General features: G+C 44.1%; 58 protein-coding genes. 26 read left to right on the top strand and 32 right to left on the bottom strand.

All coding sequences use genetic code 11. The features are described 5' to 3' along the window. Positions 1 to 74 precede the first annotated feature (74 nt). On the top strand, positions 75 to 953 hold the full coding sequence (dapA, locus tag MSG34_RS08675; RefSeq protein WP_017060704.1) for a 4-hydroxy-tetrahydrodipicolinate synthase: 879 nt from the start codon (positions 75 to 77) through the stop codon (positions 951 to 953). Positions 954 to 1001: 48 nt separating this feature from the next. Further along, on the top strand, positions 1002 to 2048 hold the full coding sequence (gene bamC / locus MSG34_RS08670; RefSeq protein WP_248337043.1) for an outer membrane protein assembly factor BamC: 1047 nt from the start codon (positions 1002 to 1004) through the stop codon (positions 2046 to 2048). A 148-nt stretch (positions 2049 to 2196) separates the two neighbouring features. On the opposite strand, the gene MSG34_RS08665 is transcribed toward bamC, so the two are convergent. The 4 genes from MSG34_RS08665 to MSG34_RS08650 all read right to left on the bottom strand — a co-directional run bounded on the left by MSG34_RS08665 (position 2197) and on the right by MSG34_RS08650 (position 4718). Then, a complete protein-coding gene (locus tag MSG34_RS08665) occupies positions 2197 to 2406 on the bottom strand; it encodes a DUF2897 family protein (RefSeq protein ID WP_248337041.1) in 210 nt (69 codons plus the stop codon). An 8-nt stretch (positions 2407 to 2414) separates the two neighbouring features. Then, entirely contained in the window at positions 2415 to 3089 is a 675-nt protein-coding gene (locus MSG34_RS08660; RefSeq protein WP_248337040.1) for a M15 family metallopeptidase, read from the bottom strand. A 46-nt stretch (positions 3090 to 3135) separates the two neighbouring features. Beyond that, positions 3136 to 4272 carry a succinyl-diaminopimelate desuccinylase gene (dapE, locus tag MSG34_RS08655; protein WP_248337038.1) on the bottom strand — a complete coding sequence of 379 codons (1137 nt, stop codon included), beginning with the start codon at positions 4270 to 4272 and terminating at the stop codon, positions 3136 to 3138. 98 nt (positions 4273 to 4370) lie between these two features. Beyond that, positions 4371 to 4718 carry an ArsC family reductase gene (locus tag MSG34_RS08650; protein WP_248337036.1) on the bottom strand — a complete coding sequence of 116 codons (348 nt, stop codon included), beginning with the start codon at positions 4716 to 4718 and terminating at the stop codon, positions 4371 to 4373. Positions 4719 to 4923: 205 nt separating this feature from the next. On the opposite strand from MSG34_RS08650, the gene MSG34_RS08645 reads away from it, so the two are divergent. Further along, positions 4924 to 5211: a helix-turn-helix domain-containing protein gene (locus MSG34_RS08645; RefSeq protein WP_004734273.1), complete on the top strand. Its 288-nt coding sequence runs from the start codon at positions 4924 to 4926 to the stop codon at positions 5209 to 5211. Between the two features lie 91 nt (positions 5212 to 5302). On the opposite strand, the gene MSG34_RS08640 is transcribed toward MSG34_RS08645, so the two are convergent. Then, complete coding sequence (locus tag MSG34_RS08640) at positions 5303 to 5635, bottom strand: DUF4156 domain-containing protein (protein ID WP_048616132.1); 333 nt, start codon at positions 5633 to 5635, stop codon at positions 5303 to 5305. Between the two features lie 12 nt (positions 5636 to 5647). Next, entirely contained in the window at positions 5648 to 5992 is a 345-nt protein-coding gene (locus MSG34_RS08635; protein ID WP_172379893.1) for a DUF2956 domain-containing protein, read from the bottom strand. 109 nt (positions 5993 to 6101) lie between these two features. Here MSG34_RS08635 and MSG34_RS08630 point away from each other — a divergent pair, with 109 nt between their 5' ends. The 4 genes from MSG34_RS08630 to MSG34_RS08615 all read left to right on the top strand — a co-directional run bounded on the left by MSG34_RS08630 (position 6102) and on the right by MSG34_RS08615 (position 10239). After that, positions 6102 to 6563, top strand: coding sequence for a DUF2919 domain-containing protein (locus tag MSG34_RS08630; RefSeq protein WP_048612193.1), 462 nt, complete (start codon positions 6102 to 6104; stop codon positions 6561 to 6563). Positions 6564 to 6629: 66 nt separating this feature from the next. Continuing rightward, positions 6630 to 7553 carry a Dyp-type peroxidase gene (locus MSG34_RS08625; protein ID WP_048606530.1) on the top strand — a complete coding sequence of 308 codons (924 nt, stop codon included), beginning with the start codon at positions 6630 to 6632 and terminating at the stop codon, positions 7551 to 7553. Between the two features lie 121 nt (positions 7554 to 7674). Beyond that, positions 7675 to 8808 (top strand): flagellin, encoded by a 1134-nt coding sequence (locus MSG34_RS08620; protein ID WP_248337034.1) that lies wholly within the window; start codon positions 7675 to 7677, stop codon positions 8806 to 8808. A gap of 297 nt (positions 8809 to 9105) precedes the next feature. Then, entirely contained in the window at positions 9106 to 10239 is a 1134-nt protein-coding gene (locus MSG34_RS08615; protein WP_048659821.1) for a flagellin, read from the top strand. 599 nt (positions 10240 to 10838) lie between these two features. On the opposite strand, the gene crr is transcribed toward MSG34_RS08615, so the two are convergent. The 5 genes from crr to cysZ all read right to left on the bottom strand — a co-directional run bounded on the left by crr (position 10839) and on the right by cysZ (position 15827). Then, the gene (gene crr / locus MSG34_RS08610) at positions 10839 to 11348 is read right to left on the bottom strand and encodes a PTS glucose transporter subunit IIA (RefSeq protein WP_004737851.1); all 510 of its coding nucleotides are present in this window, start codon (positions 11346 to 11348) and stop codon (positions 10839 to 10841) included. Positions 11349 to 11454: 106 nt separating this feature from the next. Further along, positions 11455 to 13179 (bottom strand): phosphoenolpyruvate-protein phosphotransferase PtsI, encoded by a 1725-nt coding sequence (gene ptsI, locus MSG34_RS08605; RefSeq protein WP_017061935.1) that lies wholly within the window; start codon positions 13177 to 13179, stop codon positions 11455 to 11457. Between the two features lie 136 nt (positions 13180 to 13315). Next, complete coding sequence (locus MSG34_RS08600; RefSeq protein ID WP_004734263.1) at positions 13316 to 13573, bottom strand: HPr family phosphocarrier protein; 258 nt, start codon at positions 13571 to 13573, stop codon at positions 13316 to 13318. A gap of 302 nt (positions 13574 to 13875) precedes the next feature. Further along, positions 13876 to 14844: a cysteine synthase A gene (gene cysK / locus MSG34_RS08595; protein ID WP_017061934.1), complete on the bottom strand. Its 969-nt coding sequence runs from the start codon at positions 14842 to 14844 to the stop codon at positions 13876 to 13878. Between the two features lie 224 nt (positions 14845 to 15068). After that, the gene (gene cysZ, locus MSG34_RS08590) at positions 15069 to 15827 is read right to left on the bottom strand and encodes a sulfate transporter CysZ (RefSeq protein ID WP_048606520.1); all 759 of its coding nucleotides are present in this window, start codon (positions 15825 to 15827) and stop codon (positions 15069 to 15071) included. A gap of 229 nt (positions 15828 to 16056) precedes the next feature. On the opposite strand from cysZ, the gene zipA reads away from it, so the two are divergent. From zipA to cueR, 5 genes are all read left to right on the top strand, one after another. Continuing rightward, positions 16057 to 17100 (top strand): cell division protein ZipA, encoded by a 1044-nt coding sequence (gene zipA / locus MSG34_RS08585; protein ID WP_248337032.1) that lies wholly within the window; start codon positions 16057 to 16059, stop codon positions 17098 to 17100. A 92-nt stretch (positions 17101 to 17192) separates the two neighbouring features. Further along, a complete protein-coding gene (gene ligA / locus MSG34_RS08580; protein WP_248337030.1) occupies positions 17193 to 19205 on the top strand; it encodes an NAD-dependent DNA ligase LigA in 2013 nt (670 codons plus the stop codon). 525 nt (positions 19206 to 19730) lie between these two features. Then, a complete protein-coding gene (locus MSG34_RS08575; RefSeq protein ID WP_248337028.1) occupies positions 19731 to 20891 on the top strand; it encodes a porin in 1161 nt (386 codons plus the stop codon). Between the two features lie 122 nt (positions 20892 to 21013). Beyond that, positions 21014 to 21829, top strand: coding sequence for a DUF2057 family protein (locus MSG34_RS08570; RefSeq protein ID WP_248337026.1), 816 nt, complete (start codon positions 21014 to 21016; stop codon positions 21827 to 21829). A 93-nt stretch (positions 21830 to 21922) separates the two neighbouring features. Continuing rightward, positions 21923 to 22315 (top strand): Cu(I)-responsive transcriptional regulator, encoded by a 393-nt coding sequence (gene cueR, locus MSG34_RS08565; RefSeq protein ID WP_050643067.1) that lies wholly within the window; start codon positions 21923 to 21925, stop codon positions 22313 to 22315. Positions 22316 to 22379: 64 nt separating this feature from the next. Here cueR and MSG34_RS08560 read toward each other — a convergent pair whose 3' ends face one another. The 6 genes from MSG34_RS08560 to MSG34_RS08535 form a co-directional block, all read right to left on the bottom strand. Further along, positions 22380 to 22559: a hypothetical protein gene (locus tag MSG34_RS08560; RefSeq protein WP_017061927.1), complete on the bottom strand. Its 180-nt coding sequence runs from the start codon at positions 22557 to 22559 to the stop codon at positions 22380 to 22382. A gap of 319 nt (positions 22560 to 22878) precedes the next feature. Further along, positions 22879 to 23328 carry an NfeD family protein gene (locus tag MSG34_RS08555; RefSeq protein ID WP_017072438.1) on the bottom strand — a complete coding sequence of 150 codons (450 nt, stop codon included), beginning with the start codon at positions 23326 to 23328 and terminating at the stop codon, positions 22879 to 22881. A gap of 3 nt (positions 23329 to 23331) precedes the next feature. Beyond that, positions 23332 to 24261, bottom strand: a complete 930-nt coding sequence (locus tag MSG34_RS08550; RefSeq protein ID WP_017063395.1) for an SPFH domain-containing protein — start codon at positions 24259 to 24261, stop codon at positions 23332 to 23334. A 196-nt stretch (positions 24262 to 24457) separates the two neighbouring features. Next, positions 24458 to 25312, bottom strand: coding sequence for a co-chaperone YbbN (locus tag MSG34_RS08545; RefSeq protein ID WP_172379888.1), 855 nt, complete (start codon positions 25310 to 25312; stop codon positions 24458 to 24460). 396 nt (positions 25313 to 25708) lie between these two features. Then, positions 25709 to 26536: an SDR family oxidoreductase gene (locus MSG34_RS08540; protein ID WP_248337024.1), complete on the bottom strand. Its 828-nt coding sequence runs from the start codon at positions 26534 to 26536 to the stop codon at positions 25709 to 25711. Between the two features lie 43 nt (positions 26537 to 26579). Then, the gene (locus MSG34_RS08535) at positions 26580 to 27494 is read right to left on the bottom strand and encodes a TIGR01777 family oxidoreductase (protein WP_048606498.1); all 915 of its coding nucleotides are present in this window, start codon (positions 27492 to 27494) and stop codon (positions 26580 to 26582) included. 289 nt (positions 27495 to 27783) lie between these two features. Here MSG34_RS08535 and MSG34_RS08530 point away from each other — a divergent pair, with 289 nt between their 5' ends. The 5 genes from MSG34_RS08530 to yfcE are packed head-to-tail and all read left to right on the top strand — an operon-like array spanning position 27784 to position 30646. Next, positions 27784 to 28518, top strand: coding sequence for a DUF1538 domain-containing protein (locus tag MSG34_RS08530; protein WP_248337023.1), 735 nt, complete (start codon positions 27784 to 27786; stop codon positions 28516 to 28518). After that, the gene (locus tag MSG34_RS08525; protein WP_050633837.1) at positions 28515 to 29309 is read left to right on the top strand and encodes a DUF1538 domain-containing protein; all 795 of its coding nucleotides are present in this window, start codon (positions 28515 to 28517) and stop codon (positions 29307 to 29309) included. Before MSG34_RS08530 ends, MSG34_RS08525 begins: the two co-directional genes overlap by 4 nt. Beyond that, positions 29299 to 29649 (top strand): P-II family nitrogen regulator, encoded by a 351-nt coding sequence (locus MSG34_RS08520; RefSeq protein WP_017062207.1) that lies wholly within the window; start codon positions 29299 to 29301, stop codon positions 29647 to 29649. The genes MSG34_RS08525 and MSG34_RS08520 overlap by 11 nt, the downstream gene beginning before the upstream one ends. After that, positions 29646 to 30053, top strand: a complete 408-nt coding sequence (locus MSG34_RS08515; RefSeq protein ID WP_017062206.1) for a CBS domain-containing protein — start codon at positions 29646 to 29648, stop codon at positions 30051 to 30053. Before MSG34_RS08520 ends, MSG34_RS08515 begins: the two co-directional genes overlap by 4 nt. Before the next feature lie 47 nt (positions 30054 to 30100). Further along, entirely contained in the window at positions 30101 to 30646 is a 546-nt protein-coding gene (yfcE, locus tag MSG34_RS08510; protein WP_248337021.1) for a phosphodiesterase, read from the top strand. Between the two features lie 24 nt (positions 30647 to 30670). On the opposite strand, the gene MSG34_RS08505 is transcribed toward yfcE, so the two are convergent. From MSG34_RS08505 to MSG34_RS08490, 4 genes are all read right to left on the bottom strand, one after another. Further along, a complete protein-coding gene (locus tag MSG34_RS08505) occupies positions 30671 to 30991 on the bottom strand; it encodes a SelT/SelW/SelH family protein (protein WP_193840180.1) in 321 nt (106 codons plus the stop codon). 18 nt (positions 30992 to 31009) lie between these two features. Then, positions 31010 to 31765 (bottom strand): sulfite exporter TauE/SafE family protein, encoded by a 756-nt coding sequence (locus tag MSG34_RS08500; RefSeq protein ID WP_248337019.1) that lies wholly within the window; start codon positions 31763 to 31765, stop codon positions 31010 to 31012. Between the two features lie 114 nt (positions 31766 to 31879). After that, the gene (locus tag MSG34_RS08495) at positions 31880 to 32395 is read right to left on the bottom strand and encodes a regulatory protein ToxS (protein ID WP_017066005.1); all 516 of its coding nucleotides are present in this window, start codon (positions 32393 to 32395) and stop codon (positions 31880 to 31882) included. Between the two features lies 1 nt (position 32396). Then, positions 32397 to 33308 carry a transcriptional regulator gene (locus tag MSG34_RS08490; RefSeq protein WP_248337017.1) on the bottom strand — a complete coding sequence of 304 codons (912 nt, stop codon included), beginning with the start codon at positions 33306 to 33308 and terminating at the stop codon, positions 32397 to 32399. A gap of 270 nt (positions 33309 to 33578) precedes the next feature. Here MSG34_RS08490 and htpG point away from each other — a divergent pair, with 270 nt between their 5' ends. The 3 genes from htpG (at position 33579) to hemH (ending at position 37756) form a co-directional block, all read left to right on the top strand. Further along, complete coding sequence (gene htpG / locus MSG34_RS08485; protein ID WP_048612176.1) at positions 33579 to 35483, top strand: molecular chaperone HtpG; 1905 nt, start codon at positions 33579 to 33581, stop codon at positions 35481 to 35483. A gap of 388 nt (positions 35484 to 35871) precedes the next feature. After that, positions 35872 to 36516 carry an adenylate kinase gene (gene adk, locus MSG34_RS08480; RefSeq protein WP_048617835.1) on the top strand — a complete coding sequence of 215 codons (645 nt, stop codon included), beginning with the start codon at positions 35872 to 35874 and terminating at the stop codon, positions 36514 to 36516. A gap of 277 nt (positions 36517 to 36793) precedes the next feature. After that, the gene (gene hemH / locus MSG34_RS08475; protein WP_248337015.1) at positions 36794 to 37756 is read left to right on the top strand and encodes a ferrochelatase; all 963 of its coding nucleotides are present in this window, start codon (positions 36794 to 36796) and stop codon (positions 37754 to 37756) included. Between the two features lie 127 nt (positions 37757 to 37883). Here hemH and MSG34_RS08470 read toward each other — a convergent pair whose 3' ends face one another. After that, the gene (locus MSG34_RS08470; protein WP_050620945.1) at positions 37884 to 39281 is read right to left on the bottom strand and encodes a peptide MFS transporter; all 1398 of its coding nucleotides are present in this window, start codon (positions 39279 to 39281) and stop codon (positions 37884 to 37886) included. Between the two features lie 502 nt (positions 39282 to 39783). Here MSG34_RS08470 and rfaH point away from each other — a divergent pair. After that, a complete protein-coding gene (rfaH, locus tag MSG34_RS08465) occupies positions 39784 to 40290 on the top strand; it encodes a transcription/translation regulatory transformer protein RfaH (protein ID WP_048612174.1) in 507 nt (168 codons plus the stop codon). 79 nt (positions 40291 to 40369) lie between these two features. Here the strand turns inward: rfaH and asnB are convergent, their stop codons facing one another. The 4 genes from asnB to nagA form a co-directional block, all read right to left on the bottom strand. Continuing rightward, on the bottom strand, positions 40370 to 42040 hold the full coding sequence (asnB, locus tag MSG34_RS08460; protein WP_017062196.1) for an asparagine synthase B: 1671 nt from the start codon (positions 42038 to 42040) through the stop codon (positions 40370 to 40372). Positions 42041 to 42275: 235 nt separating this feature from the next. Continuing rightward, the gene (locus MSG34_RS08455; RefSeq protein WP_048612173.1) at positions 42276 to 43862 is read right to left on the bottom strand and encodes a cation:proton antiporter family protein; all 1587 of its coding nucleotides are present in this window, start codon (positions 43860 to 43862) and stop codon (positions 42276 to 42278) included. An 84-nt stretch (positions 43863 to 43946) separates the two neighbouring features. After that, a complete protein-coding gene (locus MSG34_RS08450) occupies positions 43947 to 45161 on the bottom strand; it encodes an ROK family protein (protein ID WP_061019534.1) in 1215 nt (404 codons plus the stop codon). Positions 45162 to 45163: 2 nt separating this feature from the next. After that, a complete protein-coding gene (gene nagA, locus MSG34_RS08445) occupies positions 45164 to 46300 on the bottom strand; it encodes an N-acetylglucosamine-6-phosphate deacetylase (RefSeq protein WP_048617843.1) in 1137 nt (378 codons plus the stop codon). A 475-nt stretch (positions 46301 to 46775) separates the two neighbouring features. Here nagA and nagE point away from each other — a divergent pair, with 475 nt between their 5' ends. After that, positions 46776 to 48335, top strand: coding sequence for an N-acetylglucosamine-specific PTS transporter subunit IIBC (gene nagE, locus MSG34_RS08440; RefSeq protein ID WP_048612171.1), 1560 nt, complete (start codon positions 46776 to 46778; stop codon positions 48333 to 48335). A 303-nt stretch (positions 48336 to 48638) separates the two neighbouring features. Then, the gene (gene glnS, locus MSG34_RS08435; RefSeq protein WP_017063407.1) at positions 48639 to 50306 is read left to right on the top strand and encodes a glutamine--tRNA ligase; all 1668 of its coding nucleotides are present in this window, start codon (positions 48639 to 48641) and stop codon (positions 50304 to 50306) included. A gap of 131 nt (positions 50307 to 50437) precedes the next feature. On the opposite strand, the gene MSG34_RS08430 is transcribed toward glnS, so the two are convergent. Beyond that, positions 50438 to 51055, bottom strand: coding sequence for a prepilin-type N-terminal cleavage/methylation domain-containing protein (locus MSG34_RS08430; RefSeq protein WP_248337014.1), 618 nt, complete (start codon positions 51053 to 51055; stop codon positions 50438 to 50440). Between the two features lie 54 nt (positions 51056 to 51109). Beyond that, complete coding sequence (gene fcrX / locus MSG34_RS08425; protein WP_048606469.1) at positions 51110 to 51559, bottom strand: ferric iron uptake transcriptional regulator FcrX; 450 nt, start codon at positions 51557 to 51559, stop codon at positions 51110 to 51112. A 207-nt stretch (positions 51560 to 51766) separates the two neighbouring features. On the opposite strand from fcrX, the gene MSG34_RS08420 reads away from it, so the two are divergent. Beyond that, entirely contained in the window at positions 51767 to 52273 is a 507-nt protein-coding gene (locus MSG34_RS08420; RefSeq protein WP_019820496.1) for a DUF4442 domain-containing protein, read from the top strand. A gap of 97 nt (positions 52274 to 52370) precedes the next feature. On the opposite strand, the gene fldA is transcribed toward MSG34_RS08420, so the two are convergent. From fldA to MSG34_RS08405, 3 genes are all read right to left on the bottom strand, one after another. Beyond that, positions 52371 to 52904: a flavodoxin FldA gene (gene fldA / locus MSG34_RS08415; protein ID WP_010436745.1), complete on the bottom strand. Its 534-nt coding sequence runs from the start codon at positions 52902 to 52904 to the stop codon at positions 52371 to 52373. A 58-nt stretch (positions 52905 to 52962) separates the two neighbouring features. Then, a complete protein-coding gene (locus MSG34_RS08410; protein ID WP_004737900.1) occupies positions 52963 to 53181 on the bottom strand; it encodes a DUF2788 domain-containing protein in 219 nt (72 codons plus the stop codon). Between the two features lie 108 nt (positions 53182 to 53289). Continuing rightward, on the bottom strand, positions 53290 to 54051 hold the full coding sequence (locus MSG34_RS08405; RefSeq protein WP_248337251.1) for an alpha/beta fold hydrolase: 762 nt from the start codon (positions 54049 to 54051) through the stop codon (positions 53290 to 53292). Positions 54052 to 54144: 93 nt separating this feature from the next. Between MSG34_RS08405 and seqA the strand changes: the two genes are divergently transcribed. Continuing rightward, positions 54145 to 54684 carry a replication initiation negative regulator SeqA gene (gene seqA, locus MSG34_RS08400; RefSeq protein ID WP_019820493.1) on the top strand — a complete coding sequence of 180 codons (540 nt, stop codon included), beginning with the start codon at positions 54145 to 54147 and terminating at the stop codon, positions 54682 to 54684. A gap of 91 nt (positions 54685 to 54775) precedes the next feature. Next, positions 54776 to 56422 carry a phosphoglucomutase (alpha-D-glucose-1,6-bisphosphate-dependent) gene (gene pgm, locus MSG34_RS08395; RefSeq protein ID WP_248337012.1) on the top strand — a complete coding sequence of 549 codons (1647 nt, stop codon included), beginning with the start codon at positions 54776 to 54778 and terminating at the stop codon, positions 56420 to 56422. A 121-nt stretch (positions 56423 to 56543) separates the two neighbouring features. Here the strand turns inward: pgm and MSG34_RS08390 are convergent, their stop codons facing one another. Then, positions 56544 to 57302, bottom strand: a complete 759-nt coding sequence (locus tag MSG34_RS08390) for a DUF1853 family protein (protein WP_248337010.1) — start codon at positions 57300 to 57302, stop codon at positions 56544 to 56546. Positions 57303 to 57361 lie beyond the last annotated feature (59 nt).

Here is a 57361-nt window from a genome sequence, read left to right as displayed (position 1 = left end):
AGCCACTTTAATGTCTTGTGTTTATTGATTGGCTTACAGTAACATGCAAAAAGAATAAATTAAGGGAGATAGACATGTTTTCAGGAAGTATCGTTGCGCTAGTTACGCCATTTAATACAGATGGTGAAGTGGATTTCGACAGCCTTAAAAAGTTAGTTGAGCACCATATTGCTGCAGGTAGTGATGGTCTGGTTGCGGTTGGCACAACAGGTGAGTCTTCAACACTCACTATTGAAGAGCATGTCAAAGTCGTCAATAAGATCGTTGAATTTGCTGATGGTCGTATTCCCGTTATCGCTGGTACAGGTGCAAATGCAACTCACGAATCTGTTCTATTCAGCCGTTTGTTGAATGGTTCTGGTATTGCTGGTTGCCTGAGTGTAACGCCTTACTACAACAAACCGACTCAAGAAGGTTTGTACCAACACTACAAAGCGATTGCTGAAGTCAGTGACGTTCCACAAATCCTATACAATGTTCCAGGTCGTACTGCGGTAGACTTGCTTCCAGAAACGGTTGCTCGCCTTGCTGAGATCGAAAACATCGTTGCACTTAAAGATGCGACGGGTGATCTCGACAGAATTGCAATTCACCGTGAACTTTGTGGCGAAGACTTTATCTTACTAAGTGGTGATGACTTAACAGGTCTAGAATTTGTTAAGCGTGGTGGCGATGGCGTGATTTCTGTAACGAATAATGTTGCAGCCGCTGATATGGCAACCATGTTCAAGCTAGCGAAAGAAGGTAAGTTTGAAGAAGCAGAAGCGATCAATGAGCGTTTGATGCCTCTACATAAGAATTTGTTCGTTGAGTCTAACCCTATTCCCGTAAAATGGGCGGTTCATAAAATGGGTCTGATTGCTGAAGGTGGCTTACGTCTACCGCTGACTGAACTGTCAGAGCCAGCTCAACCTGTTGTTGCTCAAGCAATGACTGAAGCGTGCATTTACTAAAACGTATGAAGTGATGCCGAAGCGAACCTTCGGCATTTAGGAGTATAAATGAAGTATTCTCACCAGCTAGTGATTGGGTCACTGGCTGTTTTCGTTCTTACAGCATGTTCTGGCAGCCCGACTCAACGTCGCCAAGCCAAAGATGATTTCGAATACTTAGAAACACCTGAGTTTTCACAATGGCAGTTGCCTGAAGATGCTCAGCCTCAGTTCTACCCAAATTTTGACATCCCAAGCGGTGAATTCAGTGGTGGTACAGGTCGTGAAGTGGATATTCGTCCACCGCAACAGGTTCTTGAACTGATCCCGGGTGCTCGTGCTGAGCGTCAAAACGGTGAAGTGACACTATGGCTTCTTCGTGCTGAAGAGGCTGACCGCGTGTGGCAAACGGCTGTAGATATGCTGGCTCAGCGTGGCATTGGTATTCGTGAGCAATCAGAGAATGAGATTGAGACCGATTGGGTAACTTGGGTTTCTGAAGATGAAGACGTAGAGATTGGCAGCCGCTACTCTATCTCTCGTTTCCAAGCAAACAACCGTCATGGCTTCAAGATTAATCTGATTGATTGGCGTGAAGGTACTGAAGAGAAACCAGTAACGGCAACCAATAAAGAGCGTTACAACGCGTTCCTGACCAACCTAGTTATGGCTAAGTACGATGAAAACCTTCGTGCTGAAGCGGCGCTGAAAGCGCAAGAGTTGGTGAAGCGCATTCCAATTTCAATGGGTGCTGACCGTAGTGGTTTCCCTGTGATTATTGCTCGTACGCCATACAATGTATTCTGGCAGCGTCTGCCTAACTTGTTGCCTGAAATGGGCTTTGAGCTTGAAGAACGCAATCAATCTCAGGGTACGGTGAAGGCGAAGTACGCAGCACCAGATGATGAGTTCTGGGAAGAAATTGGCCTACAGCCTATCGACTTAGCGCCAGGCACTTACAACTTCCTATTTGGTGATCTTGGCAACCGTACGTCAATCAACGTAACGGATGCATCAGGTAAGCCAGTAGAAGAAGAGCTGCTTAAATCAATGGTTCCGGTACTGGCGCATATTGCTGACCAAACCAAAGATGACAAAGAAGCGAAAGCTGAGTAGTTGCACTTAAGCCGTCACAGAGCTGAGTTAAATCAGCCTTGTGATTAGCTCAAGCCAATAAAAAAGAGGACACACTGTGTCCTCTTTTTTTGTATTCGTTGTCATCAGGCTATATTAGTCAATCAAGCTGATTAGCCAAAGAAAAAAACTATGCGTTTTTATTGTCTTTGGATTCTTCTTTTTCAGCTTTCTCTTGGTTAAGTTTATCCAAGCGATTGAGCTTATCTAAGTCTCGCTCAGTTTTACCACGTCCCGTCAGATCCATATTGGCGGTCTGTTTGAGCGCTGCGATGTTGCCCACCACAACGCTAACCACGATGATGATGATAACCCAAGGGTTTGTAAGCCACTCCAACATAAGCGCTCCTAATGACTGATATTCGCTACGAAGCGCGCATAGATCTCGTCTAGCTGCTCCATAATAATCTCATACCCTAATATTGGCTTAGATTGGAGTTGCTTGCCAAGTAAAGTCGGAGATAACTGTGATAAACACGACTCCGATACTTTGCGATGGCTGATATGCCATGGTTCGACCGCCACACCACCGAGATCTTCGCTATAAGGAAAAAAGAACCCAAATTGCGAAGCGTGAACAGATAGCCATTGGTAAAATGCCTGCTGGTGGCCAGTAAGGTATTCCCATGGCTCTAATTGCAGCTGTGTGCCTTCAGGTAAGTCGTTTCGAGCAAAGACATCAAAGTCACAACCCCAATGGTGACGGCTCGCTCCGGGAAGGGCAGACCACCTCAGGATTGCCGACAATTTCTGATGTTCACTGAGTGCTGAAGCATCAAGTGGTTGGCTCTCTGAATCCAATATTGGCGCTTCACCAGAAAACTTACGGTTCCAAATCAGAGATTGCCTTGCGTAGTCGCGAAAGCCACTGGCAATTTCCATTTTGAAACCAGCAAGTTGAGCAGCCTCAATCAAATTGTTTAGGTCATCTTTGACCTCACGGTGAACCAAGAAGGTTTTGCTGCCAATGAGGCTAGGTTCTAGGTGAGAATCTGATTGTCCGGTTAGCTGCTCTGGTGTCATAACGTGTCTCTCAATAATTAGATGCTATGAATCGCTAATGAAAGAACTATTTAGCGAACAGGTTCACTAATGTTCTTTCGTACATGTCAGTTAGCTTTTCTAAATCTGCCACTTTCACGCATTCGTTAACCTTGTGAATCGTTGCGTTAACAGGACCTAGTTCTACCACTTGCCCCTTCATGCGCGCAATAAAGCGACCGTCAGATGTACCACCTGTGGTAAGCAGCGCTGGCTTAACATCATTCACGTTACCGACGGCATCGACAATAGCATCAAGCAATGAACCAGCGTCTGTTAAGAACGGGTCGCCATTGAAGGTCCATTTCAGATCGTATTCGAAGTCGTACTTATCGAGCGTCGTTGTGATTCGTTCAACGATGATGTCGTTGCTTAACTCTGTGCTAAAACGCAGGTTAAACTGAACATTAAACTCGCCAGGAATCACGTTTGAAGCACCCGTACCTGCGCTTACATTAGGGATTTGGAAACTGGTTGGTGGGAAGTAGTCATTACCTTTATCCCACTCAGTCGTTGCCAACTCGTTGATTGCAAGTAGAGAGCTGTGTACCGGGTTATTCGCAAGGTGAGGGTAGGCAACATGGCCTTGTGTACCTTTAATCGTTAGGTCGCCAGTGATAGAGCCACGACGGCCGTTCTTCACGACATCACCCACGAACTCAGTGCTCGATGGTTCACCGACGATACACATATCGATGTTTTCACCGCGCGCCATTAATGCTTCAACAACACGTACTGTACCGTTGATGAAAGGACCTTCCTCATCTGAAGTGATCAGGAAACCAATTGAGCCTGTGTGGTCAGGGTGTTTGGCAATGAACTGCTCGACTGCAACAATCATTGAAGCCAGAGAGCCTTTCATATCCGCAGCGCCACGTCCATGTAGGAAACCGTCTACGATAGTCGGTTCGAATGGCTTGGTGTTCCACTGTTCGATTGGGCCTGCAGGCACCACATCAGTGTGACCAGCAAAAGCAAACAGAGGCGCTTCAGTACCACGGCGAGCCCAGAAGTTCGTCGTATCTTCAAATACCATCACTTCGATTTCAAAGTCGAGTGCTTTTAAGCGTTCAATCATCAGGTCTTGGCAGCCTGCATCTTCTGGTGTTACCGATTGACGGCTGATTAGGTCTTTTGCCAGAGCCAAAGTTGGGCTATCTGTCATCCTTGAATTCCTTGTTTAAATAAAACGTCTAGTCATTAATTTTTAGGCGCTGATTCAATGATCAACGTCCTGTTGTCTGTCTATGTAAATACAACGATCTAAGCAAAAATAGCCGCGTATTGGTCGGCTTTAAATCCGATGTGAAGCTTGTCCTCTACTTTTAAGATTGGGCGCTTGATCATTGCAGGTTGTTCAACAAGCAAAGTCACCGCTTTTTCTTCTGTTAGGGTGTCTTTCTGTTCTTGAGAAAGTTGACGATAAGTCGTACCACGTTTGTTTAGCACAAGCTCCCAACCTAGCTCAGAACAGAAGCTTGTTACTAGCTCTTCTGTGATGCCTTGTTTGCGATAATCGTGAAATTCGAACTCGATACCTTCAGCTTCGAGCCATTTCTTTGCTTTTTTAATGGTGTCGCAATTTGGGATACCAAACATGGTGATAGTCATTATTCTTCCTTTGAGTGATTTTATTTCATTGTTATGAGTTGAATCCTATCAGGAAGCGGCAACTCAGACAAAATAGAGTGATGAATATTTCATAGAGTGAAAAAAAAGCGTAAGAAAATGTCACTATTGGAGACTTATTGATCAGCCTCAACATGTTGTCAGCGAAAAAAGAAATAATTGAGCTGCACATATATAGGAGGTGTCAATGGAGTTGAGTCCTGTTTTTGCAAGGCGGCTATATTTAGCATTGTTAGTGGAAAGCCTTGATAGGCCAAATGTGCCTAAACTCATCGAAAAAACGGGGTGGCCTCGTCGTACTATTCAAGATGTACTCAAGGCGTTACCGGGGATCGGTATCGAACTTATGTTTGTTCAAGATGGGCGACGTCATAATGATGGCTATTACCAGTTATCCGACTGGGGGCCATTTGACAGTCAATGGGTTATCCAGCGTAAAGGCGATATAGCAACAAGCCTTGGATTTAGTGCATAAGCCAGCGAAAGCTGGCTTTCTTTTTTTAGAATAGAAATAGTAGGGAGCATCTCGCTAATGTGAATGGTGAGCTACCCCATTACGTTTCTATTTACTTACACAGATAGGCAGTTCCCAACATAGTCACGGAAGTCGAAAAATCTTGGGGAAGTGTGAATATCACGGTATCTGCGCCTAGCTCAATCGTATTCGACTTGAGTTCATTCATGGCGCCTTGAATCAATGTGTCATTCGGGTAAAACAGGTAGCTGTACCAATGGCCTTCGCTGCCTGTGACTTCCCCTTTATACTCGCATTGCTCGATATTAATCACACCGTGGTAATCCATTTGCACTTTGTCAGCTTCGCTATGAGGTATTGATGTTGGTGTCGTGCAACCTAACAATGCACCACTCATAGCTAAAGCGATTAATTCCTTTTTCATACGATTACCCTGTTATTTCATCAAATAAATCGCGAAGCCTATCCAGCTAGCGATCAGTAGTAGCCACGGTAATTTGTTGCCGTGATTTGATGTTGTTTCAACACTCGTGTCGACATTCTGTTCTTGGTCTTGATTAGTCTGTTGAGTTTGTTTCTCTTTCTGTACACGCTTTTTTGCTTTGTCGGCTTGGCGACTGCGCTCTTTTTGCTGTTTCTTGTACAGTGCGATGCCTTTCTCGATACCTTGAGCAATCAACTTGGTTTGTTCTTTGGTTTGAGCTGGCTTTTGAGTCGCTTTGGCTATCTTCAGTGCTTCTTGTTGAGATTCAACAGACGGCGTATTAGTTTTCTTTTTCATACTGAGTTCGATAATTAAAACGGATTGGCTACTAAGATAACGCAAAGCTAGTTAAGTATGAATGATTTGCGTTAAAGTGTTGGTTTGAAAACAACTGAAAGTGAGATTTGTGCGGTACTCCATAGAACAATACGATAAGCACGGCTTTTTAAAAGCCCCAATCCTATTATGGTTAGGTTGGCTGTTTCTGGCGAAAGCTTTGGTTGTTTTCATTGTCGCAGGAGCAAGCCGAGAGTCAGGCACTGACATACTCGAAATTATCTATCCAGATCATCAAATGTTTTATGTTGGGATCGCGTTGAGTGTGCCTAGTTTGCTACTGATGTGGCTATTTGGACTAAGATCGCCAGATAGAAAACGCCTCAATAAAGTCGTGTCGTGGGGGCGTTGGGTCACCATGACGGCTATCTTGGCGCAGGGCTCACATACGATTTATTTGATCTATTTGGATAATGGATGGTTCCGCTGGTCCAATGGCATCACTTTATTGCTGCTTTTATGGTTATCGCTTTACCTGACTAATAGCCATGCTGCTAGGGATTGCTTTAAAGTGGTTGAGCACGAAGACTGATTCTCATCAAAACATTTGTCCCATTCCCAATTATACTTAGAAGCTAAAAAATGAAAGGATTAATCTATGCTTAACATCTCAAATGAGCAGCCTAAAATTCAAAGCGCTATCTTGCCAGAAGCTGGGCCTTTCGCTCTTTATGTTCAACTGAAAGTGAATGCTAACGCTGCTAATGTTTTAGCGGAACTTCAAAAGCTTCCGAGTTTAATCGACGAACTAAACCAAACTCAACCTGATGCGAACTTAACGGCATCGGTTGCGTTCTCAAAAGCTTTTTGGGATAAGTTCGAGCAAGCAGCGCCCGCTGATTTGATCGACTTCCCTGCGCTGGGTGAAGGTGATATCACCGCGCCGAGCACACTGTCTGACGTTCTGATTCACTGTCATTCAAACCGACATGATCTGCACTTCTTTATCTTGCGTAAATTGCTATCTGAAGTAGCGGCTGATGTTGAAGTGGTTGATGAAACTTATGGTTACCGCTTCCTAGACTCTCGTGACATGACAGACTTTGTTGATGGCACTGAAAACCCGAAAGATGCACAACGTGCTGAAGTCGCTATTGTGCCTGAGGGTGAATTCGCTGGTGGTAGTTATGTGATGGTGCAGCGTTTTGTGCACAACCTGCCAGCTTGGAATCGTTTGAATGTATCGGCACAAGAGAAAGTGATTGGCCGAACTAAACCTGATTCAATTGAGTTAGATGATGTTCCTGCGGCGTCTCACGTTGGCCGTGTGGATATCAAAGAAGAAGGCAAGGGGCTTAAGATTGTTCGCCACAGCCTACCTTACGGTACTGCTACGGGCGACCACGGTTTATTGTTCATTGCTTACTGTAATGTTCGTCATAACTTCGATGCGATGTTAGAGAGCATGTACGGCGCAACAGATGGCAAAACAGACCAACTGCTTCGCTTTACCAAAGCAGTGACTGGCGCTTACTACTTTGCACCTTCAACTGATATGTTGAGTGCATTAACGATTAAGTAAATCGTCTCATCTGCAGCAAAGAAAGGGAGCCTCAGGGCTCCTTTTTTATTAAAGCTTTATATGAACTGGTCGATATAAGAGCAATCGTGAGTTTTATTCATCTTTTTGTAAGCGAAGGTCTATGGCTATCACTGTTAATACGAATGTCTCGGCGTTAGTGGCTCAGAGAAACCTCTCTAATGCTAATAACATGCTGAACCAATCTTTGGAGCGCTTAGCTTCAGGGAGCCGTATTAATAGCGCAAAAGACGATGCGGCTGGCTTACAGATCTCAAATCGATTAGAAGCACAGATGAGTGGCATTGATGTTGCCGTTCGAAATGCTAACGACGGTATCTCGATTATGCAGACTGCAGAAGGAGCGATGAATGAAACCACTAATATCATGCAGCGCATGCGAGACTTATCCCTACAAGCGAGTAACGGCTCGAATAGTTCATCGGAACGAATCGCTATTCAAGAAGAAGTTACTGCCTTAAATGACGAGCTGAATCGAATTGCCGAAACCACTTCATTTGGTAGTAAAAAGCTCCTTAACGGTAGTTTTGGGCACACCTCGTTTCAAATCGGCGGCAGTTCGGGCGAAGCCGTGCAGATTGGTTTGAAAAGTATGCGTACTGATGACATCAACATGGGCGGCTTTAGCTACGTTGCTAATGGCATGGCCAGTGATTCATGGGAAGTGAAATCAAACCAGAATGATATGACGATGTCGTTTACTGATCGTTTTGGTCAGCCACAAGAAATCACCATCAACGCGAAAGCGGGTGATGATATCGAAGAGTTGGCGACTTACATTAATGGTCAAACGGATCTCGTATCAGCTTCTGTCAATGATGACGGACAGCTTCAGATTTATATGTCTGGTGAAGATACCGCGGGTACGATCTCTTTTTCAGGTTCGTTAGCCAGTGAGCTTTCAATGTCTGCGGGTTATTACGAATCAGTCGATGACATCAATGTAACGGATGTGGGTGGTGCTCAGCGTGCCGTCTCTATTTTGGATACGGCGATGAAGTATGTCGATAGCCATCGCTCTGAATTAGGGGCAATGCAAAACCGCTTTGATCATGCCATTAATAATCTTGAAAACGTTCATGAGAACTTGGCGACATCAAACAGTCGAATCAAAGATACCGACTACGCGAAAGAAACCACTCAAATGCTCAAGCAACAAATACTGCAGCAAGTGAGCACAACGATACTCGCTCAAGCCAAGCAAGCGCCGAATCTAGCTTTAACGTTATTAGGTTAATGAATTACCTCGAATCTTATAAAGGCATTTCAGCTTAGCCAGTGTTTTTTGGCGAATAAAAATACAATCTCTCACTCGACTGACTTCCCGGCAACTTTAGCGATTTTCTCATCTTTTTTCGATAATTTTACGACCAGTCACGCTTTCTTCTGTTTTACCGCTATTTCTTTAATTTTGTTGTTTTTTTCCTAAAGGTTTCGCCAATCACGCCGTTATTAAAAGTAACTTTGAGAGAACTACTTGGTTTTCCGAGACGTCGGAAACCGCTATACCGGAAAATCAATTGGAGAAATCACCATGGCAGTGAATGTAAATACAAACGTTTCAGCGATGACAGCGCAACGTTACCTAAACAACGCAAACAGCGCACAACAAACATCAATGGAGCGTCTAGCTTCAGGCTCAAAAATCAACAGCGCAAAAGATGACGCTGCGGGCCTACAAATCTCGAACCGTTTGAACGTTCAGAGCCGCGGCCTTGATGTTGCTGTACGTAACGCGAACGACGGTATCTCAATTGCACAAACTGCTGAAGGTGCAATGAACGAGACAACGAACATCCTGCAACGTATGCGTGATTTGTCTCTACAATCTTCAAACGGCTCAAACTCAAAATCTGAGCGTGTAGCGATTCAAGAAGAAGTAACAGCACTGAACGACGAACTAAACCGTATTGCGGAAACGACGTCTTTTGGTGGCAACAAGCTGCTTAACGGTACTCACGGTACTAAATCATTCCAAATCGGTGCGGATAACGGTGAAGCGGTAATGCTTCAACTGAAAGACATGCGCTCTGACAACGCTCAGATGGGTGGTAAGAGCTACCAAACTGAGAACGCGAAAGACAAAGATTGGAACGTTCAAGCAGGCTCTAACGACCTAAAACTGTCGTTCACTGATAACTTCGGCCAAGCACAAGAAATCGACATCAGCGCAAAAGCGGGTGACGACATCGAAGAGCTAGCAACGTACATCAATGGTCAACAAGATTCTGTTAAAGCGTCTGTAACTGAAGACGGTAAGCTACAAATGTTTACTGGTAACAACAAAGTTGAAGGCGAAGTGGCATTCTCTGGCAGCCTTGCTGGCGAACTAGGCATGCAACCTGGCAAAGACGTAACGGTTGATACTATTGACGTAACATCAGTTGGCGGCGCACAAGAGTCTGTAGCAGTTATCGATGCGGCACTTAAGTATGTAGACAGCCACCGTGCTGAGCTAGGTGCTTTCCAAAACCGTTTCGACCACGCTATCAGCAACTTAGACAACATTAACGAGAACGTTAACGCATCTAAGAGCCGTATTAAAGATACCGATTTCGCGAAAGAAACGACTCAGATGACTAAGTCTCAGATCCTTTCTCAAGCTTCAAGCTCGATTCTTGCTCAAGCGAAGCAAGCGCCGAACTCGGCACTTAGCCTACTAGGTTAATCGATTGAAAGGCCACGTTGACCAAAGGCGTTAACGTTAGGCTTCCACAAATTAGCTCGTGGTGAGAGATGAGCACTAAACAGACCCAGCTTCGGCTGGGTTTTTTATTGCCTGCAATTTGGCGAAGGTGTATTTGGGGAAGTGCAATGTTGGTAGGCAGGAGCAAAAGCGAGATTCCCTATCGCGTTCGTTCCTCACTGTAGGGAATGACGGAGTTAGGGCGATGATGACCCTATTGCTTTGCAATATAAGTGTGGTGGTAGTCGTAAGTAACGGCTTAGTTAGAACAAAGACTTTTATCGTCATTCCAGAACCGAGTAGAACGAGGTATCAGGAATCTCGCTTCTAACGAGAGGTTGGTATTTCAGGTTTGTTTTTCGTATTCGTGAAGTTTTTATAAGTCAGTTGAGCGCTCCCCGTCATTCCAGAATTGAGTCGAACTAGATATCAGGGATCTAGGTTCGTTAAGGGGATGAAAAAGAAGGGAGGTTTAGCCGCCAGAGAGGGGTAACGTAGTTGGTAGCCTGGCATGTGAATAGCAGGCACAAAAAACGCCACCCTTAGGTAGCGTTTTAATTAAAGCAGATAAGTAATCGAGATTACTTAGTTACTTTAAGAACTGGAGTTTCGCCAACAGTTACAGAACCAGAAAGCTTGTTCAGCTCCTTGATTTCGTCCATGTTAGAGATAACAACTGGAGTAAGCGTAGATTTCGCTTTCTCTTCTAGAAGCGCTAGGTCGAAAGTGATGATAGTGTCACCAGCTTTAACAGATTGACCTTCTTCAGCTACACGAGTGAAGCCTTCGCCTTTAAGTTCAACAGTATCGATACCGAAGTGAACGAAAAGCTCAACACCGTCGTCAGACTCGATAGAGAATGCGTGGTTAGTTTCGAAGATCTTACCGATAGTACCGTTAACTGGAGCTACCATTTTGTCGCCAGCTGGTTTGATAGCGATGCCGTCACCAACGATTTTTTCAGCGAAAACTACATCTGGCACGTCTTCGATGTTTACGATTTCACCAGAAAGAGGTGCGATGATTTCGATTGCACCAGCATCAGCGCTGTCATCAGATACAAGCTTTTTCAGTTTGTCAAACAGACCCATTGTGTCATGCTCCTAACGTTTAGTTTTATTCTGTAGAATATACTATACCAATCTAACAAATTAGACGACTATTTTTAGCCGTCTAACTTTATTAAGCATTTGGCGATTACTGAGTTTTCTCAGCGATGAATTTTTCTACGCAAGCTTCAATTTCTGCAGCTGTAGGTAGAGATAGTGCTTCGTCAGCCATAGCTTTAACTTCAGCGAAGTTAGAGTTACGGATTACTTTCTTCACTTTAGGGATAGAGATGCCGCTCATAGAGAACTCATCTAGACCCATACCAAGAAGAAGTAGCGTTGCACGTTCATCACCAGCAAGCTCACCACACATACCAGTCCACTTACCTTCAGCATGTGATGCGTCGATCACTTGCTTGATTACTGTAAGAACAGCAGGAGATAGTGGGTTGTATAGGTGAGAAATCATTTCGTTACCGCGGTCTACCGCAAGAGTGTATTGCGTTAGGTCGTTAGTACCGATAGAGAAGAAAGATACTTCTTTCGCTAGGTGGTGTGCGATTGCAGCAGCTGCTGGAGTCTCAACCATTACGCCGATTTCGATTTCTTCATCGAAAGCTAGGCCTTCAGCGCGAAGTTCAACTTTGTACTCTTCGATTGCTTTTTTCAGTTCACGGATCTCTTCAACAGAAATGATCATTGGGAACATGATACGTAGTTTACCGTGTGCAGAAGCACGTAGGATACCACGTAGTTGGTCACGTAGGATTTCACGACGATCCAAGCTGATACGTACTGCACGCCAGCCTAGGAAAGGGTTCATCTCTTGTGGAAGGTCCATGTATGGTAGGTCTTTATCGCCACCGATATCCATAGTACGGATAATCACTGACTCGCCTTCCATTGCTTCAGCTACTTCTTTGTAAGCAACGTATTGCTCTTCTTCAGTAGGAAGCGCGTCACGGTCCATAAATAGGAACTCAGTACGGTACAGACCAACGCCTTCACCGCCGTTACGCAGGATACCGTCACAGTCTTTTACTGTACCGATGTTGCCACAAACTTCTACACGGTGACCGTCTAGAGTTTCAGCATGTAAATCTTTTAGTTTTGCTAGTTCAACCGCTTCTGCTTCGAAATCTTCTTTGATTTTCTTAGCTTCTGCTAATTCAGCATCTGAAGGGTTGATGATGATCTTGTTGTTCATCGCGTCTAGCACAAGCATGTCGCCGTTCTTAACTTGCTTAGTGATATCGTTAGTACCAACGATAGCTGGAAGCTCAAGAGAACGTGCCATGATTGAAGTATGAGAAGTACGACCGCCGATGTCACAAGCAAAACCAAGAACGTAGTCTAGGTTGATTTGTGCAGTTTCAGATGGCGTTAGGTCGTAAGCAACTAGGATAACTTCTTCATTGATATCTGCTAGAGATACAATGTTGATGCCTAGAGCATTTTTAACGAAACGAGTACCGATATCACGGATATCAGTTGCACGTTCTTTTAGGTACTCATCATCAAGAGACTCTAATGCAACAGCTTGCTCTTCGATCACAGTGTGGATCGCGTTGTCTGCGTGCATTTTGTCTTTCTTGATGAGTGCTAAAATCTCTTCTTCTAGCTCTTCATCTTCAAGCAGCATGATGTGGCCTTCAAAGATTGCTTCTTTTTCTTCGCCAAAAGTTTCAAGTGCTTTTTGCTTAACAACTTCAAGTTGCTGAGAAGATTTGTTACGAGCGTCAAAGAAACGCTGTACTTCTGCTTCAACTTGGTCGTCAGAGATAGATTGAGTGTTTAGGACAATTTCATCTTCTTGAAGTAGTAGTGCTTTACCGAAAGCAATACCAGGAGATGCTAGGATGCCTGAAATCATAGCCTTACCTTAGTTGTTCAACTGTAAACGGGAGAGTGTGTGACTTTAAGTCGTCGACTAATGTCGCGCTTATTCCTATCTATTTCGAACAAAGCCACTTTGCTATGCAAAATGGCTTTGAAAGAAGGAGACCGTATTAGTGTAGTTGATCCATAAGAGCAACTAGGTGGTCTACTGCTTGCTGAGCTTGAGGACCTTCAGCTGAAATAGTAACGTTAGTACCTTTTACTAGGCCTAAAGTTTGTAGTTTGAACAGGCTTTTCGCGCTAGCGCTTTTGCCGTTAGAAGTCACTGTGATGTCAGCGTCGAAAGATTTTGCTTCTTTAACGAACTGTGCAGCTGGACGAGTGTGAAGACCGTTTTCTGCTGTGATTTCTACTTGCTTCTCGTACATTTTATATACCCCAATTAATTTATTTTTTGTAAGTTTGTAACCAGATTAGCTTAACTGCTTTAGCCCAAATGCGCTAGAGGCTAGTACGCCATGTTCGTGTTAGAACTTAGACTGGTTATAAATTTTTATCCAGCCATGGTCGTCTTTTGTTGAGTACTCATGACTTTCAGAATTTGTTTATTGCTTCTTTTATTTTGAAGCGAAAAATAAAACAGACCCGATATTACCAAAGGTGGGGCAGGGATCAACAAAAAAGCCCCTAAACGGGGCTTTTTTGGACGAAAAATTGATTTGACCACATATTATTGTTGGTTCTCTTTTTCCGTAAAGATGCCAGCAAATAGGGCTGTGCTTAGGTAACGCTCACCAGAACTTGGTAGTACGGTAACGATGGTTTTTCCTGCAAATTCAGGTAGTTCGGCGATTCTGTTCGCTGCTACAACTGCCGCGCCAGATGAGATGCCTGCAAGAATACCTTCTTCTTTCATTAGGCGTTGAGCCATCTCAATCGCTTCTTCAGAAGTTACCGATTCAACACGGTCAATAATCTCTAAATCTAGGTTTCCAGGGATGAAACCTGCGCCGATACCTTGAATTTTGTGTGGAGCTGGTTTGATTTCTTCGCCTGCAAGTGCCTGTGCAATCACTGGAGACTCTGCTGGTTCAACCGCTACTGAAGTGATCGCTTTGCCTTTTTCACCTTTAATGTAACGACTTGTACCTGTGATAGTACCGCCTGTACCTACACCCGCGACAAACACATCGATTTCGCCGTCTGTTGCTTCCCAAATTTCAGGACCAGTCGTCTGTTCGTGAATCTGTGGGTTGGCTGGGTTGTTGAACTGTTGAAGTAGTAGGTACTTGTCTGGGTCTGAAGCAACAATCTCTTCTGCTTTAGCAATCGCGCCGTTCATGCCTTTTGGTGCTTCAGTTAGCACTAGGTTTGCGCCAAGCGCTTTAAGCAGCTTACGACGTTCTAGGCTCATTGATTCAGGCATAGTTAGCGTTAGTTTGTAACCGCGTGCTGCTGCTACGAATGCAAGTGCAACACCTGTGTTACCACTGGTAGGCTCAACAAGCTCGATACCTGGCTTAAGCGTACCTGCTTTTTCTGCTTCCCAGATCATGTTTGAACCGATACGACACTTAACACTGAAGCTTGGGTTACGAGCTTCGATCTTAGCTAGGACGTTACCTTTGCTTACTTTGTTAAGGCGGACTAGAGGTGTGTTACCAATCGTTAGGGTGTTGTCTTCGTAGATCTTGCTCATGCGATATTCCTTCATTTAATGACAGAACTAAACGTAGTATATCAATCACTTTACCGTCTAGTGTCTTACGATGTTTATTCAGCTTGAATTTAGATTAAACAAGTTGAAAAAAAGGTAAAAGGATTAAAAAGTTATATCATATAGATATGTAGCAGAATTCACGCCTATCTATATTGAAATCAGAACTTCAAAAAGATAGGCGAGACTAGGGAGTGTAGGAAGGGTTATAGACGAGAACGCAGAGCTTGGTCTTTAAACTCAGCAACCCACATTGCCGTCGCGCCGCAAACGGCAACGGGCATTACGATCAGGTTTAGAATTGGAATTGTGGTGAACACAGAAACAAGCGCGCCAAAGCTGTAGCTCTTGCCTTGTTTTTGTTTCAAATTGTTTCTCATGTCATCAAACTTGATTTTATGGTTATCGAATGGGTAGTCGGCGTATTGGATCGCTAACATCCATGCTGTGAAAATGAACCATAAAAACGGTGCAACGGTTTGTCCTAGTGCTGGAATTAACAAAAGCAGGAATAAACCGATCGCTTTTGGCAGAATGTAGACAAGCTTGCGCCATTCTCTCGCTAATATACGTGGGGTATCTTTGAGAACATCAAGTAAACCTTCGTCATTAACTTTTTTACCGCTCAACAACTCTTCAACTTTTTCCGCGAGTAAACCGTTGAACGGTGCGGCAATGAAGTTAGCGAGCGTACTAAAGAAATACGAGAATGTGGCCAAGACGGTTAACACAAGTAATGGCCATAAAATGTATGACAACCACGACAAGAAACTTGGCAATGCACCAATCCAACCTTCAATCCAAGTGTTTAGGTTGGAGAAGATGTAAAACAAGGCACCACCAACGAGTAACACGTTCGCGATAAGTGGCATTAGTACAAACTTACGAATGCTCGGTGATAAAGCGATTTTTATTCCGAAAATAAAATAGCCAAAGCCGGAGCGGGGAACAGATTCAATAGTCATATTTAAATTAGGTCACATGTGAATTTGGTTAAATAGCAAACATGTCTAGTGTACTCGACCGAAATTAAGAAAAAAAGCGTGGTGAAAATCACACCATGTAAGGAACTAATTGTATTAAGTTGTTCTAAAACAGTGGCTACTTTTGATAGAGTAGTGAGATTAGCCAAATTAACCCAACTTAGTGACAGCGTGTTTATAGCTAGTTGACTAAGAAAGCTGAGAGCGAAAAATGCAGGAATTGCGATTTGTACTCATTATTGTTGGCGCATTAGCTATCGCCGCATTATTGTTCCATGGTCTATGGACGAGTAAAAAAGAAGGGAAAGCAAAGTTTGGAGATAAGCCGCTCGGTAAGCTTGATAACGACAGCTTAGATGAAGCAGAAACTATTCCAAACCGTTCATTCGCCCCAGAAGATGATTTTGAGATAATCCGAAAAGAACGTAAAGAGCCGGATTTTGCTGTTTCACCCTCTGAGACTGATCCGCTGATCGACTCAGATCCTCTAACAGCGCCACAAGCGAAAGAAGCTTACGAAGATGACATCGAATTGAATGATCTTCCTTCCTTCAGCGTAGAAGACCCAGTTAAGGTTGAAAGTGAACCTGAAGTGATTGAGGAAGAGAAGGTCGTTGAGCCTGAAGTTCCAAGCTTTGAGTTGACTGACGAGCAAAAAGAAAACCATGCCGGCTTTAAAGAACAGTACGGTTCGTTTGAAGAACCTTCTGAGACAGTTGATGAGCCAGTCGTTCCAAACGAAACGCTTACTCAACGAGAGCCAGTTGTTGCGAAACAAGTCGTGACTCCGCAAAGTGCGCCTGTTGAAGAAACTCAGCCAGATGAAGAACTTGGCTTAGAAGTGATTGTTCTTAATGTTCACTGTGCTGGAGAGATCCCGTTCGTTGGGACTGAACTTTTCCGCAGCATGGAGAACAACGGTTTAACTTATGGTGAGATGTCTATCTACCACTGCTTTGCACAATCTACAGACGCTCCAAAGGTTATTTTCAGCGTAGCGAACATGATGCAGCCAGGAACGCTAGAACATGATGATCCTGCTGACTTCACGACGAAAGGTATTTCGTTCTTTATGACGCTACCTTGTTACGGTCAAGCTGACCAAAACTTCAATGTGATGCTGAGTGCGGCGCAGAAAATTGCCGACGATATGGGCGGAAACGTGTTGGATGAGTCACGCAACTTAATGACACCAAACCGTTTATCTGACTACCGCAAGCAAATCAGAGACTTTATGACGGCATCGAATGCCTAGCCGTATTGTTTAGCCTTGTAAATAATCTATATTTATAGAAAAGGGCTCCTAAGGGAGCCCTTTTTGATATTTCAATCACGACAGAGAATGATATGAAAGAATCGATTCAAGTTACCTTAGAGCAGTTAAGAGAAACTCTGCATTATCACGCCGTTCGTTATTACGTAGAAGATAGCCCTGAGATCCCTGATGTCGAGTACGATCGCTTAATGCAACAATTACTAAAGATCGAAGAAGAGAGTCCAGAGCTAGTGACGGTAGATTCTCCGAGCCAACGCGTTGGTGGTCAGCCTCTCGATGGTTTCACTCAAGTGACTCATGAGATCCCAATGCTTTCTCTGGACAATGCTTTCTCTGATGAAGATTTGGATGCGTTCAATAAGCGAATGTCTGATAGAGCGCCAACCGCTAACCTCAAGACTTTCTGTTGTGAACCTAAGCTTGATGGCCTTGCAGTTAGCCTACTCTATGTGAATGGTACTTTAGTTCAGGCTGCGACACGTGGTGACGGTGCGACGGGTGAAAACATCACTGAAAACGTGCGTACTATCAGCTCGATCCCACTTAAGTTGCAAGGTGAAGGCTGGCCGGAGCGTATTGAAGTTCGTGGCGAAGTGTTTATGCCAAAAGCGGGTTTCGATAAGTTGAATGAGATGGCGTTGAAGAAAGGCGAGAAAGTCTTTGTTAACCCACGTAATGCCGCTGCAGGTAGCCTGCGTCAGCTTGATTCTCGTATTACAGCGAAACGTCCGCTGGCTTTCTACGCATACAGTGTCGGTGTTGTTCAAGGCGCTGAGCTATCAAATAGTCACTACCAACGCTTCTTACAGCTTAAAGGTTGGGGCTTACCTATGTGTCCCGAGACTAAGCAACTGAGCTCTCTTGAAGACGTGAAAGCCTATTACCAAGATATTATGACTCGTCGTGATGCGCTGGCTTACGAGATTGATGGCGTTGTTATCAAAGTCGACGATATCGCGGCTCAAGAAGTGCTTGGCTTTGTTGCTAGAGCACCACGTTGGGCGATTGCTTACAAGTTCCCAGCTCAAGAAGAGATTACACTGCTCAATGACGTTGAATTTCAGGTGGGCCGCACTGGCGCTATTACGCCGGTTGCTAAACTAGAACCTATCTTCGTAGGCGGCGTGACGGTTAGTAATGCCACCCTTCATAATGCCGATGAGATTGCTCGTTTAGGCGTGAAGGTAGGCGACAGCGTTATTATTCGCCGAGCTGGTGATGTTATTCCGCAAATTGTGGCTGTTGTACAAGATCGTCGCCCTGAAACAGCTAGAGACATTGTTTTCCCTGATGCTTGCCCTGTATGTAATTCTGCAGTTGAGCGCGTAGAGGGCGAAGCGGTAGCGCGTTGTACTGGCGGTTTGGTGTGTCAGGCGCAGCGTAAAGAAGCGCTTAAGCACTTTGTGTCGAGAAAGGCGTTGGATGTCGATGGTCTTGGTGTAAAGGTGATAGAGCAGCTTGTAGACCGTGAAATGGTAGAAACGCCCGCTGACCTGTTCAAGCTCAGCGCAGGTGTGATTACAGTTCTTGACCGCATGGGGCCTAAATCTGCGCAAAATGTGGTGAGTGCGCTTAATAAAGCCAAAGACACAACATTGGCACGTTTCCTTTATTCGCTAGGTATTCGAGAAGTGGGCGAAGCGACGGCTATGAACTTGGCGCAACACTTTAAAACGCTGGAACTGGTTCAAGCCGCAACGCATGAAAAATTAGTTGAAGTGTCCGATATTGGTGACATCGTCGCTAGCCATATCACAAGCTTCTTTTCACAAGAGAAAAACAGAGCGGTAGTCGATCAGCTGATAGAACTTGGCGTTAACTGGCCTGTCATCGAAGAAGCTGCGGATGACCAAGAGCTACCACTAGAAGGTAAGGTTGTTGTGTTGACCGGGTCACTTTCTCAACTGGGTCGCAGTGAAGCCAAAGCGGCATTGCAAGCATTGGGAGCGAAAGTTACGGGTAGCGTATCTAAGAAAACGGACATATTGTTTGCCGGTGAAGCGGCGGGTTCTAAATTAACTAAAGCACAAGATTTAGGTATCGAAATAAGAACAGAAGAAGATCTAATAGCCCTTATTTCGTAAGTAAATACAGATAAAAAAAGCTCAAAGGCACTCCTTTCAAGGGAGTGCCTTTTTTGTTTCTGATATAAAAATGAGGGCTTTTTAATTGTTGAGAATTTTGTTCCTATACGAACTCTAAAATCAGGACAGTGACGTTGCTCAACATTAATGAAATACCATTATAGTTGTATCAAAAATGCGAGTCACTTCTATCTTTATAAGTGCAGCCTTTCGTTAAATGACTGATATTTAAATCTTTTATACTTTTTGGTTGTGAGCTTTACAATTTGTCGATCTGGATCACTAAGTACCTACTAAATTTGCACCAACTCATATTTTTTTAGATGAAAATTAAGTTCTCATTGATCTTTTTGAGGGCGAAGTTAGTCTTAATGCCATGGATGCACACGATGTGCATAACCAGAAAGGAAATAGAGAATTCAGAGTTAAGGGTTCTCAAACAAGAAAAGGTATTTCTCTCTACGGCGGCCAACTTTAGGCGGGAAATATTCAAACAGCTATATCCATTTTTAGGAGTTTTATTCCATGGAAAACAAAAATTTCAAACGTACTTTACTAGGCGCTGCGGTAGCGATGATTTCTTCAGGAGCGTTTGCTGCAACAGAGTCATCTCAGGTAGGTATTATTTCTGACTTTAATGTACAAGCTTATGGCGTTGCAGCTATTTCTGTTGTGAACTACGATTCAGAGCAAACCAAAGCTGGCGTTAAAAAAGACACAGGTACCGGTTATGATTACGAAAATGAATCTCGTATCGGTTTCCGTGCAAGTAAAGATATGTTCGAAAACGTGAACGTATTCATGCAAATCGAATCTGGCTATGTGGGTGAAAACGGTGACGGTGCGACATTAGGTAACCGTGATACGTTCTTAGGCCTACAAGGTGACTGGGGTAAAGTACGTTTTGGTCGTATGTTGACGCCAATGTATGAAGTAATTGACTGGCCTTACGCTAACCCTGGTTTGGGTGCAGTATGGGACTGGGGCGGTGATGTTAAATACAACCGAGACCGTCATGGAGACATGGCTCGATATGATTCTGCTGATTTGAATGGCTTTACATTCAATTTAGCAACAGGCCGTGGTGATTCAAGCGTTAAAGATAACTACTTCTACGGTGCTGGTGCTCATTACCGCTTAGCAGATATGATTACTTTCCATGCCGCTGTTGAAACTGAAACAGATCGTCAACTGAAAGCTGGAACAGCTGCAACTGCTGCTGGCACATGTTTGGTAGGTACTGGTTGCGGTACTGGTGTTGACTTTGGTGACCCGACTGCAGCAGTAGCTGCTACCTCAGCAGAAATGGCTGATACATTCGGTTATCTAATCGGTTTTGAAGCATCACTTCCTGCAGGCTTCGGTATCTCTGCAGCTTATAAAGCTGGTGAATCTGACGTACAAGGGGGCTCTAAGTCAGAGCAAGCATCTTACTCGGTTATAGGTCAGTACTGGAATGGTCCTTGGGGCTTCAAACTAGGCTACGCAGCTAACCTAGAATCAGAAACTGATGGTGTTAAAAATGGCGATGAAGATAGCGTTATTTCAGGTCAGCTAATGTATGTTCACAACGGTTTCGTTCCTTACATCCGTATTGCTAAACGCGATATCAATGCCGATGATGACGGTTCTATCGTGAACACAGATACGTTTGTTACTCGTATCGGCTTAGAATACGGCTTCTAATAAAAGCATATTTATAGTAAAGAAATGCGCTGGCTTGTAAGTCAGCGCATCTTCATTTATGGCACGCCTAAGAAGCCAAAGGCATCGAATAATATTATGGTGAAAACCTCGAGGTAGTTAATATGAAAAAAATAGTTTTAGCATCGATTCCTTTGTTCTTAATTGGATGTACAACATTGGATTCAAATAGTGATTTTACTGACTCCGTCAAAAGAATAGAAAGTAAGCAAAATTACCAAGTAGTTGTTGGTGAGTCACTAACACCTGATGTACTTGAAGTAAGACAAGGTCAACTGGTTAACTCATCTTTAGAGTTGAACTACGTTACTCCAACCAAAAATGAAGCTGTTCCTGACTCGTATATAACTATGGAGTTGCAATATTTTAAAAATTACAACGAGTATCGCTCTGTCCTAGTTAAAGGGGCGGAAAAAAAAGTTCAGTTAAAGCCTTATGCCGCATCAGCGGAGACATGTAGTGATATTTGTACCCAAACTCAGTACGTAAAATTCCCAGTATCTAACGAATTGTTTAACGAAGCCCCTTTTAAAGATTTGATTTTTGATGTTCAGGTTTCAAATGCCAACAGCATTTCGTTTTCTATTCCTGCGGGCTACGTAGAAGCTATCGTAAATACAGGAAACACAAATACTACGGTTAGCCCAGGGGCGGTTGCTCCAGTTGCGGTACCTGTTGCAGCAGCGGTTGCTGAAGAGCCAAAAGCTTCACAAGCCCAGGAGATGGTTAACTACTGGTATGGACAAGCGACAAAAGAAGAGCAATCTGCAGTGACGGATTGGGCATTCCAAAACCGTAAGAACGCGACGCCAGCATCACTAGAAGGCTCAAAAGAGATCGAAATGGTTTCATATTGGTTTAATAAGCTAGACAGCGAAGAAAAATCTCAAACTATGATTTGGCTGTTAGAGCAAGAGTAGGCTTCTAACGTAAGTCTCTAGCTATGTTTTTCAACCGCAGTATTGTATAACAGCAGTACTGCGGTTTTTCATTTTAGGCTTACAGGTAAGATTGTGAATATTGGTGAAGTAGCGAAACGTGTTGGTACAACAGCGAAATCCATTCGTTTTTACGAAAGTAAAGGCATGATGAGTCCACCGCACCGATCAGAAAATGGTTACAGGCAATATGGCGAGATTCATATCGAACAGTTAGAGTTCGTATTGAGAGCTAAAATGGTTGGTTTCACGCTCGAAGAGTGTAAGTCACTTGTCGAGTTGGCAATGAATCCAAACAGAGAAAGCTACGAAGTAAAGAAGAAGGCCACTCAGAAGTTAGATGAAATAGAGTTGAAGCTTGCGGAGTTAAACAAGATGAAGGTGCAGCTACAATCTTGGGTACATGACTGCCCTGGAGATACTTCAACGGAATGCCCCATCTTGAATAATCTATCTGGCCGCAGTTAGGCTATTCCAGTTCTAAATAATCGTCAGGCAGCAATTACATTACTAGCCTGACTTTAATCACCTATCACAGCACCTTTCCGCCGTAATGTTTACAGATCAACAGTGGTACATGAGTGACTGCGTTACCATCTGAACACTTAACAATTGGCCCCATGTTTCCGTTACCAGGAGACTGGCTGCTCGCTAGAGCGCTTCCAAATGACAAGCTGAAAATTGCCGTTAGAATTATTAAAAAATGTCTCATACAAACTCCATTAGGTTTATCTCTGATTGAGATAAATGAAAGTATGGACAAGGAAAAGAAAATTTCAAAAATTGGACGGACTTAACATTTTTAATAATTATAAATAAGCGAGAGTAAGGTTAACTATTCATATATATATTGGATAATAAATCTAACTTTCTTATATCTTTTTAGCTCAATCAAACTTTTTAGCTTTACGAAATAAGAACTTATTTTTTTTTCAATTCAATCTATCACAATGATAATTCAAATATTATTGAGGTTAGAGAATCAAAAAAACCTGCATTTGTTGAAAACGCAGGCTTCATATACCTCTTGCTTATAAAGGCTCTATTATTAGAACGATTCCGTCTAAAGCGACAATCTTAATTTCGGTTCCAGATGGAATATCTTGACTGGCCTTTGCTGACCAAGAAGAGTCACCGAACTTAATTCGACAGCTACCTTTCTTTACGTCTTCACTTAAAATAACGGTTTGACCTACTAGTTGTTTCTCTCTTTGGTTTAACTCGCGCCCTGCATCTGACTGCTTGTCATTAGACAGTTGTCTTCTCCACCACAACCAAGTGGTAATCAGAGAGAAGCTTGCAAAGGACAGCCATTGTATCTGCCAACCGATTGGTAGTGCGCCTAATAGGGCACCGACCAGCATGGCAGATATGCCTATCCACAAAAAGTAACCAGCGGTTCCAATTAGCTCAAGCGCTAACAATGCTAGACCAAACGCTAACCAATGCCAGTGGTTTACTTGTTCTAGTAATTCGACCATAAGTTAGTCCTTACTACCTTTGTCATTCTTATGTGCAAACATCTCCGCGATACCTGCGACAGAACCCATAAGGCCAGTTGCTTCGAGTGGTAGCATGATGATCTTGCCGTTTTCAGCTTGGCCTATAGATTTCAATGCGTCAGTGTAACCTTGTGCGATAAAGTAATTGACCGCTTGCATGTCTCCTTGAGCAATCGCCGTTGATACCATTTCTGTCGCTTTAGCTTCTGCTTCTGCAGCACGCTCACGGGCTTCTGCTTGCAATATTGCCGCTTGTTTCTCACCTTCGGCTTTCAGGATCTCTGATTGCTTGTGACCTTCTGCTTTCAAGATCTCAGCTTGTCGTACACCTTCTGCTTCTAGGATATCAGCACGTTTATTACGCTCGGCTTTCATCTGGGCATTCATCGCAGCAGTAAGGTCTGCTGGTGGCTGTACGTCTTTAATTTCGATACGGGTGACTTTTACGCCCCAAGGGTTTGTCGCTTCATCAACGATGTTCAGTAGCTTGGTATTGATCATGTCACGCTGGCTCAGCATTTCATCCAGTTCCATCGAGCCAAGTACAGTACGGATATTGGTGAGGGTTAAGTTACGGATCGCATGCTCAAGGTCATTCACTTCATAAGCTGCCTTAGGCGCGTCGATAACTTGAACAAAACAAACCGCATCGATAACCACATTGGCATTATCTTTGGAGATGACTTCTTGTGCTGGGATGTCGAGAACACGCTCCATCATGCTGATGCGCTGTCCAACTTTATCAATAAATGGAATGATTAAGTTAAGGCCCGGTTTAAGGGTGTGTGTGTATCGCCCGAAGCGTTCAACGGTCCAGTTGTTGCCTTGTGGAACGGTTTTTACGCCAGCGAAGATAAATAACAGTGCGACGGCAGTAAAGACGCCGATAGTAATCAAGGTATCAATAGGCATACAAATTCCTTTGCAAGTTTAAGTTTTTGATAGTTCAGTATTGATACTGGCTCATATTTAAATTCTGAGCAAATTTATAAACGAGAAATGGGCCATAAAATATTGATTTTATGGCCCATTTTACATTCTATTATGCGATAAACTAATTGATTGAATGGTCAATTTCGATGTTTAATCTACCGCTTTTTAGGTTTAACTAGTAAAGCAGAGAGTACAGTTGTCGACGGTACTTACTGGCAACTGGGTTACCTTGTCCAAGCGCACTCAAGATGTCCATGAACTCTTTCTTCATGTCACCATCGAGAGCATTAAGATCTTTGGCTAGGAAAGACCATAATAGATCCATAGCTTCTTCACTGCGGTTCACTTGGTGATATTGCAATGCTAATTCAGATGCAGTTTTAGCGTCGCTCGGATTTTGCTGAAGAGCGGCTTCTAATGCTTGTATTTCAGGGCTGTCTGCTGCTTGTTTATGAAGTTCAAGCTTTGCAACTAAGCCTTTGTAGTAGTTGTCTTGGTACTCAAGAGGGATAGTTGCTAGCTGAGTTTCAGCAAGGTCAAATTGTTGCGTTTCTAACAAACACTCTGCGATCGCAAGTTTTACTTCACCTTTATTCGTCAGCTCTGCTGGAAGTTGCTGCATTGCTGCTAGTGCTTGTGTGTGCTCGCCAGCTTGCATTTGCTCAAGCGCTTGGCGTAAAGCAAGTTCATCTTGGCTAGGAAGGTGCTTGCTTAGCATATCGACAATCGCTTCTATGCTTTGAGGGCCACCGAGTCCATCGACTGGCTGACCGTTAACAAACAGTGCAATAGTAGGCAGTGCTTGAACACCAAACTGGCTAGCAATAGCTTGCTCTTGTTCGCAATTGAGCAGGGCTAAGGTGAAGGCACCGTTGTATTGCTGAGTTAAAGTTTGCAGTTCAGGAATGACTTGGGCGCTCTCTTGGCTCATTGGTGCCCAAAAATGGATGAGTACAGGGGTCTGTATCGAACCTTCTAATACTTGACGAAAGTTCTGCTCATTAAGTTCAACAATATGCGGAGATTGCATTTACGTTCCTTGAGGTTTGTTTTGTGGATACGTTGCAAATATGGGGGGATTAGTCGGTAACTTCAAGATCTAACTCGGTTATCTCGGATAAAAAGAACCAAAAATAGAAAAACGCTATGCTTCGATGTTGATAGAGTTGTTATCTCAACATGGAAGGCATAGCGTTATCATCGAGGTAGTCAGTGAGGCGTTGCGTGAGATACTCAAAACAGAATAAACAACGTAATAGCCAGACCCACACCTACCCAATTAAGGCGGTTTAAAGTCATGAGATTTCCAGAGTAGAACCATCAATTGGGAATAATTGATGGGATAGGATAATCATGACATCTTATTGTTACGGAAAAATTACATCGTTACATTAAAGTTTGCGACTCTGCATTCAAAGTTAGTAATTTATGCAGCTTTTCTCAAAATAGGGTCTAGCAAGCGACTCGGTAGGATCCTTTTCAATACCGCGAACACTTTAGTTGGGGTGGTAACTCGGTATCTTAGCTTGGGTTTGTCGGCGGTGAGAGCATGGAATACCGGCTCAATACAACTTTCTGGAGGCAGAACAAAAGCGTTATTCGATGACTCTTTTTCGAGTCGACCTTTTTGTTGTTGGTACGCGTCTTGGTGAGCGCTGCCAGAAATGTTGATCCATTTATTGAACGCTTTCAGGGCATTGGTTCTAAATTGAGTCTCAATTGGCCCAGGTTGCAGTAATGAGATCTGTATACCGCTGCCATGCAGTTCTAATCGTAAGGTATCCGTCCAACCCTCAATCGCGAATTTAGAAGCATTATAAGCGCCACGATACTTCATGGCTGCAAAACCTAATACGGAACTGTTTTGTACGATTCGACCTTCGCCACGCTCGCGCATGTGCGGAAGGATCTGACAGACGAGATGATGCCAACCAAAGAAGTTGGTTTCGAATTGTTCTCTGAGTCCTTGGGTCGGTAAGTCTTCTAGCGCCCCTGCTTGACCGTAAGCACCGTTATTGAATAATCCATACAATCCATTAGGTGCGAGATCAATAGCAAGCTTGGCGCCATGCTCAATACTTTCTTGGTTGGAAAGATCTAATTGAATACAGGTGAGGCCTTCATCTTGAAGGCGTTGAACATCTTGTGGATCACGACAAGATGCAATGACATGAAAACCACGCTTTTGAAGTGCATGAGCACATGTATAGCCAATACCTGTTGAGCAACCGGTAATCAGAATCGACTTGTTCACACTTAATCCTTTATTAGAGTCTCTATCGCTCTAGGGTAAAGAATTAGTCTTGATGTTGTAACAAGTTTTTTAGTGCCGGCTCGATTCTTGAGTAACTAAAGATGAATCCCATCTCAGTGAGTTTCTTCGGCTTGGAGCGAATGCTGTCAAACAGCAAACAAGATGATTCTCCCATGAGAATTGACATTGCCCATTTCGGCGTGAATAAAAAATGCGGTCGGCCTAATTGTTTCGCTAACGTGCTGCTGAACAGTTTGTTGGTCACAGGGTGAGGGGCACACATATTGAATTCCCCTTGAGCGTGAGGGATAGACAACAAGTGATTGATGGCTCTCACCATATCGAGAATGTGAATCCATGGCATGTACTGCTCACCTGAACCTAGTGGACCACCGACGCCGAGTTTATAAGGCAATAGCATCTTCTTGAGTGCGCCGCCATTCTCGCCAAGTACAACCCCTGTTCGCAGTAGTATCACGCGTGTGCTTTCTGATTGTGCTCGCTTGGCTATCTCTTCCCAGTGGGCACAGACTTTATGAGGAAAGCTTTCATCTTCTACTTGCAGTGACTCGTCAAACGGGTGCTGCTGTTGATCGCCATAGTAGCCGACGGCTGAACCGCTAATAAAAGCGTGTGGCGGGTTGCTACTGGCATGAATTAATTCGACCAGCTTTTCAGTGATGTGCCAGCGACTGTTACAGATCCTCTCTTTTTGCTCTGTACTCCAACGCTTATCGGCAATCGGTTCACCCGCGAGGTTGACCACTACATCAAAGTCATTGAGATCACTGAGCTCATCAAGGGATTGAATGTAATGAAGGTTGTTCTGGTTGAGGTGATTTAGGTTTTGCTTCGCATTTTCAGGACTCCGCGTCAGCAGTGTCACGTCGTCAGTGTTCCAACTCTTGACCAATTCAGAGCCAATAAATCCAGTACCACCCGTTAACAATATCTTCATACCAATCTCCCTATTAAACATAATTATAGACATGGCTTGTTTTTAGTCGCCAATCAATACGAAAAAATCACTATAACGATCATAAGGTTTCAATCGTGTGATGCCCAAATTACGCCTTTTTCAATTTACAAAGGAGTGAAATTAAATTCATCAAGTCAGGATGTGTACCGTTATCACACTTATGCACTTTACTCGGATATGTTACCAACTGCGTAATATTTGTCACATAAGCAATGATAAGGATTTGCCATGATTATTATTAATTCATAACCAGCGACAAGGAATTGCGATGACGGCAGTGCTTGCTTTGTTTCGAGCCATGTTAGGTAGCCTGAGGGATCTATTGCCAATCGTGGCGGTAATCGCTTTCTTCCAGCTTGCTGTCTTACAAGAGCCACTTCCTCATCTTTTATCTATTCTAACCGGATTAGTGCTCGTCGTTTTTGGACTCACTTTCTTTATCTTTGGCCTTGAAATGGGGTTGTTTCCAATTGGCGAATCGATGGCTCAAGCATTTGCCAGAAAGGGGAGTGTGTTCTGGTTATTGATCTTCGCTTTTTGTTTGGGTTTTGGTACCACCATAGCCGAGCCAGCGTTAACCGCAGTCGCTGCCGAAGCCGCAGACGTGGCAGCTGAGGGAGGGGTAATCCCCAATACGTTAGATGAAATGGAGCAGTATGCCGATGGCCTGCGCTTTACTGTGGCACTGTCGGTTGGTATCGCTATTTTACTCGGTGTGCTTAGAATCTTAAAAGGTTGGCCAATCCAGTACATGATCATCGGTGGATATATTGGAGTGGTGGTGCTCACTGCATTTGCTCCGGAAAACATCATTGGAATTGCGTATGACTCTGGCGGAGTGACAACATCGACGATCACCGTTCCATTAGTAACTGCGTTAGGGGTGGGTTTAGCCTCGGCAATTAAAGGGCGTAATCCGATGATAGATGGTTTTGGGTTGATCGCGTTTGCTTCGTTGCTGCCAATGATGTTTGTCATGGTGTACGGGATGGTGGTGACATGATCAGTGCTCAACAATTTATCGACACCTTTCTCGGCACTGTGATGGATGTGATCCCGATTGCGGTCATCATCTTTGGTTTTCAGTTGGCGGTATTGCGTAAGCCCGTCAATAACCTAGCCAAAGTGCTCATTGGTTTCTTTTACGTCATCCTAGGTTTATCTCTATTTTTGATGGGGTTGGAGCTCGCGTTGTTTCCTTTGGGGGAGACGATGGCAATGCAACTTACTGAACCAAGCTTTTTGACTGAGTTTAAGATCAGTTCTGGTCTTGCTTTAGTTTGGTTTGATTATTACTGGGTCTATCTTTTCGCGTTTTGTATTGGTTTCAGCACCACGATAGCCGAGCCTTCTTTGATCGCAGTGGCGATTAAGGCAAATCAAGTTTCCGGTGGCAGTATCAGCGTCAATGGGCTGAGGATCGCCGTGGCATTGGGGGTTGCTATCGGTATCTCACTGGGTAGCTACCGTATCGTTGCGGGTGACCCGATCCATTACTACATCATTTTTGGTTATGTCGTCGTGGTCATTCAAACCTTTTACGCCCCAAAACTCATAATTCCATTGGCCTACGATTCGGGTGGCGTCACTACATCAACGGTGACAGTCCCTTTAGTGACGGCGCTCGGGCTTGGACTCGCTTCTACTGTACCAGGAAGAAATCCTGTTATTGATGGCTTTGGGTTGATCGCCTTTGCCAGCTTATTTCCCATTATTTCGGTGATGGGTTATGCCCAAATAACACAATGGTTAAACCGTTTACACACCTCTAAGGAGAGCAAAGATGCGCTTTAAACTTATCTTAGCGTTTGTAGAAGAGAGCAAGACCGATACTGTGCTCGATGCCGCGCGTGATGCGGGCGCGACTGGAGCAACGGTGATTAATAACGCCAGAGGGCAAGGCTTAAACCAAAAAACCACCTTCTTCGGCTTAACGTTAGAGGTGCAAAAAGATGTGTTGCTGTTTGTGGTTGAGGAACACTTAGCGAGGCATATTCTTGAAACTATTGGCGAAGTCGGTGAGTTTGACCAGGAGTCAGGACAAGGTATAGCGGTGCAGATCGATATCGAAGACGCAGTCGGGGTTGCGCATCAAGTCGAGACATTAACTAAGGTTGTGGAGGATGAGTTATGAGTACCAGTGAAAAAATCCGAGTAGGTGATGTCATGGCCAATACGTACGTGATTATCGATGGGCTAACCACTGTGTTAGAAGCGATAGAGATGGCGAAGAAGCACAAAGTGAAAGCCATCATTGTCGATAAGCGCCACGAAGATGATGAATACGGCATCGTATTGATGAATGACATTGCCAAGAAAGTACTGGCTAAGAACCGATCTCCGAAGCGAACTAATGTTTATGAGATCATGACCAAGCCAGCGCTAAGCGTGTCTGCAGAGATGAACGTAAAGTATTGCGCTCGCCTGTTTGAACGCTTTGGTATCAGCCGTGCGCCAGTAGTTCGTGATAACAAGATAGTCGGTATGGTTAGTTACAATAATATCGTGATCAACGGTATGGCGAGAGATGACGTGTAGCATTTAGATACGTACAATAGGCTCATAAATTTTATGGAGAAGTACGTGTGAAATTATTTTTTGCTTCAGACCTACACGGTTCGCTGCCAGCAACAGAAAAGGTATTAGAACTCTACCAAGCGTCTGGTGCGCAATATTTAGTTCTATTGGGTGATATTCTGAATCATGGACCAAGAAATCCGATCCCAGAAGGATACAACCCGCCGGCGGTTGCAGATAAGTTGAATGCGTTTTCTCAAGAGATCATTGCCGTTCGTGGCAACTGCGATAGCGAAGTGGATCAGATGTTGTTGTCTTTTCCAATGATGATGGATTACTCGTGGGTGCTATTAGAATCAGGTCAACGTATCTTCCTAACGCATGGCCATTTGTACAACATCAATAAACGCCCTGCGCTGAAGGCGGGCGATATCATTGCACACGGTCATACCCATATTCCTGTCGCCGAATACCAAGATGACATCTTTATCTTTAATCCTAGCTCGGTGACATTCCCACGAGAGGGACACGCGGCGAGCTATGGCATCTATGAAAACAATACCTTCAAAGTCATTAGCCTTGAAGGTGATGTTCTCGTGAGTGGCCAGCGTTAAATCATTGGATCGGCTGTGAAAGGCTTATTTTGAGTCTACGTGGCCGAGATCTCTGTCTGGAGCAATGATGTTTCGCACTCTTTGCTTCAGAACTTTAGCTTCTGGAAAACCGTCATCTGCTTTTCTTTCCCAAATCTGCACACCATTACAAAAGATTTCGAACCTGCCTCCGGTGTCTGGGTGTAAGCTCACTCGTTCAATTTCTTCGCTGAAGGTATGCAGTAGCTCTTGGCATAACCAACTAGAGCGAAGCATCCAATTACATTGACGGCAATAGTGTATGGCGATTGTGGCTTTTGCTGCTGTTTCTTTCGCTGGCGCCAGATTTGGTTGTTCCGTCTTCATGGTTAATCCTTTTAAATTCTATATCAGTAGTTTAATGCCAACGGCAAACGTCAATATTTCAAAAGCGGTTTTGACGAGCTGATTGCTTGAACGGTTGGCTAGATAGGCCCCTAAACTGCCACCTAAAAATGAACTTGCCAACAATATTGGTAGCCATAACCAGTAGATGGGGGCTCCCGCTTGAACGATGGCGAACCCACCAATACCATTCCAGAACAAACCCACGCATATCATGGTGAGTGCAACAGCCTGTTTGTATGTGAAGCCAAACCACCGAACGAGAAACAAGGTCACCAATAGCCCTGAACCTGCGGTCAGTGAGCCGTTAATAACACCGATCAGCGCCAGACCAAAGCCACCTACGATCCACCCTCTGGTGTTGCGATTTTTCAGGTGTTCCTCTTGGCCTAGTTGTTTCTTGAGTCGAGAGTAGACACCTAGCGCCAAGATCATTGCCCCAAGCAGTTTCTGAGCAATATTGTCGGGAATCAGTAGCACAATATTCGCGCCAATGACCACGCCGATGCTGCCGACAACAATCAAGTAGCAGCAAAGCTTCCAATTCAGAGTACCGCCTTTAATGTGGGTATACGCGGCGCCCAAACCTAATGCGACACTGGCGACTTTGTGAGTGGCTAAAGCGACGGAAAAGGGGAGGCCAAGAAATATAAGCAGTGGGAATTGCAGGAGTCCTGCTCCGCCACCCGATAAGGAGGCTAAGGTATTGGCGATTAAAGAGCCAAAGAACAGAGCTAGTGAGTTTATCCAATCCATAGAGTCTTCATTTGTTAGCTTCAGATAACAAAAAGGGGCTTCATGCCCCTTTTTCTATTGGTTTAGCCTTTCATGGTATTCAGCTATTCATAAACAGTAAATAGCGATCCAATCTTAGTTTGAAAACAATACGGTAGAACCATGATTTAAGCTAGTCAGTAGCAGTGCCTTCGGGTTAACAATGTCTATGCGGCGGCTTTGCTCTGCGTCCATCTTAATGACTTGAGTGATAAGCTCTAGTTGCTCTTCTGAAAAGTCTTGGCGCTGAGCCGAAGTCACATCTTTAAACTCCGTTGGCGAAACCAGTAAGTAGTTGTCGTTAATATCCCACTGACCCGTTTCAGAGATGTTGATGACATTCGCGGGTTCAGTTTGATTACCGTAAAGTCTCACCACTGACATTCTTAAATATGTACCATTTGGTAGGTATTTCGCATTCGATGATAGTTCAACTCTACGAAGCGGGCCGATTGAGTCAGCTTGCTTGTTATCGCTAATCAGCGTCACCATTTTCGACTGCCACTCATGCTGAGTGAGCAAGCGCTCTACTTTTGCATCGCTGCCCCAATATAACCAACCACTCAAGAATGCCGATAGAACCAGTAAAATAATCGATACTTTTAATTTCATGTTACTGACCACCGTTACAAATGTCGTTTAGATCCGACTGATTTGCGTAAATTCTTAGAGTTACATTTTCGCTCGAGTAATCTTGCGGGTGAATGTAGTTGAGGGCTAGGTTATTGGTTTGTCCACCTGTTGCGATTACTTCAGTCGGCTTTAGCATGCCAGTGTGATTCGTGTTGTAACGTAATACACACTTTTCTATCGCTGGCAGCCAACTGCTGAGGTCTGGGTGGTTAACCGGTGATTGAACCTTTACACCATCCACTTCAGTCAAAGTTTTGAACTCAGACTCTGCCGGGTTAGTAAACGTTAAAACGAGAATCGGCATGATGAAAGCGGCAAGCAGCAACCAAAATGTTAGCCATTTATTGGTGCTTTTAGTCGGAGCTACAACAGGAGCGGTTGTTGGTTCTACTTCTACCTTATTCTCTTGAACTTTTGCAATTGGCTCTGGTTCAACCGTTTCATTGATCGCTTCTTCAGTCGCTGCAGGCGTTGCAAACGTTAGGATAGGCTCTACGTCATTTTCTGCAATTTCAGCGGCTACTGGCTGATCATTTGATGATAGTGGGGCAGAGCGCTCAACGGTCGCAATAAATTGGTAACCGCGCTTAGGTACTGTCTTTACGAATTCAGGAGATTTAGTCGAGTCTTTGAGCATTTTTCTCAGCGTCGATACGGCTTGCGTCAAGCTTGAGTCATCCACCTCAAAACCTTGGTCTCGCCAAACATACTCGTGCAACTCATTGCGAGTGATAACTTCATTGGGTCTTTCTGACAGCATCAGGAGAATGCGGCTTTCATTGCTACCAAGACGTACGACTTCACCGTCGCTCATTTGATCAACAAGTGAATTGCTGTTTGGGTCGAATACGAACCGCTGTGCGAGAATAAACTTTGTGCCGATATTGCTCATTGAATTCTTCTATTTTGGGTTGTTTTGGGTGCGAAATAGACAAATCTCAGGTGAAGTTCCGTTAATTCTTCACCAAATCATGGCTTCTTTTATGTTCTTTTATATTTATCAGGCTCAAGGATAATAAAAACAGATCAAAAAAACAGTGTTTTTATGATTTTTGACCTTGAATTTACATTTGTCATCCTCATGTTAATGAACAGAAGAGTGGCATCAAGTGTTACGCCCCTATGATTATTCAACATAAAGTATAGATGTTTTGGAGTAAAAATGAGCGAAACGGCAACGCAAAATAAAGAGACTCGTGGCTTTCAATCTGAAGTAAAACAACTACTTCATCTAATGATTCACTCACTGTATTCAAATAAAGAAATCTTTCTACGTGAGCTGATCTCTAACGCATCTGACGCGGCTGATAAGCTTCGTTTTCAAGCTCTATCGAACGGTGACCTTTACCAAGGTGATGCAGATCTAGGTGTAAAACTTTCATTCAACGCGGAAGCAAACACGTTAACCATTTCTGATAACGGTATCGGTATGAGCCGTGACAACGTTATTGAGCATTTAGGTACGATTGCTAAGTCAGGCACTGCAGACTTTTTCTCAAAGCTGTCTGAAGACCAAAGCAAAGATTCTCAACTGATTGGTCAATTTGGTGTGGGTTTCTATTCTGCATTCATCGTTGCAGACGCGGTAACGGTTCGCACACGTGCAGCTGGCCTGCCGAACAATGAAGCTGTTCAGTGGCACTCTGCAGGTGAAGGCGATTACACAATCGAAGACATCACTAAAGAGTCTCGTGGTACTGACATCATTCTTCATATGCGTGAAGACGGTAAAGAGTTCTTAAATGAGTGGCGTCTGCGTGAAGTGATTGGTAAATATTCTGACCACATCGGCATTCCTGTTTCTATCTTCACAGCAGTGAAAGATGACGAAGGTAAAGACACCGAAGAGAAGCATTGGGAACAGATCAACAAGGCGCAAGCACTTTGGACTCGTAACAAGTCTGATATCGAGAAAGAAGAGTACCAAGAGTTTTACAAACACGTATCTCACGACTTTGCTGATCCACTAACCTGGAGCCACAACAAGGTTGAAGGTAAGAACGATTACACAAGCCTGCTTTACATCCCAGCGAAAGCACCTTGGGACATGATGAACCGTGACCACAAGAGTGGCTTAAAACTTTACGTGCAGCGTGTATTCATCATGGATGACGCAGAGCAGTTTATGCCATCTTACATGCGTTTCGTTCGTGGCTTGATTGACTCAAACGATCTGCCATTGAACGTGTCTCGTGAAATCCTGCAAGACAACAAGGTAACTCAGTCTCTTCGTGGCGCATGTACCAAGCGTGTACTGACTATGCTTGAGCGCATGGCAAAGAATGACAATGACAAGTACCTAGAGTTTTGGAAAGAGTTCGGCCTAGTATTGAAAGAAGGCCCAGCTGAAGACATGGCGAACAAAGAGAAGATCGCTGGTCTACTTCGTTTCTCGTCAACGGAAGTGGATTCTGCTGAACAAACCATCAGCCTAGAATCTTACGTTGAGCGCATGAAAGAAGGCCAAGATAAGATTTACTACCTGACAGCAGATAGCTACGCTGCCGCTAAGAACAGCCCACACTTGGAGCAGTTCAAAGCTAAAGGTATTGAAGTGGTTTTAATGTACGATCGTATTGATGAGTACGTAATGAACTACCTGACTGACTTCGACGGTAAACAGTTCCAATCGATCACTAAAGCGGGCTTAGATCTAAGCAAGTTTGAAGGTGAAGAAGAGAAAGAGAAGCAGAAAGAGACTGAAGAAGAGTTCAAATCTGTTGTAGAGCGTACCCAATCTTACTTAGGTGGTCGTGTTAAAGAAGTTCGTACGACCTTTAAGCTAGCAACAACACCGGCTGTTGTTGTGACTGACGACTTCGAAATGGGCACGCAAATGGCGAAGCTTCTTGAAGCTGCGGGTCAAGCGGCGCCGGAAGTGAAGTACATCTTCGAGATTAACCCTGAGCACGCACTTGTGAAACAGATGGCTGATGAAGCTGATGAGCAAGCGTTCGGCCGTTGGGTTGAGTTACTCCTTGGCCAGGCTATGCTGGCTGAAAAAGGCTCAATGGAAGATCCGTCACAATTCTTGGGTGCAATCAACGAGCTACTAACAAAGCGTTAGTCTTTCGACTTTAGGTTAAGCCAACAATTGTAATAAAAAGCTCGCAAATGCGGGCTTTTTTTATGAACGTCGTTGAAAAATGACCTAACGTGGTCAACGTCACCGTTATCGTCACAACAAATGTTGTCGATGCATTCTTTAGTCGTAAATTCAGCCAAATTGAATATTAATGTGATAGAATGCTCGACCTAATCAGCTGGGGTTAGGAAGCGACTATCTCCAGTTGTATGATTTTTAAACGTTATACCGAAACTTACCGTTTTGCTTCTGTTCACAGTTTTGCTTAGCCTCAATGGTTACTTAACGCTTTCTGTTCATCCTAAAAATGAGCAAGAATGGAGGGATAGTGAGCTTCGGTATAAATCATAATTTTATAAGAGGATTAAACATGCGCATCATTCTTCTAGGTGCTCCTGGCGCGGGTAAAGGTACTCAAGCTAACTTCATCATGAACAAATTTGGTATCCCTCAAATTTCAACTGGTGACATGCTACGTGCTGCTATCAAAGCGGGTACTGAGCTTGGTAAGCAAGCAAAATCAGTAATCGACGCTGGTCAGCTAGTTTCTGATGAAATTATCCTTGGTCTTATCAAAGAGCGTATCGCTCAAGATGACTGTGAGAAAGGTTTCCTACTAGACGGTTTCCCACGCACAATCCCACAAGCTGATGGCCTAAAAGAAATGGGCATCGCTGTTGATTACGTTGTTGAATTCGACGTAGCTGACGATGTGATTGTTGAGCGTATGGCTGGTCGTCGTGCTCACCTTCCTTCTGGTCGTACATACCACAATGTGTACAACCCACCTAAAGAAGAAGGTAAAGATGACGTAACTGGTGAAGACCTAGTGGTACGTGATGACGACAAAGAAGAAACAGTTCGTGCACGTCTAGGTGTATACCACGATCAAACAGCTCCGCTAATCTCTTACTACGGTAAAGAAGCAGAAACAGGTAACACTCAGTACCTTAAGTTTGACGGTACTAAGCAAGTTGCTGAAGTTAGTGCAGAACTTGAGAAAGCACTAGCATAATTGGCTAACAGCCAGTTTTAGAATTTGATATATTGGAAGCGACCTTAAGGGTCGCTTTTTTTGTTTCAATTTTTAGTACGATACCAATCTAGATAATTTGATTGCACATGATTCAGAACGGTTCAGACCCGATGGCAGTGGCTAGCAATTGAGAGTGGATGTTGTGTATCTCATATGAAGAATGATTATTCAGACTTTCATTGAGGCGCAATGATCTTAAACTTATGCAGATTAGTATATTACTTTCCAGAAAATCACATATTGGTCTCAGGTATCTATGGAAAATAATAAAAAGCAGGGCGTTTTACTGGTGAACTTAGGAACACCAGATTCGGCGACCCCCGCTGGCGTTCGTCGATTTTTGAGTGAATTCTTACACGACAAGCGAGTTGTAAACCTAACGCGTTGGCTTTGGTGTCCTATCTTGCATGGGGTGATTTTACCGATTCGCTCGCCTAAAGTTGCTAAGCTGTATCAGTCTGTCTGGATGGATGAGGGCTCACCACTGCTTGTGTACTCTCAAAGACAAGCGGAAAAGCTCCAGAAGAAGCTAGAGATGCCTGTTACACTGGGTATGACCTATGGCAACCCAAGCTTAAAGACTGGTGTTGAGCAACTGATGGAGCAGGGCGTTGAGGACATCATTGTACTGCCTTTATATCCGCAGTACTCTGGCACAACCACAGCGGCGGTTTCTGATGGTTTAACCAAAGCCTTTAAGCAGATGCCAGTTATCCCGAGCTATCGCTTTATTCGCGACTACTACGCGCACCCAAGCTATGCAAAAGCATTAGCTGAAAGCGTTCGCAGCCATTGGGATAAAAATGGCAGAGCCGATCATTTAGTGTGTTCTTTCCACGGTATTCCGAAGCGACTGGCTGATGAAGGCGATATCTACCCTCAGCATTGTGAAGCGACAACAAAACTGCTTGCGGCAGAGCTAGGTTTATCAGCGGACGATATCACCATGACATACCAATCGCGATTTGGTCGAGAAGAGTGGTTGAAGCCATACACTGACGAGACACTTGAATCACTGCCGAGTAAAGGCATCAAGAAGATCGACATCATGGCACCTGCGTTTTCGGTTGACTGTTTGGAAACGCTGGAAGAGATTTCAGACCAGTGTAAAGAGACGTTCATTGATGCTGGTGGTTCAGACTTTAGCTACATTATGTGTCTGAACGACAGAGACTCGCACATCGATATGATGGCTGAGTTAGTGGCGCTGTATCGCTAACAGATGCTGAACCTTGATTACGGCTTATCGTTAATCGCCGTAAGGTGCATAATACAAATAACAAAAGGGCTGCTCATTGAGCAGCCCTTTTTGATCAGGTCATTTCGTATTGAAAAAGCTGGAGAGTTTAAGCCGCAGATGTCTCTGTTGCTTGCTTAGCTTTTGGCTCTGCTTCAAGCGTCATGTTGGTTTCTACGCCATGCATCCATGACACAAGCTTACCAGCACAAAGCAGCAGTAATATGCCACTCACCGTTGCTGTGATAGCAATACCACTGAAGATAGACATAGCACCAAGCTCACCAACGTGAGAACCAACCAGGCCTGCCACGTAGTTTGCCACCGCATTGAAGCCAAACCATGCACCCATCATCAATGATGCTAGGCGAAGCGGAGCTAACTTAGTGACCAACGACAGGCCAATAGGCGATAGACAAAGCTCACCAAGGGTATGGAAGAAGAAAGCACCGACTAGCCATAGCATTGATGTTTTCACTGTTAGGTCGCCGCCTTGCTCCATTACCGCGCCCATCATGCACACAAAGCCCAGTGCTAAGAAGAACAATGCCATTGCAAATTTTACAGGAGAGTTGGGTTCACGCTTACCCAGTTTCACCCAGAACGCAGCAATGATTGGAGCAAGTGTAATGATGAAGAATGGGTTCAAAGATTGGAACCACGCAGCAGGAACTTCAAAGCCACCAATCATACGGTCAGTATATTGTTGAGTGTAGATGTTCATTAGGCCGCCAGCTTGTTCAAAGCCCGCCCAGAAAACAATCACGAACAGACCCATGATAAGAATCACTTTTAGTCTGTCGAACTCTTCTTTGGTCAGTGGCGCTTTTTCTTTAGATTTGTTCAGTGCTTTCGCTCGTGCAGCTGCAGGCACAGAACCGATGTTGCCTAACCAAGACTGAGCCATTGTCATTTGCATGATTAAGCTAATAACCATACCAATACCAGCGGCTAGGAAACCTGCTTTCCAACCGAATGAATCGACAGCAGCGCCTGAAATTAAGCCACCAAGCAGCGCACCTAAGTTGATGCCCATGTAGAAAATGGTGAAAGCACCGTCACGGCGGTTATCGCCTTCTTGGTACAGGTCGCCAACCATGGTTGAGATGTTCGGTTTAAACATACCGTTACCACTGATTAGCAGTGCTAAACCAAGGTACAGCGCGTTCACTTGGTCTAAACCGATGAAGCCGTTAGGTAGAGCCAGTGTAAATTGGCCAAGAGCCATTAATACACCGCCAATCAGAATTGATTTACGCTGACCTAGGTAGTTATCGGCAATCCAGCCACCAATTAATGGTGTGATGTAGACTAAACCGGTGTAAATACCGTAGAGATCGAGTGCGTCTTTTGTTGACCAACCCAGTCCACCGTTGAGGGTAGTGTCAGTCAAAAATAAGACAAGGATGGCACGCATCGCATAGTAAGAGAAACGTTCCCATAGCTCTGTGCTAAAAAGTAGAAATAGGCCTCTAGGGTGGCCAAAGATGTTGTGGTTGCTTGGCATAAGTTTTACTAATTTTAGGTATTAAAAGATTTTATAGTCATTCATGTATACACAGTGGGATAAAAGTCTGCAATAGGCGTATTTTATGGTCACGATAACTCGGTTTGACTAAAGTGTTGATATTAATGACTTTTACTTTTAATGTTGCCCATTTTAAGTGTGCTGCAAACTAATTTTCCAGATTTGAGCTGGTTGGTTAATAACCTTCTTTAAAGCCATGTTGAATAAAGATGCTTAGATGTATTACTCTGGTGTATCGTTTTGAATTTAAATGGAATGACATGCTTATTAATTGGGGCGTACATATGCTTACAACAATGAGCCTTTTGATCTCTAAATGATCCCTGTACAATGCTTAACCACTTTCGACACCTATAACTTTTTGTTGATAAATTGGTCTGCTACGCATTATTTTTCGTTAGCAACGATTCATTTTATTAATGGCGATTCAACCGTTTTAGGCATGTGGTAAAATATCTAAAAATATAAAATGGCTAGTTAAATGAAACGTTGGTATTTGCTTTACTGTAAGCGTGGTGATCAAAAACGCGCTCAGCAGCACTTAGAGAATCAGGGGGTAGAGTGCTTTTACCCTCAAATAGAAGTCAAAAAGGTGGTGAGAGGGAAAGAAAAGCAGGTCAAAGAACCGTTGTTTCCGTCTTACATCTTTGTTCGCTTTGACTATGAGCAAGGCCCTAGTTTCACGACCGTTCGTTCAACGCGTGGTGTTGTGGACTTTATTAAGTTCGGTGCGAGGCCGCACGAGGTCCAAGGAGACTTGGTGTTTGAACTTAAAGAGTTTGAGAAGTGCTGCAGTAACGAAGTGGAAGATTGTTGTGTTGAATTTGAATCTGGACAGGTAGTTAAGATTCAGAGTGGCCAGTTTGCTGGGGTTGAAGCTATTTTCGACCAGAAAGACGGTGAGGCTCGATCGATTATGCTGGTGAAAATGATTAGCCAAGTCGTTCCAATCAGTATTGAGAACGAAGCATTACAAGCTCGCGCATAACTGCAGTAATAAAAAATAGGCTTAAAACAAAAGGCGCATAATGCGCCTTTTTTAGTCTTTAGGGTTTGTTCAAAACGCTCTAAGCGTTGTAAGCATCGTTGTGAACGGCTTGTACTGCACGGCCTGATGGGTCGACACAGTTTTTGAATGACTCATCCCACTCAATCGCTTTCGCTGATGAACAAGCAACTGAAGGACCACCAGGAACACATTCTGCCGCTGATTCTAGAGGGAATAGCTCCTCAAAGATTTCACGATAAGCATAACCTTCTTTGGTTGTTGGCGTGTTGTAAGGGAAACGGAACTTAGCAGCTTCCATTTGTTGATCCGTTACTTTTGCTTCAGCCGTTGCTTTCAATGTATCAATCCAATCGTAGCCAACACCATCAGAGAACTGCTCTTTTTGACGCCATGCGATTGAATCTGGTAGGTAGTCTTCAAAACACTCACGCAGGATGTGCTTCTCCATCTTACCGTTACCACACATCTTATCTTCAGGGTTCAGACGCATTGCGACATCGATGAACTCTTTATCCAAGAATGGTACACGGCCTTCAACACCCCATGCCGCTAGCGATTTGTTTGCACGAGCACAGTCGAACATGCTTAGAGCAAGCAGTTTACGTACTGTCTCTTCGTGGAACTCTTTCGCGTTTGGCGCTTTGTGGAAATACAGGTAACCACCAAAGATCTCATCAGCACCTTCGCCAGACAGTACCATTTTGATGCCCATTGCTTTGATCTTACGAGCAAGCAAGTACATTGGCGTTGATGCACGAATCGTCGTTACATCGTAAGTCTCGATGTGGTAGATAACATCACGGATGGCATCTAAGCCTTCCTGGATGGTGTAAGTCATCTCGTGGTGTACAGTACCGATCTTGTCCGCAACTTCACGAGCAGCGATAAGATCTGGTGCGCCTTCAAGGCCAACAGCGAATGAGTGCAGTTGTGGCCACCAAGCTTCAGATTGCTCATCATCTTCGATACGCATTGCAGCAAAGCGTTTTGCGACGGCTGAAGTAATTGATGAATCAAGGCCACCAGATAGAAGTACACCGTAAGGAACGTCAGTCATTAGTTGACGTTTAACCGCTGCTTCTAGCGCTTCAGTCAGTTCTTCTTTGCTTGTGCTGTTGCCTTGTACCGCAGCGTACTCGTTCCAATCGCGGATGTAGTAGCGTTGAGGTTCAGCATCTTTCGAAGAGTAGAAGCTACCAGGAGGAAATTCACTGATCGTCTTACAAACTTCAACCAATGCTTTCATCTCTGAAGCCACGTAGTAGTTACCGTGCTCATCGTAACCTTGGTAAAGCGGGATAATACCAATATGGTCGCGGCCCACTAGGTACTCGTCTTTCTCTTCGTCGTATAAAACGAAGGCGAAAATACCGTTAAGCTCTTCTAGAAGGTCTGCACCCATCTCTTGGTATAGCGCTAGGATAACTTCACAGTCAGAATCAGTCTGGAACTGGTACTTATCTTCATAGCGTGCGCGAAGTTCTTTGTGGTTATAAATTTCACCGTTTACTGCAAGAATGTGCTTTTTGTCTTGGCTGTATAGTGGTTGAGCACCACTGTTCAAGCCAACAATAGCAAGACGTTCATGAGCAAGGATTGCTTTTTCACCCGCATAGATACCAGACCAGTCTGGACCACGGTGACGAAGCTTCTTAGACATTTCTAAAGCAATAGGGCGAAGTGCTGCGGCATCACTTTTAATGTCGAGAATGCCAAATACTGAACACATAGAACTTCCTTTTAAATAATTTCCAAATCAACTGCATTCAATTTGCCATTCTGGCTAAAAAAAGCAACCGGATGTGAGCAAAAAAATAATATAAAGGGTGTTCTGTTAGAAATTATCTAATTTTTACGTGCTTTTGGTGTGTGATGTTTAATTGCGGTTGATTTTTTAAACAAAAACCTCTCAAAAGTGCGAAAAATAGGCAATTTTGAGAGGTTTAGTTGAACACCGTCTAATACTAGATTTTATTGATATTTGGATTTAATTGTTCGCAAACGTGGCGAGCAAAACCACTACCAGCCTCGCTGTAAATGTTAAATGCCGCATCAACGCCATTCTCTTTCAGTGTTTCGAGTTGATCGGGATATTCAGCAATAGCCGCAATTTGGCCTTTAAAGTTACGTGACTTTAATTGTTCTAAAGCGGTTTGATTACCTTGGTGGTGAGGCATTGCCAAAATCACCAGTTTTACGTTGGCTGTATCTAGAATTCGTTCCCAGAAATCCGGGTCAGTCGCGTCGCCAGAAATCACGTTTCTGCCATGGCTTCTGTGGTTGTGCGCGGCTTCTTCACGAACTTCGACACCTAAGCTCACCTTGCCGTAGCGAGAACGTAATTCGTCATAAGCACCAGTACCAATTCGTCCCATACCAAGAATTAGCACTTGAGCCCGACCCGGGTCAATTCGCTTATCACGTTGGTGGAGTTTCTCTGCCGCATGTTCTTTTAACCAACGACCTGATTGTTGATAAAGCTTGTGACCCGCTTTATTGAGAGGTGCAGCGATTAAGAAGGATAGTGAAACTGCAATCGCCACAGCCACCAAAATGTCACCAGACATCCAACCCATCTTAAAGGCAAGACCGCCGACGATAAGGCCAAATTCACTGTAGTTAAACAGTGATAGAGACGCGAGTAGGGACGTTCGAACACGGAACTTGAATCGGTTGAGCACCAAGAAGTACAAAATGCCTTTCACTGGCAGTAACAACAAAAACAAGACTGCAAGCATAAAGCCTTGAATGGTCGGCTGTTCAGACAAGCCAATATTCAAGAAGAAGCAGACGAGGAAAAGCTCTTTGAGGTTAAACAGCGACTTTGACAGCTCTGAAGCTTTTGGATGACCAGCGAGCAACATACCTAAGATAAGAGCGCCTAAGTCTGGCTTTACACCTACAAACTGGAACAAGCCAGCACCAACAACTAATGCGAAGAAGATGCCGAACAGCACCAGCATTTCACCGTGTCCCACCCAATCGAGGATCTTGTAGAACAATGGGCGAAAGAAAGGCAAAGCGAACAGTGCGATGGCATACCACTCTGGAATCTTGCCTGTCGATACGGTCAAAAAGACCACGGCGAAGATATCCTGCATGACCAGAATACCGATCGCTAGCGTGCCATAGGTCGCATTCATCTCGCCTTTATCTTGTAGAGATTTAACCGCGAATACGGTACTAGAGAATGAAAGGGCAAAACCGAGTAGAACGATCTGTTCCATCGACATGGCTGCCAGAGATGAAATACCTAGGAACTTAAAACCAAATAGGGCGACCGCAAAAAACAGAGTAGATAAAAGGTTGTGGATTGTCGCGCCAGCCCAGATCTCCTTAGAGAGCAAGGTTTTGATGTCGAGCTTTAAGCCAATAGTAAATAGGAGCAGGGTGACACCAAGGTCAGCCAAGGTAATGATGGTGTCATTAGTTTCAAAGCCAAGGGCAAAGAGCCCGAAACCTGCGACCAAAAATCCAACTAATGGAGGAAGTTGACATTTTAAAGCAATAAATCCTGCGATAAACGCAGTGGATATTAATATAAGTTCCATAACTTGTTGTTGTAGTTCCCTAGCTTAAAAAAACGGGCCGTGTTCATACAAACACGGCCCGCGGAAAATCAGAATTGTTTTTCTTTAGTCTTCGAGAAGCTTTTGAAGCAACACACCGTTGAGCATAGCGCGCTTAATCATAGCAAAAGCTCCCATCGTAGGATGTTTATCGATCTGTGATGCTACAATAGGCAGGCCGCTATGGAAAGTCGTTAACGACTGATTCTCTACATTGCGCTTAATTGCAGGGAAAACAATCTCTTGTGCCTTGGTAATATCACCAGCAATGATAACTTTCTGAGGGTTAAATAAGTTAATCGTCATCGCGATAGCCTTACCTAACTGGTTTCCTACTCGAACTAAGCTTTGCTTGGCTAGCTCATCACCATTAATTGCGTGGTCACAAACGTCTTGAATCGTAATACGCTCAAGCTCTGTTAAAGAAGACTCATAGCCTTGCTTAATCAGCTTTTGCACTCGTTCAACGATCGCTGGGTTTGCCGCTACGGTTTCAAGACAGCCGAAATTACCGCATTGGCATTGCTCGCCGAGCGGGTCAATTTGGATATGACCAATTTCACCCACGTTACGGTTATGACCTAGGAAAACCTGACCATTAACGATAATACCTGCACCTGTACCACGGTGAACACTGACCAAAATAGAATCTTGGCTGTCTTTACTCGCACCGAAGTAGTGCTCAGCAAGCGCCATTCCACGAACATCGTTACCAACAAAACAAGCAACATGGAATGTATCGCGAATAATGTCGCTTAATGCGAGGTTATCGATGTCGGTATTTGGCATGTACTCAACAACACCGGTCGTTGGGTTAACTAAGCCTGGAAGCGTGACACCAATGGCAATCAATTGGTCGATCTTTGGTTGATGTTCAGCAATGAAAGCTTTGAGGTTATTGACCAAGCCTTGGGTAAGGTCTGATTGGTCTGAATAATTCAGGTCTTGCTGTTGGAAAGCCAATTCACGACCACCAAGGTCATGCAGGCTTATTTGAATGTAGTCTCGACCCAAACGCACAGCGACAGAATGGAAAGGCTCTACTTCTGTGGTTAGGGAGATAGCGCGTCTACCGCCAGTAGACGCTTGCTGCGCAACCTCTTTAATTAGGCCGCGCTCTAAAAGTTGGCGGGTAATTTTTGTAACACTTGCCGGTGCGAGTTGGCTTACATCAGCCACTTGTATACGACTGATAGGCCCTTGTTGGTCTATAAGTCGGTATACCGCCGCACTGTTTAGTTGTTTAACTAAGTCTACGTTACCTATTTGTCCGCCATTCATACTTAATTGTGCTCGTATTGTCCGTTAACAACAGTCGCTTTAACGTTAAAGTCTCGGTCAAATACAGCTAGGTTTGCAACCATGCCTTTTTTGATTCGACCTAGCTTGCTTTCTACACCGATAGCCGTAGCTGGGTATAGCGTAGCCATGCGAAGAGCTTCGTCTAAAGCGATACCAGCGTGCTCAACTGTATTCTGAACTGCTTCAATCATAGTCAGAGCTGAGCCGCCCAGTGTGCCGTTTTCATCAACACACTTACCATCACGGTAATATACTTTCTTACCGACAAAAATAAAGTATTCCATGTCAGCACCTGCAGGAGCTGTGGCATCCGTCACTAATACCAACTTTTCTCCCTTGATTTTATGCGCAATTCTGATGTTTGCGTAATCAACGTGGAAGCCATCGGCAATAATGCCTGCATAAACCTCAGGAGTATCGTAAATCGCGCCAACAACGCCAGGCTCACGACCAACCATCGGCGTCATTGCGTTGAACAGGTGAGTGGCGAACGTGATACCAGATTCGAAACCTTGGCGCGCTTCTGCGTAAGTTGCATTGGTGTGGCCGATAGAAACCACAACGCCAGCTTTGTGCAGGCGTTCGATGTGTTCTGGATCGTTAAGCTCTGGAGCCAATGTTACTTTTGCAACAAGGTCACGGTTCTCACAGATAAGCTCAATCATTTCGTTGTCAGATTTACGAATGTGATCGACGCTATGGATGCCTTTTTTTGCAACGTTCAGGTAAGGGCCTTCAAGGTGCAGACCTAAAGATTGGTTTTGGTACTGGTTGTGGTATTCACGAGCTGCCGTAATAACCGCACGCATATCTTCGTCTGAAGAGGTGATAAGCGTTGGTAGGAAGCTAGTACAGCCAGATTTCAGGTTTGCTTTGTGCATGATCTGCATAGTTTCTGCAGTGATCTCATCGTTAAGCATTACACCGCCACAACCATTCAGTTGTAGGTCAATGAAACCTGGGCTTAGGTTTGCTCCGTCTAGGTCGCGAACCTCGATTCCTTCTGGTAATTCAGAGATAGGACAGACTTTTTTGATCAGTTCGTTTTCGATTACAACAGCATGATCGGTTAGAACATCACTACCAGTGTAAATTTTACAGTTACTTAGCGCGTACATAGTCAGCTAATCCTTATTTCGTGAGATCTTTTAAATTCGTTCGTTACCTAAATGTGGACTTAGTTTGCGAGCATCATTTACGTAACGATTTATCTTTTATGGGCAAACGGCTTCAAAATGGGAAGCGTTTTAAGTTGTTGAAAAACATATGAACAATTGTTCGTTATTATACATTTAGGTTCATCATTAATGATTATTCACGGAGCTCTGTAAGCTCTGAGATACCATCTTTTTGCCTAATGATTAGATTTGGATTTTATCTATAAATGTTCATTTTTTTGAATGATAAAATAAGTTTTATGATCTCGCTAGCAAAAACCTCTGGATTTGGTGAAAACTGGTGATTAGGATCACAAATGGTAAGGTTTTAATTTGCGGAGCAAAATTAATTGAATACACTGAATAGGACTAAATTGAGCGACTAAAATAAGTTTCTCAAACGAATTCTAAAAAATCCTATAGGGGGAAACAACTGGTGAATATTCTAGGATATGCACAGAAGCTTGGTAAGGCGTTAATGCTACCAATCGCAACGCTTCCGATTGCGGCGCTTCTTTTACGTTTAGGTCAAGGCGATCTACTTGATATTCCATTCATGGCGCAAGCTGGTGGTGCTATCTTCGGTAACCTACCATTGCTCTTTGGTCTAGGTATCGCGATTGGTCTTTCTAAAGACGGTAACGGCGCAGCAGGTCTTGCTGGTGCAGTTGCTTACTTCGTACTAACTGCTACAGCAACGACAATTAACGCAGACGTTAACATGTCATTCTTCGGCGGTATCTTCGCAGGTATCATCGCAGGTCACTCTTACAACGCTTTCCACGCGACACGCCTTCCTGAATGGCTGGCTTTCTTTGCGGGTAAACGTTTAGTACCTATCATGGCCGGTCTATTCGCACTTGTTGCAGGTGCTGTGTCTGGTGTGGTATGGCCTGGTGTTCAATCTGGTCTAGACGCACTTGCTCATGCAGTATCAACGTCTGGCGCTATCGGCCAATTCGTTTACGGTACTCTTAACCGTGCACTTATCCCTGTAGGTCTACACCACGTATTGAACTCATACTTCTGGTTCGGTATGGGTACATGTCAAGAAATCATCGTAGCTGGTCAAGGCGCATTCGCTAACATCACTCAACTTTGTGTTGACCCAGCACTTGCTAAAACTCTAGTTGTTGGCCAAGAGCACACATTCACATTCGCTAACTCTGTAACTCCAGAAATCACTACTGTAGTTAAAGAAGTGACTGAAACTGTTAAATCTGGCGACCTACACCGTTTCTTCGGTGGCGATAAAGGCGCTGGCGTATTCATGAACGGTTTCTTCCCAGTAATGATGTTCGGTCTACCAGGTGCTGCACTTGCAATGTACCTAGCTGCTCCTGCTGAAAAACGTAGCCAAGTTGGTGGCGCACTATTCTCAGTTGCATTCTGTTCATTCCTAACAGGTATCACAGAGCCGCTAGAATTCATGTTCGTATTCCTAGCTCCTGCTCTATACGCAATGCACGCTGTATTTACAGGTCTGTCTCTAGTAGTTGCTAACATGTTTGGTACTCTGCACGGTTTCGGTTTCTCTGCTGGTCTTATCGACTTCGTATTGAACTGGGGTCTAGCAACTAAACCATTCGTACTACTACTAATCGGTCTTGGCTTCGGTGCTCTATACTTCTTCACTTTCTCTTTCGCAATCCGCGCTTTCAACTTGAAATCGCCAGGTCGTGAAGATGATGACGAAGCTGTTGCCGCTCCTGCTGGCGATGCACCAAAGGGCGACCTTGCACGTCAATACCTGAAAGCTCTAGGTGGTCACGACAACCTAACTTCAATCGACGCTTGTATCACTCGTCTACGTCTAACTCTTAAAGACCGCTCTGTTGCAGATGAAGTTGTTCTTAAGAAACTAGGTGCTAAAGGTGTGGTTAAACTAGGTGAAAACAACCTACAGGTTATCCTAGGCCCACTAGCTGAAATCGTAGCTGGCGAAATGAAAGCTATCGGTGCAGGCGAAGACCTATCTGATGTAAAACTTCCATAGTAAGGGAAGTACTTAATTAAGACGTAAAGTTACTCTTAAGTAAGTGTCAAATTGAAAGCCTCCCACATGGGAGGCTTTTTTTGTGCCTACAGTTTAAGATGAGCGAACACGGTTCGTTCTATTCTTCATCGAATAGCAGAAATAATCGTAATTAACAGACGGTTCTTATTGTGCAAAGGCTAAGAATTGTGGATGATTAGCAACAATGATCTTTCTATCTTTGACTGGCGCTATAAGCGACCGTTTTCTTGGGGACGAAAGATAACTTTCTCTGACAATACTAAATACATAGAGGTGCTATAGATGAGTGAAGCTGAGGCTCGTCCATCGAATTTCATTCGCCAAATTATTGATAAAGATTTAGCGGATGGTACACACAGTAGCGTGCATACTCGTTTCCCGCCGGAGCCAAATGGCTACCTGCACATTGGTCACGCTAAATCTATTTGCTTGAACTTTGGTATTGCTCAGGACTACCAGGGACAATGTAATCTTCGTTTCGATGATACAAACCCTGAAAAAGAAGACGTTGAATACGTTGAGTCAATTAAGAATGATGTAAGCTGGTTAGGCTTCGAATGGTCTGGTGATATTTGCTACTCATCAAACTACTTCGATACGCTTTACGCTTATGCTGTGGAATTAATTAATAAAGGCTTAGCGTATGTTGACGAGCTAAGTCCTGATCAAATCCGTGAGTACCGTGGCACGCTAAAAGAGCCAGGTAAAGCGAGCCCATACCGTGACCGCAGCCCAGAAGAGAACCTAGCGTTGTTTGAAAAAATGCGTGACGGTGGCTTCGAAGAAGGTAAAGCGTGTCTACGTGCTAAGATCGACATGAGCTCTTCGTTCATGGTTATGCGCGATCCTGTTATCTACCGTGTTCGTTTTGCTCACCACCATCAAACGGCTGACAAGTGGTGCATTTACCCAATGTACGACTTTACTCACTGTATCTCTGATGCGTTGGAAGGTATTACGCACTCTATCTGTACGCTTGAATTCCAAGATAACCGTCGTTTGTACGATTGGGTTCTAGATAACATCACGATTGATTGCCAACCTCGTCAGTACGAGTTTAGCCGCCTGAATCTTGAATACACAGTGATGTCTAAGCGTAAGCTGAACCAACTTGTGGTTGAAAACCTAGTTCAAGGTTGGGATGACCCACGTATGCCTACTATTTCTGGCCTACGTCGTCGTGGTTTTACTTCAAGCTCCATTCGTGAATTCTGTAAGCGTATTGGTGTGACTAAGCAAGAGAACATGATTGAGTTCGGTTCACTTGAATCTTGCATCCGTGATGATCTGAACGAAAATGCACCTCGTGCAATGGCTGTTCTGGATCCAGTTAAGATCGTTATCGAAAACTACGAAGCAGATACAGTAGAAACGCTAACGGTTGCAAATCACCCAAACAAGCCAGAAATGGGCACTCGTGAAGTACCATTTACACGTGAAGTTTGGATTGAGCGTGATGACTTCCGTGAAGAAGCAAACAAAAAGTACAAGCGTTTGGTTCTAGGCAAAGAAGTTCGTCTACGTGGCGCTTACGTGATCAAAGCTGAACGTATCGAAAAAGATGCAGAAGGCAACATTACGACTATCTTCTGTTCTTACGACAATGAAACATTGGGTAAGAACCCTGCAGATGGCCGCAAAGTGAAAGGCGTTATCCACTGGGTATCTGCTGATAAAGCGCTGCCTGCTGAGATTCGTTTGTACGATCGTCTATTCACAGTGCCAAACCCAGCCGCTGCTGATGACTTCGCTGCAACGCTAAACCCTGAATCACTTGTTACGCTAAATGGTTTTGTTGAACCTAGCCTAGCAGAAGGTGTTGCAGAGCAAGCGTACCAGTTTGAACGTACAGGCTACTTCTGTGTGGATTCGAAAGACTCTAAAGCAGATGCACTAGTCTTCAACCGTACGGTTGGTCTACGTGATACTTGGGGTAAAACTGAAGCTTAATGCTTGAGTATTTAGTTTGTTAAAAACGACCCAATAAAAACCGGCTTAGAGCCGGTTTTTTTGTATCTTAAATTTGATTACTAAGGCGCTTCTAGTGACCAACTAGCGTTTTAAGCAGTAGAGCCAGAGCTTTAGGGATTATTGGGGTCTTGTTGGGTTACTTCACCCGTGCGTGAGTTGTACCAGAAAACATAACCTGCATTTCCAGGATCGCTGTCGAAATCGACTCCAGTGTAGATGTAGTAGCAAAGCGCGAGTTTGTTTTGAGGAGTACCGTCTTTGGCAACAAAGCTATGGTTTTGACGGCGGGTAACAAAATCAAAATTGTTGGACTGGCTCGGGTCTGTGGTAGCAGTCAGGTCGGTTGTCATAATGGCATTCCATATTGACACACACCCTTGATCACCTTGACCTATGTTGTAAGGCTGACCCATAGGGTTACCTTTATCAACGCCAAGTGGGTAGCCGACGTCATTCATGTCCAATTGAGCATTGCCGTCTGCGTCTTCCCCAAAACCTGGCATGTCATTCATTTCAGCGTTGCCGCCGCCGCTGACCAGCCATTTACTGTGAGCAAACGTGATCGCACTTTGAAATTGAGATTGAGCAGCGTCAAACAGAGCGATACGGCCATCGGTTTGAATGTTAAGAAAACGGGGAAGGGCAACAACAGCAAGTACGGCGATAATCACCACAACAACCAACATCTCAATTAAAGTAAAAGCCTTAACTAGCGGGATTCTTTTCATGGATACTTTATGGAGCCCTATATAAAAAACGCCGGCCTAAGCCAGCGTTCTGTATTACTTCTTCGCTTTATGCGCGTCTGGATTGCCTTTGCAATCTCCGCTAATGCTTTTGCCGTACAAGTACAAACTGTGGTTTGTTAGTTGCACGTTGTAACGCTGAGCAATCTCTTTCTGTCTTTCTTCGATGATGTCATCAGAGAATTCGATCACTTCGCCACAATCTAAACATACAAGGTGGTCGTGGTGGTGCTGTGTAGAAAGTTCAAATACAGACTTGCCGCCTTCGAAGTGGTGACGAGTTACAATGCCAGCGTCATCGAATTGGTTAAGTACTCGATAAACGGTTGCAAGACCGATTTCTTCACCTAGGTCGATCAGCTTCTTATATAAATCTTCAGCACTAATATGTTGGCAGTCTGGCTGTTGTAATACTTCTAAAATTTTGAGCCGTGGAAGGGTCACTTTAAGACCTGCATCTTTTAGCGCTTGATTATTGTCTGACATATACTTTCCTGTTGATGATCTGCAGCAATTAACAGAATTCAATATTAATACCATTATAGTTTAGTCAGGCATAACAATAAACCACGAACTTCAAAGGGTTACTTACTGACATCACAATCTGTTTTGTAAATTGGAAGTATCTCACTTATAGTGGAGGTACGACCAGTCAAGGTGACGGTGTTTCTGATATGAACATGGAATGTTGTTATGAATAAGCAACTCGCAAAAATATATAAACCCAACATTGTAAAATTTGCTCTTAATATTTGGCCTCCCTTTTGGGGAGCGGGTATTCGAATAGCCCACATTAGCGCTGACTTTAGGGTTGTTAAGACAGTACTTAAACTACGCTGGTGGAATAAGAACGCCAATCGTACTCAATATGGCGGCAGTATTTTTTCTCTTACCGATCCCGTTTACTCATTGATGTTAATGGGAATTTTAGGTGAGCGGTATTATGTTTGGGATAAAGAAGCGAGCATTAATTTCATCAAGCCGGGGCAATCGGACTTGTATGCAGATTTTGAGATAAGCCAAGGGCAACTTGACGATATCTATCGTCAGACGCAACTCGGTGAAAAGTGTTTCCCTGAATTTATTATTCACGTGAAAGATAAGCAGGGTAATGTGGTTTCAGAAATTCAACGCACCCTCTATGTAAGGAAGAAGCCGCAATTTAGAGATGACGATGAAGCATTAGAAGCTGAGTGCTAATTAATAGATTTTAAATAGCAAAAAACCTCCTATAAGGAGGTTTTTTTCATATCTACATAATGGTTATTAATTGTAACAATTAACAACCACTAGAGAATTAGTCTTCTAGCTCTGCTAGGCACATCTCTTCGTGGATTTGTTTAACCCAGTTAGATACGCGCTCATCAGTTAGCTCAGGTTGACGGTCTTCATCGATACATAGACCAACGAATTGGCTGTCATCGCCTTCAACTAAACCTTTCGATGCTTCGAATTCGTAGCCTTCAGTTGATGTGTGACCTAGGATAGTACCGCCTTTCGCTTCAACGATGTCACGGATAGTACCCATAGCATCACAGAAGTATTCTGCGTAATCTTCTTGGTCGCCACAACCAAAGATAGCAACAAGCTTAGTTGAGAAATCAATAGCTTCTAGCTCTGGGAAAAAGTCATCCCAATCACATTGTGCTTCGCCGTAGTACCACGTAGGGATACCAAGCAGCAGTAGATCGAAGTTATCGATATCTTCTTTGCTGCTTTTTGCAATGTCTTGAACGTGAACGAGCTGTTTGCTCAATTGCTTTTGAATCATCTTAGCAACAGCTTCAGTGTTACCTGTATCGCTACCAAAGAAGAGACCTACACTTGCCATAGAATCATTACCTTTCATTTTGTCTGTTGTCGGTGTAATAAAGTTCGGAAGAGAATCGTTAGATCCCAGTTCCTTCCCAGCTTAGTTGGATTATCCCTTTGGCGATAAAACCCGCACAGCCAAGGAAAAGTACTAACCATACGATGCGACGACCAAATGGAGGAACATTTCCCTGCTTGAGAACGTCCTTAATTGCCATACCGATTAAAAAGAAAATCGCGGCAAACAGGAGATCTAAACCAACAGATTCGATGATGTTCATGTAGTCGTAAAGCATGGGAACCTTATATACCAATTTTGCTTGGGCGCACTATATCACTGTTGTGAGATAAAGTTAATCTGCAGTAATTACACAGCTCTCATTTATCTGCACGAAAAAGCGCAGTTAAGCGATGAATTTTCTAATTGCTCTAAGTACTTCTGCTGGTTTTTCAGCATGCAGCCAGTGACCCGTGTTGGCAATGACATGCGCTTTTGCGTTAGAAAATTGCTGCTGAACGGCTGCTTGATGTTCTGCGGTGAGGTAATCAGAATCCCCACCTTTAATGAGCAAGGTTTTGACCGAGGTTTTCTCGATCGGTTCCCAACCAATAATGTGTGGGTAGTTGCTCAATAACGAAGCAACATTGAAGCGCCATTCCATGATGCCTTGCTCTGTTTTGAACAAAGATTTGGTTAAAAACTGGCGAACGCCATCGATCTCGATATGTTTTGCGAGAACCTTGAGTGCGTCTGAGCGTGAAGTCGGTTTTTCTTCTATCACGGCTTGCAGGCCTGCGAATACGTTGTCGTGGCGACTTTGAGTGTACGCGATTGGCGCCATATCCAAGGCAATCAATTTATGCAGTGCAAGATGCTGTGTCAGTGCCATCGCTACTTTGCCACCCATCGAGTGACCAATCACAGTGACGTCTTCTAACTTAAGATCATGCAGCAGTTGAGCCACGTCTTGTGCCATCGCTTGATAGTTATGAGTGTCACTATGGAAGGATTGACCGTGGTTGCGGAGATCGATACTAAGTACCTGATGATCGGCTTTTAGATCCCTAGCGAGCAAGCCAAGGTTGTCCAGATTACCGAATAATCCATGGATCAAAACAATGGTGTGACCCTCACCTTCAATTTTATAGTTGAGCTGTACTGACATTTTTATCTTATTCATGGTGGGTTTGACGTAGAGTATCCGCGCGGATCTCGCTATAATCCCCCAGAGTTTAAACATTGAGATTGTGAAAAGCGAATGAAAACAATTGAGGTTGATGAGGACCTATACCGTTTTATTGCGGGTCAGACAGAACGTATTGGCGAAAGCGCTTCAGATATTCTGCGCCGCTTGTTACAGGTTGATAGCCAAGGCATGGCTCCGATCGAAGAGATCGTTGAGCCAAAAGGTATCGTTGTTAGCAAAGAGGTAGGCTTTACTCCAGAGAAGTTCGATGGCGTTAAAGAAATGCGCTCACTACTAATATCAGATGAGTTTGCATCACTAAAGAAAGCCATTGATCGTTTCATGCTTGTGTTATCAACACTGCATAAAATCGACCCTTTAAGCTTTTCAGAAGCAACTCAAGTAAAAGGCCGTAAGCGCGTTTACTTTGCAGATAACGAAGCGACGTTGCTAGCAAACGGCAACACGACTAAGCCTAAAGCTATTCCACAAAGTCCTTTTTGGGTTATTACTAATAACAATACAAGCCGAAAAAGACAGATGGTTGAGCAGCTTATGAGCCGCATGAGTTTCCAAGCAGAATTGATAGAAAAAGTAACAGGTTCAATTTAACGAAATCTGATTTAAACCTCATAATATCCATGGATAAGAAGATATTATGAGGTTTTTTTGTTTTTAAATTTTATATATAAGGATGTCGAAAATGGCTATGCACCCTCGTGCTGGGCAGAAAGCTCAGCAGGAAGATCTTCATAATATCCCGGTTTTAGTTGCTAACTATTTCTTACAGCAACCGGATGCTACTAACCCAGATCATAAAGTACTTTTCGGTACTTCAGGTCACCGCGGTACAGCAGACAAATCAACATTTAACGAAAACCACATTCTAGCAATTGCACAAGCGGTTGCTGAAGTTCGTGCCGAGCAAGGTACAACTGGCCCTCTTTTCTTAGGTAAAGATACTCACGCTCTATCTGAGCCTGCGTTCTCTACGGTTATCGAAGTGCTTGTAGCGAACGGTGTTGAAGTTATTATTCAAGAAAACAACGGCTTTACTCCAACACCTGGTATCTCGCACGCGATTCTTACGCATAACTTAGTGAATGACAAAAAAGCCGATGGCATTGTTATCACGCCTTCACATAATCCACCTCAAGACGGCGGTATTAAATACAACCCGACACACGGTGGCCCAGCTGAAGCTGAACTGACTCAAGCGATTGAAGACCGTGCGAACGTGATCATTGCTGAGCAAATGCAAGGTGTTAAGCGTACGCCGATCGCACAGTCTAAACAGTCTGAGCTAGTAAAAGAAGTGGACCTGGTTGCGCCATACGTCGCTGATTTGGTGAACGTTGTGGATATGGAAGCGATCCAGAAAGCAAACATCAAGATTGGTGTTGATCCACTGGGTGGCAGCGGTATTGATTACTGGCGTCAAATTGGTAAAGCGTACAATCTAGATCTGACTCTGGTAAGTGAAGCGGTTGACCCTTCATTCCAATTCATGTCTCTAGATAAAGATGGCGTGGTTCGTATGGACTGTTCTTCTCCATACGCAATGGCAGGTTTACTGGCGCTTAAAGACGAGTACGCTCTAGCATTTGGTAACGACCCAGATTACGATCGCCACGGTATCGTGACACCTAAAGGTTTGATGAATCCAAACCACTTCTTAGCGGTTTGTATTGATTACCTATACCGTAACCGTGAAGGTTGGGGTAAAGACGTTGCTGTTGGTAAGACACTAGTATCAAGTGCATTAATCGATCGCGTAGTTGCTGACTTAGGTCGCGAACTTTGCGAAGTGCCAGTTGGTTTCAAATGGTTCGTTGATGGTCTATACAACGGCCAGTTTGGTTTTGGTGGTGAAGAGAGTGCAGGTGCTTCTTTCCTACGTAAAGACGGTACGCCTTGGTCAACAGATAAAGATGGCCTGATTCTTTGCCTACTTGCGGCTGAGATCACTGCTGTGACGGGTAAGAACCCACAAGAATACTACGAAGAGCTCGCCGCTAAACACGGTGAATCTAAGTACAACCGTATTCAAGCGGTAGCAAATGGCGCACAAAAAGACGTGCTGAAAAAGCTTTCTCCGGAGATGGTTTCTGCTGAAACACTTGCTGGCGATGCGATTACTGCTCGCTTAACGCATGCTCCTGGTAATGGCGCTGCGATTGGTGGCCTTAAAGTGACCACTGAGAACGGTTGGTTTGCTGCTCGTCCATCAGGCACTGAAGACATCTACAAGATCTACTGTGAAAGCTTTAAGGGTGAAGAGCACCTGAAAGCAATCGAAGCAGAAGCTCAAGAGATTGTTAACCAAGTATTTGCAGCCGCTGGCCTATAATCGAATCTCGATTACTAGAGTTGCTACGTAAATAGAAGAAGGGTTGATGTGAAAGCATCAACCCTTTTTATTTGTGTTGGTTTCGTATAATTGGGAAAGGTAACTGAGTTAGCTCAGACGACTAACCGTGTGGCCAGCTTTGCGGCATCACAAACCAGAATTGCCCCGACTTTGTTTGCCCATGGACGAAGCGATCACCGAACTCGGTGATAGGCTGACTGCTGAAATCATCCGTACCAGCTGCCCATTGCTCTTTGGTGAGAGGGTAGAGCGCTTCAGTGATTAGATGAACTTGGTCTTGATAGCACCAAAACCCGTTAACTTGGCTCGAGTTAATGTCGTAGCCCAAACATGCAGTAGGTACGTTTTGCTCTAAGAATGGGTTGGTATATAGGCGACCTTGCATCAGCAAGTGCTTTGAGTCGACATCGATCTCTGGATATTGCTCAATAAACGCTGCAGAAGAGGACATTTCGAGTTGGTGGCTGAGCATCCTGTCGAGTTTCTTATCCAATTGGTCGTGAGAGTTGGGGCCAAACCATGTTTGTTCGTAGAGCAGATAGAACTTAATCGCCACTTCCCAATGTTCTAGCTTTTGGCTGCTCTCTTCTTCAAGAATAAAGTCGATTGCACCGAGAGTTCTGCCTTCCACATTGATCTGAATCTCGTCGTGCTTTATCGAGTAATTCGGTGAGGCAGTGATCACTTGTTCACATAGATATTGGTAGAGGAAACCTAATCTAGGATTACCATCATAAGTATGTGATGAGTCGATGGCATGGTGGCTAGAGAATGCACTGAGATCCGAAACCGGTGGCTTGATTTCTAGTAATGGCGGTGAGTCGATGACCCATTGGTAAAAACGTTGCAGTGCTGTCATCTCTTCCTCATAAACTCATCGTGGGGCTTTCGACATTCTACCCGTAAATTGATATAACG

The organism is Vibrio sp. 1CM2L, from assembly GCF_023161695.1.
In the GTDB taxonomy this organism is placed as follows: Bacteria; Pseudomonadota; Gammaproteobacteria; order Enterobacterales; family Vibrionaceae; genus Vibrio; species Vibrio coralliirubri.
Note: the sequence above shows the minus strand (reverse complement) of the source record. Positions and strands in the feature narration are given on the sequence as shown.

Bases quoted from the DNA above. Each gene is read 5' to 3' on its own strand.
- MSG34_RS08505 (WP_193840180.1), bottom strand. From the start codon at position 30,991: ATGAAGACGGAACAACCAAATCTGGCGCCAGCGAAAGAAACAGCAGCA.
- MSG34_RS08640 (WP_048616132.1), bottom strand. From the start codon at position 5,635: ATGAAAAAGGAATTAATCGCTTTAGCTATGAGTGGTGCATTGTTAGGT.
- MSG34_RS08645 (WP_004734273.1), top strand. From the start codon at position 4,924: ATGGAGTTGAGTCCTGTTTTTGCAAGGCGGCTATATTTAGCATTGTTA.
- ptsI (WP_017061935.1), bottom strand. From the start codon at position 13,179: ATGATTTCAGGCATCCTAGCATCTCCTGGTATTGCTTTCGGTAAAGCA.
- MSG34_RS08410 (WP_004737900.1), bottom strand. From the start codon at position 53,181: ATGCTTTACGACTACATGAACATCATCGAATCTGTTGGTTTAGATCTC.
- seqA (WP_019820493.1), top strand. From the start codon at position 54,145: ATGAAAACAATTGAGGTTGATGAGGACCTATACCGTTTTATTGCGGGT.
- dapE (WP_248337038.1), bottom strand. From the start codon at position 4,272: ATGACAGATAGCCCAACTTTGGCTCTGGCAAAAGACCTAATCAGCCGT.
- MSG34_RS08450 (WP_061019534.1), bottom strand. From the start codon at position 45,161: ATGAATGGCGGACAAATAGGTAACGTAGACTTAGTTAAACAACTAAAC.
- fldA (WP_010436745.1), bottom strand. From the start codon at position 52,904: ATGGCAAGTGTAGGTCTCTTCTTTGGTAGCGATACAGGTAACACTGAA.
- MSG34_RS08545 (WP_172379888.1), bottom strand. From the start codon at position 25,312: ATGCAATCTCCGCATATTGTTGAACTTAATGAGCAGAACTTTCGTCAA.
- ligA (WP_248337030.1), top strand. From the start codon at position 17,193: ATGAAAGAATCGATTCAAGTTACCTTAGAGCAGTTAAGAGAAACTCTG.
- MSG34_RS08470 (WP_050620945.1), bottom strand. From the start codon at position 39,281: ATGCCAAGCAACCACAACATCTTTGGCCACCCTAGAGGCCTATTTCTA.
- fcrX (WP_048606469.1), bottom strand. From the start codon at position 51,559: ATGTCAGACAATAATCAAGCGCTAAAAGATGCAGGTCTTAAAGTGACC.
- MSG34_RS08495 (WP_017066005.1), bottom strand. From the start codon at position 32,395: ATGAAATTAAAAGTATCGATTATTTTACTGGTTCTATCGGCATTCTTG.
- MSG34_RS08420 (WP_019820496.1), top strand. From the start codon at position 51,767: ATGAATAAGCAACTCGCAAAAATATATAAACCCAACATTGTAAAATTT.
- MSG34_RS08405 (WP_248337251.1), bottom strand. From the start codon at position 54,051: ATGTCAGTACAGCTCAACTATAAAATTGAAGGTGAGGGTCACACCATT.
- MSG34_RS08660 (WP_248337040.1), bottom strand. From the start codon at position 3,089: ATGACACCAGAGCAGCTAACCGGACAATCAGATTCTCACCTAGAACCT.
- bamC (WP_248337043.1), top strand. From the start codon at position 1,002: ATGAAGTATTCTCACCAGCTAGTGATTGGGTCACTGGCTGTTTTCGTT.
- htpG (WP_048612176.1), top strand. From the start codon at position 33,579: ATGAGCGAAACGGCAACGCAAAATAAAGAGACTCGTGGCTTTCAATCT.
- MSG34_RS08520 (WP_017062207.1), top strand. From the start codon at position 29,299: ATGCGCTTTAAACTTATCTTAGCGTTTGTAGAAGAGAGCAAGACCGAT.
- MSG34_RS08560 (WP_017061927.1), bottom strand. From the start codon at position 22,559: ATGAGACATTTTTTAATAATTCTAACGGCAATTTTCAGCTTGTCATTT.
- MSG34_RS08490 (WP_248337017.1), bottom strand. From the start codon at position 33,308: ATGAGCAATATCGGCACAAAGTTTATTCTCGCACAGCGGTTCGTATTC.
- MSG34_RS08650 (WP_248337036.1), bottom strand. From the start codon at position 4,718: ATGACTATCACCATGTTTGGTATCCCAAATTGCGACACCATTAAAAAA.
- MSG34_RS08600 (WP_004734263.1), bottom strand. From the start codon at position 13,573: ATGTACGAGAAGCAAGTAGAAATCACAGCAGAAAACGGTCTTCACACT.
- MSG34_RS08430 (WP_248337014.1), bottom strand. From the start codon at position 51,055: ATGAAAAGAATCCCGCTAGTTAAGGCTTTTACTTTAATTGAGATGTTG.
- adk (WP_048617835.1), top strand. From the start codon at position 35,872: ATGCGCATCATTCTTCTAGGTGCTCCTGGCGCGGGTAAAGGTACTCAA.
- MSG34_RS08535 (WP_048606498.1), bottom strand. From the start codon at position 27,494: ATGAAGATATTGTTAACGGGTGGTACTGGATTTATTGGCTCTGAATTG.
- MSG34_RS08515 (WP_017062206.1), top strand. From the start codon at position 29,646: ATGAGTACCAGTGAAAAAATCCGAGTAGGTGATGTCATGGCCAATACG.
- pgm (WP_248337012.1), top strand. From the start codon at position 54,776: ATGGCTATGCACCCTCGTGCTGGGCAGAAAGCTCAGCAGGAAGATCTT.
- glnS (WP_017063407.1), top strand. From the start codon at position 48,639: ATGAGTGAAGCTGAGGCTCGTCCATCGAATTTCATTCGCCAAATTATT.
- hemH (WP_248337015.1), top strand. From the start codon at position 36,794: ATGGAAAATAATAAAAAGCAGGGCGTTTTACTGGTGAACTTAGGAACA.
- dapA (WP_017060704.1), top strand. From the start codon at position 75: ATGTTTTCAGGAAGTATCGTTGCGCTAGTTACGCCATTTAATACAGAT.
- MSG34_RS08635 (WP_172379893.1), bottom strand. From the start codon at position 5,992: ATGAAAAAGAAAACTAATACGCCGTCTGTTGAATCTCAACAAGAAGCA.
- MSG34_RS08530 (WP_248337023.1), top strand. From the start codon at position 27,784: ATGACGGCAGTGCTTGCTTTGTTTCGAGCCATGTTAGGTAGCCTGAGG.
- MSG34_RS08575 (WP_248337028.1), top strand. From the start codon at position 19,731: ATGGAAAACAAAAATTTCAAACGTACTTTACTAGGCGCTGCGGTAGCG.
- rfaH (WP_048612174.1), top strand. From the start codon at position 39,784: ATGAAACGTTGGTATTTGCTTTACTGTAAGCGTGGTGATCAAAAACGC.
- MSG34_RS08555 (WP_017072438.1), bottom strand. From the start codon at position 23,328: ATGGTCGAATTACTAGAACAAGTAAACCACTGGCATTGGTTAGCGTTT.
- MSG34_RS08620 (WP_248337034.1), top strand. From the start codon at position 7,675: ATGGCTATCACTGTTAATACGAATGTCTCGGCGTTAGTGGCTCAGAGA.
- MSG34_RS08665 (WP_248337041.1), bottom strand. From the start codon at position 2,406: ATGTTGGAGTGGCTTACAAACCCTTGGGTTATCATCATCATCGTGGTT.
- MSG34_RS08455 (WP_048612173.1), bottom strand. From the start codon at position 43,862: ATGGAACTTATATTAATATCCACTGCGTTTATCGCAGGATTTATTGCT.
- MSG34_RS08615 (WP_048659821.1), top strand. From the start codon at position 9,106: ATGGCAGTGAATGTAAATACAAACGTTTCAGCGATGACAGCGCAACGT.
- MSG34_RS08570 (WP_248337026.1), top strand. From the start codon at position 21,014: ATGAAAAAAATAGTTTTAGCATCGATTCCTTTGTTCTTAATTGGATGT.
- nagA (WP_048617843.1), bottom strand. From the start codon at position 46,300: ATGTACGCGCTAAGTAACTGTAAAATTTACACTGGTAGTGATGTTCTA.
- cysK (WP_017061934.1), bottom strand. From the start codon at position 14,844: ATGAGCAAGATCTACGAAGACAACACCCTAACGATTGGTAACACACCT.
- zipA (WP_248337032.1), top strand. From the start codon at position 16,057: ATGCAGGAATTGCGATTTGTACTCATTATTGTTGGCGCATTAGCTATC.
- cysZ (WP_048606520.1), bottom strand. From the start codon at position 15,827: ATGACTATTGAATCTGTTCCCCGCTCCGGCTTTGGCTATTTTATTTTC.
- MSG34_RS08550 (WP_017063395.1), bottom strand. From the start codon at position 24,261: ATGCCTATTGATACCTTGATTACTATCGGCGTCTTTACTGCCGTCGCA.
- crr (WP_004737851.1), bottom strand. From the start codon at position 11,348: ATGGGTCTGTTTGACAAACTGAAAAAGCTTGTATCTGATGACAGCGCT.
- MSG34_RS08390 (WP_248337010.1), bottom strand. From the start codon at position 57,302: ATGACAGCACTGCAACGTTTTTACCAATGGGTCATCGACTCACCGCCA.
- MSG34_RS08525 (WP_050633837.1), top strand. From the start codon at position 28,515: ATGATCAGTGCTCAACAATTTATCGACACCTTTCTCGGCACTGTGATG.
- MSG34_RS08500 (WP_248337019.1), bottom strand. From the start codon at position 31,765: ATGGATTGGATAAACTCACTAGCTCTGTTCTTTGGCTCTTTAATCGCC.
- MSG34_RS08625 (WP_048606530.1), top strand. From the start codon at position 6,630: ATGCTTAACATCTCAAATGAGCAGCCTAAAATTCAAAGCGCTATCTTG.
- asnB (WP_017062196.1), bottom strand. From the start codon at position 42,040: ATGTGTTCAGTATTTGGCATTCTCGACATTAAAAGTGATGCCGCAGCA.